Annotated in this window: 42 protein-coding genes and 1 pseudogene (1 of these 43 running past the window's edge); 16 read left to right on the top strand and 27 right to left on the bottom strand. The window is 44.1% G+C overall.

The genetic code is table 11. The features are described 5' to 3' along the window. Positions 1-41: 41 nt before the first annotated feature. From AC3WQ3_RS17930 to xerS, 8 genes and pseudogenes are all read left to right on the top strand, one after another. Entirely contained in the window at positions 42-1,142 is a 1,101-nt protein-coding gene (locus AC3WQ3_RS17930; RefSeq protein WP_492472997.1) for an AlbA family DNA-binding domain-containing protein, read from the top strand. 97 nt (positions 1,143-1,239) lie between these two features. Continuing rightward, positions 1,240-1,459: pseudogene (locus tag AC3WQ3_RS17935) on the top strand (hypothetical protein); the annotation flags it as partial. A 313-nt stretch (positions 1,460-1,772) separates the two neighbouring features. Further along, positions 1,773-2,903 carry a hypothetical protein gene (locus tag AC3WQ3_RS17940; RefSeq protein ID WP_492472998.1) on the top strand — a complete coding sequence of 377 codons (1,131 nt, stop codon included), beginning with the start codon at positions 1,773-1,775 and terminating at the stop codon, positions 2,901-2,903. Between the two features lie 1,164 nt (positions 2,904-4,067). After that, positions 4,068-5,282 carry an AVAST type 1 anti-phage system MBL fold metallo-hydrolase Avs1a gene (gene avs1a / locus AC3WQ3_RS17945; RefSeq protein ID WP_492472999.1) on the top strand — a complete coding sequence of 405 codons (1,215 nt, stop codon included), beginning with the start codon at positions 4,068-4,070 and terminating at the stop codon, positions 5,280-5,282. 12 nt (positions 5,283-5,294) lie between these two features. Beyond that, entirely contained in the window at positions 5,295-11,192 is a 5,898-nt protein-coding gene (locus tag AC3WQ3_RS17950) for a trypsin-like serine protease (protein WP_492473000.1), read from the top strand. Between the two features lie 12 nt (positions 11,193-11,204). After that, positions 11,205-11,444 carry an AVAST type 1 anti-phage system protein Avs1c gene (gene avs1c / locus AC3WQ3_RS17955; protein WP_492473001.1) on the top strand — a complete coding sequence of 80 codons (240 nt, stop codon included), beginning with the start codon at positions 11,205-11,207 and terminating at the stop codon, positions 11,442-11,444. A gap of 506 nt (positions 11,445-11,950) precedes the next feature. Continuing rightward, a complete protein-coding gene (locus AC3WQ3_RS17960) occupies positions 11,951-14,362 on the top strand; it encodes a zinc-ribbon domain-containing protein (protein WP_492473002.1) in 2,412 nt (803 codons plus the stop codon). Positions 14,363-14,888: 526 nt separating this feature from the next. Then, positions 14,889-15,962, top strand: coding sequence for a tyrosine recombinase XerS (gene xerS / locus AC3WQ3_RS17965; RefSeq protein ID WP_492473003.1), 1,074 nt, complete (start codon positions 14,889-14,891; stop codon positions 15,960-15,962). A 1,069-nt stretch (positions 15,963-17,031) separates the two neighbouring features. Here the strand turns inward: xerS and AC3WQ3_RS17970 are convergent. From AC3WQ3_RS17970 to AC3WQ3_RS18010, 9 genes are all read right to left on the bottom strand, one after another. Beyond that, positions 17,032-17,430, bottom strand: a complete 399-nt coding sequence (locus AC3WQ3_RS17970; protein ID WP_336780199.1) for an RDD family protein — start codon at positions 17,428-17,430, stop codon at positions 17,032-17,034. A gap of 327 nt (positions 17,431-17,757) precedes the next feature. Then, positions 17,758-20,262 (bottom strand): WG repeat-containing protein, encoded by a 2,505-nt coding sequence (locus tag AC3WQ3_RS17975; protein WP_492473004.1) that lies wholly within the window; start codon positions 20,260-20,262, stop codon positions 17,758-17,760. Positions 20,263-20,471: 209 nt separating this feature from the next. Then, positions 20,472-20,750 carry a hypothetical protein gene (locus tag AC3WQ3_RS17980; protein WP_492473005.1) on the bottom strand — a complete coding sequence of 93 codons (279 nt, stop codon included), beginning with the start codon at positions 20,748-20,750 and terminating at the stop codon, positions 20,472-20,474. Beyond that, on the bottom strand, positions 20,737-22,422 hold the full coding sequence (locus AC3WQ3_RS17985; protein WP_492473007.1) for a hypothetical protein: 1,686 nt from the start codon (positions 22,420-22,422) through the stop codon (positions 20,737-20,739). The genes AC3WQ3_RS17980 and AC3WQ3_RS17985 overlap by 14 nt, the downstream gene beginning before the upstream one ends. Positions 22,423-22,522: 100 nt before the next feature. Next, on the bottom strand, positions 22,523-26,083 hold the full coding sequence (locus AC3WQ3_RS17990) for a DUF4132 domain-containing protein (RefSeq protein ID WP_492473008.1): 3,561 nt from the start codon (positions 26,081-26,083) through the stop codon (positions 22,523-22,525). 48 nt (positions 26,084-26,131) lie between these two features. Next, positions 26,132-27,322 (bottom strand): VWA domain-containing protein, encoded by a 1,191-nt coding sequence (locus tag AC3WQ3_RS17995; protein ID WP_492473009.1) that lies wholly within the window; start codon positions 27,320-27,322, stop codon positions 26,132-26,134. Further along, the gene (locus AC3WQ3_RS18000; RefSeq protein WP_492473010.1) at positions 27,307-29,721 is read right to left on the bottom strand and encodes a DUF5682 family protein; all 2,415 of its coding nucleotides are present in this window, start codon (positions 29,719-29,721) and stop codon (positions 27,307-27,309) included. The genes AC3WQ3_RS17995 and AC3WQ3_RS18000 overlap by 16 nt, the downstream gene beginning before the upstream one ends. Continuing rightward, positions 29,709-30,809, bottom strand: a complete 1,101-nt coding sequence (locus tag AC3WQ3_RS18005; RefSeq protein WP_492473012.1) for an ATP-binding protein — start codon at positions 30,807-30,809, stop codon at positions 29,709-29,711. The genes AC3WQ3_RS18000 and AC3WQ3_RS18005 overlap by 13 nt, the downstream gene beginning before the upstream one ends. A gap of 306 nt (positions 30,810-31,115) precedes the next feature. Then, complete coding sequence (locus AC3WQ3_RS18010; protein ID WP_492473013.1) at positions 31,116-32,093, bottom strand: aldo/keto reductase; 978 nt, start codon at positions 32,091-32,093, stop codon at positions 31,116-31,118. Between the two features lie 289 nt (positions 32,094-32,382). On the opposite strand from AC3WQ3_RS18010, the gene AC3WQ3_RS18015 reads away from it, so the two are divergent. Together AC3WQ3_RS18015 and AC3WQ3_RS18020 are read left to right on the top strand one after the other, a co-directional pair. Beyond that, positions 32,383-33,573, top strand: a complete 1,191-nt coding sequence (locus AC3WQ3_RS18015) for a cytochrome P450 family protein (protein ID WP_492473014.1) — start codon at positions 32,383-32,385, stop codon at positions 33,571-33,573. A gap of 41 nt (positions 33,574-33,614) precedes the next feature. Continuing rightward, the gene (locus tag AC3WQ3_RS18020) at positions 33,615-33,974 is read left to right on the top strand and encodes a ribosomal protein L7/L12 (RefSeq protein ID WP_492473015.1); all 360 of its coding nucleotides are present in this window, start codon (positions 33,615-33,617) and stop codon (positions 33,972-33,974) included. Between the two features lie 133 nt (positions 33,975-34,107). Here the strand turns inward: AC3WQ3_RS18020 and AC3WQ3_RS18025 are convergent, their stop codons facing one another. From AC3WQ3_RS18025 to AC3WQ3_RS18065, 9 genes are all read right to left on the bottom strand, one after another. Beyond that, positions 34,108-34,863, bottom strand: a complete 756-nt coding sequence (locus tag AC3WQ3_RS18025) for an SDR family NAD(P)-dependent oxidoreductase (RefSeq protein WP_127540066.1) — start codon at positions 34,861-34,863, stop codon at positions 34,108-34,110. 295 nt (positions 34,864-35,158) lie between these two features. Then, positions 35,159-36,886, bottom strand: a complete 1,728-nt coding sequence (poxB, locus tag AC3WQ3_RS18030; protein ID WP_492473016.1) for a ubiquinone-dependent pyruvate dehydrogenase — start codon at positions 36,884-36,886, stop codon at positions 35,159-35,161. A 243-nt stretch (positions 36,887-37,129) separates the two neighbouring features. Then, positions 37,130-37,897: an SDR family NAD(P)-dependent oxidoreductase gene (locus AC3WQ3_RS18035; protein WP_154894288.1), complete on the bottom strand. Its 768-nt coding sequence runs from the start codon at positions 37,895-37,897 to the stop codon at positions 37,130-37,132. Positions 37,898-38,013: 116 nt separating this feature from the next. After that, a complete protein-coding gene (locus tag AC3WQ3_RS18040) occupies positions 38,014-38,319 on the bottom strand; it encodes a Dabb family protein (RefSeq protein ID WP_492473017.1) in 306 nt (101 codons plus the stop codon). Positions 38,320-38,502: 183 nt separating this feature from the next. Beyond that, a complete protein-coding gene (locus tag AC3WQ3_RS18045; RefSeq protein WP_095357971.1) occupies positions 38,503-38,754 on the bottom strand; it encodes a type B 50S ribosomal protein L31 in 252 nt (83 codons plus the stop codon). A gap of 142 nt (positions 38,755-38,896) precedes the next feature. Further along, the gene (locus AC3WQ3_RS18050; RefSeq protein ID WP_236146554.1) at positions 38,897-39,163 is read right to left on the bottom strand and encodes an HPr family phosphocarrier protein; all 267 of its coding nucleotides are present in this window, start codon (positions 39,161-39,163) and stop codon (positions 38,897-38,899) included. Between the two features lie 167 nt (positions 39,164-39,330). Next, positions 39,331-40,398 (bottom strand): NAD(P)-dependent alcohol dehydrogenase, encoded by a 1,068-nt coding sequence (locus tag AC3WQ3_RS18055; RefSeq protein ID WP_492473018.1) that lies wholly within the window; start codon positions 40,396-40,398, stop codon positions 39,331-39,333. Between the two features lie 76 nt (positions 40,399-40,474). Continuing rightward, positions 40,475-42,616, bottom strand: coding sequence for an alpha-glucuronidase family glycosyl hydrolase (locus AC3WQ3_RS18060; protein WP_492473019.1), 2,142 nt, complete (start codon positions 42,614-42,616; stop codon positions 40,475-40,477). Then, positions 42,613-44,832, bottom strand: a complete 2,220-nt coding sequence (locus AC3WQ3_RS18065; protein ID WP_492473020.1) for a glycoside hydrolase family 52 protein — start codon at positions 44,830-44,832, stop codon at positions 42,613-42,615. Before AC3WQ3_RS18065 ends, AC3WQ3_RS18060 begins: the two co-directional genes overlap by 4 nt. A 216-nt stretch (positions 44,833-45,048) precedes the next feature. Between AC3WQ3_RS18065 and AC3WQ3_RS18070 the strand changes: the two genes are divergently transcribed. Then, on the top strand, positions 45,049-45,963 hold the full coding sequence (locus AC3WQ3_RS18070) for an AraC family transcriptional regulator (RefSeq protein WP_336780184.1): 915 nt from the start codon (positions 45,049-45,051) through the stop codon (positions 45,961-45,963). A gap of 74 nt (positions 45,964-46,037) precedes the next feature. On the opposite strand, the gene AC3WQ3_RS18075 is transcribed toward AC3WQ3_RS18070, so the two are convergent. Both AC3WQ3_RS18075 and AC3WQ3_RS18080 read right to left on the bottom strand, forming a co-directional pair. After that, positions 46,038-47,438 (bottom strand): aldehyde dehydrogenase, encoded by a 1,401-nt coding sequence (locus AC3WQ3_RS18075; RefSeq protein WP_492473021.1) that lies wholly within the window; start codon positions 47,436-47,438, stop codon positions 46,038-46,040. Positions 47,439-47,537: 99 nt separating this feature from the next. Next, positions 47,538-47,840, bottom strand: coding sequence for an ArsR/SmtB family transcription factor (locus AC3WQ3_RS18080; RefSeq protein WP_095287060.1), 303 nt, complete (start codon positions 47,838-47,840; stop codon positions 47,538-47,540). 261 nt (positions 47,841-48,101) lie between these two features. Between AC3WQ3_RS18080 and AC3WQ3_RS18085 the strand changes: the two genes are divergently transcribed. From AC3WQ3_RS18085 to AC3WQ3_RS18105, 5 genes are all read left to right on the top strand, one after another. Continuing rightward, complete coding sequence (locus AC3WQ3_RS18085; RefSeq protein ID WP_492473102.1) at positions 48,102-48,770, top strand: GntR family transcriptional regulator; 669 nt, start codon at positions 48,102-48,104, stop codon at positions 48,768-48,770. A gap of 42 nt (positions 48,771-48,812) precedes the next feature. Beyond that, positions 48,813-49,880, top strand: coding sequence for a mannonate dehydratase (uxuA, locus tag AC3WQ3_RS18090; protein WP_492473022.1), 1,068 nt, complete (start codon positions 48,813-48,815; stop codon positions 49,878-49,880). Next, positions 49,877-50,740: an SDR family oxidoreductase gene (locus AC3WQ3_RS18095; protein ID WP_492473023.1), complete on the top strand. Its 864-nt coding sequence runs from the start codon at positions 49,877-49,879 to the stop codon at positions 50,738-50,740. Before uxuA ends, AC3WQ3_RS18095 begins: the two co-directional genes overlap by 4 nt. Positions 50,741-50,969: 229 nt before the next feature. Next, positions 50,970-51,695, top strand: a complete 726-nt coding sequence (locus AC3WQ3_RS18100; protein ID WP_492473024.1) for a DUF421 domain-containing protein — start codon at positions 50,970-50,972, stop codon at positions 51,693-51,695. Positions 51,696-51,727: 32 nt separating this feature from the next. Next, the gene (locus AC3WQ3_RS18105; RefSeq protein WP_492473025.1) at positions 51,728-52,099 is read left to right on the top strand and encodes a DUF4363 family protein; all 372 of its coding nucleotides are present in this window, start codon (positions 51,728-51,730) and stop codon (positions 52,097-52,099) included. A gap of 73 nt (positions 52,100-52,172) precedes the next feature. Here the strand turns inward: AC3WQ3_RS18105 and AC3WQ3_RS18110 are convergent, their stop codons facing one another. From AC3WQ3_RS18110 to AC3WQ3_RS18140, 7 genes are all read right to left on the bottom strand, one after another. Beyond that, positions 52,173-52,880 carry a M50 family metallopeptidase gene (locus tag AC3WQ3_RS18110; protein WP_492473026.1) on the bottom strand — a complete coding sequence of 236 codons (708 nt, stop codon included), beginning with the start codon at positions 52,878-52,880 and terminating at the stop codon, positions 52,173-52,175. 45 nt (positions 52,881-52,925) lie between these two features. Next, entirely contained in the window at positions 52,926-53,402 is a 477-nt protein-coding gene (locus AC3WQ3_RS18115; RefSeq protein ID WP_492473027.1) for a hypothetical protein, read from the bottom strand. 166 nt (positions 53,403-53,568) lie between these two features. Further along, complete coding sequence (locus tag AC3WQ3_RS18120) at positions 53,569-54,672, bottom strand: metal ABC transporter substrate-binding protein (protein ID WP_492473028.1); 1,104 nt, start codon at positions 54,670-54,672, stop codon at positions 53,569-53,571. Beyond that, positions 54,659-55,552 carry a metal ABC transporter permease gene (locus AC3WQ3_RS18125; protein ID WP_154894299.1) on the bottom strand — a complete coding sequence of 298 codons (894 nt, stop codon included), beginning with the start codon at positions 55,550-55,552 and terminating at the stop codon, positions 54,659-54,661. Before AC3WQ3_RS18125 ends, AC3WQ3_RS18120 begins: the two co-directional genes overlap by 14 nt. Then, positions 55,498-56,205, bottom strand: coding sequence for a metal ABC transporter ATP-binding protein (locus AC3WQ3_RS18130; RefSeq protein ID WP_127540102.1), 708 nt, complete (start codon positions 56,203-56,205; stop codon positions 55,498-55,500). Before AC3WQ3_RS18130 ends, AC3WQ3_RS18125 begins: the two co-directional genes overlap by 55 nt. 49 nt (positions 56,206-56,254) lie before the next feature. Beyond that, positions 56,255-56,404: a 50S ribosomal protein L33 gene (rpmG, locus tag AC3WQ3_RS18135; RefSeq protein ID WP_036613813.1), complete on the bottom strand. Its 150-nt coding sequence runs from the start codon at positions 56,402-56,404 to the stop codon at positions 56,255-56,257. Positions 56,405-56,474: 70 nt separating this feature from the next. Next, a protein-coding gene (locus AC3WQ3_RS18140) for a GTP-binding protein (protein WP_492473030.1) crosses the window boundary here: on the bottom strand, positions 56,475-57,671 show its 3' portion. It continues 3 nt past the right edge of the window; the window shows 1,197 of its 1,200 coding nt (coding positions 4-1,200); the start codon falls outside the window, past its right edge; it ends in the stop codon at positions 56,475-56,477.

Consider the following 57,671-nt stretch of genomic DNA (forward strand, 5'->3'; position numbering starts at 1 on the left):
GTATACATATATTTATCAAATAGATCGGAGAGGGCGAGTTAATGTCATTATTTTATAAACCAATTCATCAAATAAATCTTAAGGATTTTGAGTCTCTTATGGGGGAATCCCCGATAAAAGAGGGTCAGAAAATTGATTATAAGAGGGATATGATTCGTCCCGAACAATTATGCGAGGCAATAATATCGTTTGCGAATACCCAAGGCGGCGATCTGTTGATTGGAATTGATGAAGAAGCGGGTGTCCCAGTTAGTCTTATTGGGGTTGAGTGTCTTGATACCGACAAAGAAAAGCTAAGGTTGCTCGAAATTTTTCGCAATCGAATTGAGCCCAGGATCACGAACATCGATATTGAATTTATTGAAATTGAAGAATCAAAATATATTATCCTGATCCGCACACAAAGAAGCTGGCTTCGCCCGCATAGAGGATCGCATAATTCCAAGTTCTATGCCCGTCAATCGAATGGCAAGTACGAATTGAATGTGCAGCAGCTTCGCCATATGTTTTTGGGTAGTACAGAGTTTAACACAAAGTATGCAGATTTCCATGCCGAGCGGGCAGCTTATCATATTGAGAAATATGGCTATAAGCCATTCATACTGCTGCATTTTATTCCAGTATCGGCTTTTGAAAATCTCAATGTAGTTGATTTAACAGGAATATTTAATCAGGTTAGGTCAACTCCTATAGGCACTTCGAATGATAATAAAAGAATTAATTTCACCGGTGTTTATTCGGAATCAGAAGATAAATCGTGCAAATTTCAACTGTTTAGGAATGGGATAATTGAACATGCAACAATAAGAATAATTGAAGAGAAAAAGACTTCAGGTAAAAGACTTTACGACACTTTGAGGAAGACATTTGCTTATTCGCTACAGAATTATAGATCATTAGAAATAATGGAACCAGTTTATGCATTGCTCTCCTTTTACGGTGTCGAGGGGTTAACAGCTATGGACATTGATACTTACTTTACTGAACATGATGTAGTACCTTATGAATCAGACAAAATGATTTTTCCAGAAGTCCTTATTGAGGATGTAGAACATGTAAATCTCCCCGAATTACTCCGACCAATCATGGATGCATTTTGGAATGCCTACGGTTTCTCGAGGTATTCTCATGAGTTGAATTAATGCAATGCGTTAACACTTACCCAATTAGCAGAATGGGCAGATCATGTATAAAGTCGTAGGAGAAATTCTTCAACATTATGACCGGTTTAGAATCTATCACATCGGCACGATTGGTCTGAACGAAGTAATAGAGAGCTTCGGACAGGCAAAAGACCAACGTTTACAACCCGATGTATTGAGAACGATATTCTGATGCATTTTTATTCCTCACTAAAACGTGCATTGACGTCTCGCTTCATGATCAAATCGGCACAATTAAGGAAGGAAACACTATCACTTTAAAAGATATTCTCGGGACAGAGTACCTTGAAATGGTCTATACCTACTGTTTTCCTATCATTTTGGAGACCTTACTTTGAATGCTCTTATTGTCGCACTCTCGGTTTTCTGTGTCCAATGTCTAGTCCAGATCCAATTTGCTCTTCTCTATTTTCATTTGTTTGATGTACCGGGCCGGTGGCTGCACGAAAATATACTGTACCAATGGGTTAGAGTCACGGATGAGGCCTTTCATTGGAACTGACAGTTGAAGCCTAAAACGGATGTGTGACGATTTTTTCCAGGTAGAGTTACACTAATTCTTGAAGAAGAAAGTTTTGAGTTTGATCATAAAGAAGGAGGTGCAATGATATGAACTCATATATTCTTGATAACTCCTTACTTGAGGAGTTTAAGCAAGCTGTAAGCGATCATGATGATTTCCTGATTAATACTTACAGCAACTACAATGGCAAGAACCTTTGGAGCTTAATTTGCTCTGCGAAAGACTGGCTCTCCGTAAGTGTTAACGGCTTGCCTTACATCGAGTTGACACATTCCCATGATGATGTCCGTTCATTGAACGTTCTACAGTTGATTACAACATACGATATTGTCCTTCAATCCATTGAACAGCTCCATCGTGTGTTTAATATGGAATACCCGCTCAAGAAGGACGATTCAGTATTTAATACGACTGTTCCCGACGATGCGTATTTCGCACAGATCCGGGCATGCTTCGGAGCACATCCAGTCGACTTAAGAAGCGCTGATGGAACAAAAAGTACAAATAAGTACTTCGCTTCTTGGTCTAGCGATATTAGCAATTCAGGTGATAACGGAGATTATTCGGTTTATCTTTACAGTAACAATCCTGACGAGGTTCAACCTATTCGTTTCTCAATGAGTTTCGCCAAAATTCATGAGTATACAGTTAAACGATATTCCCTCTTATCGAGCATGATAAGCGAAATTGAAAAAATGAATGATATCTTTATCAAGGATCAGCGAAGGCAAAAGATTGGTAGCAGCTCCGATGTTGTCGAGCAGCTCCAAATTCTTTTGAAGGAGAACAGTATTCGAATTCGTGAGGGTGATGGATATCATTATGACATCCAGACGCTGATCGAACTTTTTACTGCTCCGCAGGACTTCCCCAAGGAGGAACGGCAAGAAGTAGAGCAATATTTGAATTCACTACATGTATTGGTAGATGAGCTATACGAAGCGCTCCAGAGCATGACATATTGTGAAAATGATATGACTCATGGACATCTACTACATTCAAGATCACCTAAATTCAATAGACTACATTACGATCTGGAGAAAGTGTTCGAGTATTTGAACAATCCGTACTTCAGGGCTGATCGGGTGGACTATCATCTAAGACGTCTTATCAGTAATGGGGTTCTACCGCCTTATATTAGTCGGCGCACGAACAAGCTCGACTTGCAACTCCTGCTTTTAGCTAGGCTCACTGGCAATGAAAAAAACATTAAATGATTTATAAAAAATATCATTTTCAATAAAAACTGAGATGTTTGTTTAACCAGTATCAGATGGAACTTTCATTCTTTATGAACAACGAAGTATCTAAATAGGAGCAGACTATAAATTAACAAAAGGCTGACTGTTAAAGATTGTTCTGTAGATGAAGGGGATCATACATGTCAACTTGGTGCAATGAGACAAACTCAGTCACAATAGTAGATAAATCTGATGGATTATACATCCCGTATCTAGCGACCCATAACATAAATATGAGGAATAATTCATTCACCGGCTAGTACCAGGACTTGGGTTATTCCTTTTTTGCTTTTGTATATAGTTTGAGCCGATTTAGCGCTGCTCGTACTGGAAGATCTGTTTGGCTCAATAACCGCGCATCAGCGGCTTCGGGCTGGCCTGGAGCGTAATGAACGTACGAGCGGCTTCCAACTGGGACAAATCGTTCACCTCTTTTATCCGTAGCCTAATCTGGGTGTGTCAGAGAAATGGAAGTAGTTGGTGAGTGTTAATGAAGCGCGGATCAAATCTAACCACTTAGCCCAGCAAATTGGCGAAAAGGTTTAGAATAGTAAGACTGTGTTTATGGCGCTTGTATTAAACTACAACACCTATTAAGCGGCAAGCTTGACGATTTGGGTAAATCAACGTAGGAGCTGGCGCTTAAGTCCCAGTGTGTCGAGACTGTGACAATCACCATCATGAATAACGTTAACTAACCGAATTTCGTATTTCCGAAAAGGAAATTGATTGGCTGCTTGAAGCTAGTCTACGTCAGATTATCAATTCGGGATCTCAGCACTCACAATCGTTTAAAGATCATTACAAATTTGGAGAATTGGGTGCAGTGATTCGTTAGAACAATAGTAATGTTATTACTGTGCAACTGTGGGGAAAGTAACGGATGAGATGATTGGGAAATACATAGTGAATAAGTTAAGTGAAGAAAAAATGAAACGTATCGGATAGAAGGCGAGTTTTAGTCGGATCTTGAATATACTTAAGTTTAAGGACGATCAGGAGAACTTCAGTCTTCAGAGATGACTTTAGTCATCGACTTCCATGTTAAAGTTAATCTACATAAAGTAGATAGTAGTTTAATCTTAAGGCAGTATGATTCGGAGGTCATTAAACTGCCCAAATCAAATGGGGGATGAAAGAATGTATAGCATTAATATTGAGATGTTTCCAGCCTCTTATGGGGACAGTTTTCTGATTTCATGTAGGCATGAAGAAAAGGAAAAAATAAACCTTTTGATTGATACGGGCTTTATTTCAACTTATGAGGAATGTATTCGGGATAGATTGTTATTTCTTAATGAAAGTGGCGAACGTTTAGCACTGCTCGTGATTACCCATATCGATGCTGATCACTTATCGGGAGCACTGAAGCTATTAGAGGAAAATGAACAAACCTCTAAAATCGTCCCTATTGATAAAGTTTGGCACAACAGCTTTAGACATCTTCAGTGGGAAAAGAGTTCTTCCTCGCAAGTACTAGGAATGAGAGAGAAAAAGCTCCTCGAAGAGGTTACGGCACAAGGATATCCAAGCGAAGTTAAAAAAACAGAAAATAAAGAAAAACCAATTAGTGCAAAACAGGGTTCTTCGCTCGCTAGTTTGATACTTCAGGGGGGATACTCGTGGAACATTGATTTTGCTGGACAAGCAGTATGCGTCGAGAATCGAAGTGAAATTCATCTCAACAGCGATGTGATGATTACCTTACTTTCCCCTAGACTTAATCAACTGAAAGAACTAGAGAAATATTGGAAGAGAAAATTATATAAAATGGGATATAGGAAGGAGATCACTGATGACGCTTTTTTTGATGACGCATTTGAATTTCTTGTATCTAGGGAGAAAGCACAGGCTGTAGTCAATCAAGAAAAGGAAATCTCTTCGTCCCCAATAGATCTGGAGGAATTGTTGAGAACACCCTTCACGGAGGATACAAGAGCTACTAACGGAAGCTCAATCGCGTTTGTTTTACAATTTAAGGAGAAAAAAATTCTGTTTCTGGGCGATTCTCATCCTAGTATTATTGAGCAAGAACTTAAATCTCTGTATGGAGGAGAAATGATCTGGTTTGACGCAGTAAAAATCTCGCATCATGGGTCAAGTAGTAACACAAGTCCAGGTTTACTTAACCTCATTGATTCTGCAAATTTTTTCGTGTCAACAAATGGAGTAAAGTTCCATCACCCTGATTTAATTACACTTGCTAGGATCGTGTGCAGAGAGAGCAAAGAGAAGAGAAATTTGATCTTTAACTATGAAACCCCTGCATCGAATTACATGGATGATGAACAGCGGAAACAAAAGTATAATTATGAAGTTCGAATTGCATCAGAAGGACAAATAATTGAAATTTAGGGTGGTTTTTGTATGGTACATTTCTCTCAGATTGAGAAAAAGATAGTACGTGTTTTATGTGATGCATGTAGTGAGCGTGGCACCGCGTTTCTAATCAGTGACCGTTGGCTGCTAACAGCTGAACATGTTATTGCAGGGCATGCCCACGACCCAAATGAAGGAGTCACAATAGAGATTCCATATTTGAATGATAAGGAATTCTCAGTGAAAGCCAAAGTTATTGATCTAGATGATACTTTGGACATTGCCCTCCTCGAATTACTCGAGCCTCTTGATGACGTACAGGGTTTGAAACTTGTTAGTGCTCCAATTCGTTACAATAGCCCTTGGGAAACTTTTGGTTATCCGAAGGCTAAATTGACTGCTGGGGAAAAGATTAGTGGGCTTGTAAATCGAGCTCGAATTCAGAATGAAGCATTAATTTGGGATCTGGATTTATCACCGAATGATGAAATCGGTTACGATGATGATGATGGTACCGAAGCTTTGTCTGGGTCTCCGGTCATTATTAATGGAGTTGTACAGGGTGTTGTTCTTAGACAGCTCGAAGGCTCTCTAGGTGCAATTAGTATCGAAAAAATAAGCGGGTTTCTAGAAAAAAATGGAATTTTATATGAGATAGCCCCTGAATCGAATGAGCTTCCTGAAGGGTTGAGTGAAGTCGCAAAAGAAGCTCTTCTTAACCGTCCTGTATTTGAAGATTTGGAACAACATATTATTGAAGCTCAACACGGTTTTTTATTGATGAAAGGGAGCCCTGGCTCTGGGAAAACCACATTTAACGCAACTTATATTCCTGAGTCAGAGGAAATTGATATTTGTGGAAAGTACTTCGTTAGAAATGATTTGGGTAATACCCCTGTTTCATATCGGGCGTCTGAATTTACTTTTGCAGAATGGTTAGATGCGAACATACATCGTATTCTCTACAATACTGTACCAGAAAAGAGAGATCGGCTTTTACATGAATGGATTGCCCATCTCAGCGACGGACTGCATAAATTATCCGCGCACTACGTGAAAAAAAATCAGATTGGTGTTTTCTTAATTGATGGAGTTGATGATGTTCACCAACTGGGCAAGACCACAGAATTTTTTAGTTTAATACCAGAAAGGTTACCTGAAAATATCGTGGTGATTATCTCCTGTCAAACAGAAGAAGTCCTTCCTCCCCACCTTCAGGTACAGTGTTCACTAAATAGAGTAATCAAAGTAGTACCATTTGAAATAAAGCAGTGTAGAGACTACATTTTAACTAGAACAGTTGGACTGGAACTTCCCTTCGCATTAGTTGATTCCATTTCTGAGAAGTCCGAAGGCCATCCACTTTATTTACGTTACTTGGTTGAATATGTGAAGCAGTTAGATGATGTCAATAAAATTGAAAGTTGGATCCGAGATGTGCCTGTATTTGATGGCGAGATTGGGAATTACTACGAATCAATTTGGCAAACAGTTAGAAAACATCAACATGAAGTTTGGATTTTGGCTACTGTTTCAAGATTGCGCAGCGGTATTGATAGAGCATCATTGGAGCTAATGCTCCCTGTCGAAGCTAGGTTCGACTTCTTTACTGTATTTCCTAAAGTACAACATTTATTGGTTAACGATGAAACCATTTCTATGTACCATTCTTCTTTCGCTATGTACATTAATGAAAGAACAATTGAGATACAAGAACGAGTTCATAGAGCCATTTCGCAATTCTGTATTGATCATCCTGAGTGTTCATATGCAGTAAAAAACATTCTTTTTCACATGTTAAACGCTGACGAAGAGATGAGAAAAGAGAGTGTGTTTTACTGTAATCAGGAGTGGGCGGATAGGTGCGCTACAGTACATGTAGAACCAGATATTATATTAGAAGATTTAAAACAAGTCTTGAATGCTGCTATTACTGGCGGGAATATTAGCACAGTTATTAGTATTCTACTCTTATCTCAACGTATCAGCTTTAGATATAATGATATTTTTGCCAGATATGCGGCTGAACTGGCTAGTACCTTAATTGCAATGGGTAGGCCAAAGGATGCTATTCGATATATTATCCGTGAATCGGTTCTAATTGTCTCAGGCGTGAATGCAATCTTTTTTTTACACCGACTAAATGAAGCTGGAGCAATAGATGAAGCTGAGCAACTTTTTAGAGCAATTCGTTTGAAATTTGTAAACGAACTGGAACGGGGATCAGTACCAAATATAACCATAATCACGTACTATGCTGCATTGACTATAAAGTCTGGAATGACTTCCCAAAACCCAGTGTATGAATTCTCCAATCACATTCAGCGTCTCATTGTACTCTTAAAACAGAGCGAATCTGTTGACGAGGATTCAAGGCTAATCGAAGATATCGTTGCCTTTAATAGGGCATATTTGCTTTGGAAAAGAGGCATGTACATCTCAATCCAGCATTATGAACAGGAGACCGCTTTTGGACATGGAATTTCAACTTTATTATGTAAAATGCTTATTCATTTGGAGGGATTTCAGGCATGGGGAGATTCCTCGGTGGAGAACTCTCAATATATCGAATTTATCCAAGATATTAAATATGTAATAAAGCATTACGGTATTGACGAGGATGACAGATATTTAATACTTACTGCATTAACTGATGTGGATTTCGAGGTGGATATCGTTGCCCAGTTGATTGATGAGCAAATGGATCTAAAGGAGACTACATTTTCAATACGGGAATCTAATGGAGTTGATTTTGATTACGAGTCGATTACAAATTATTTAGATGCATGGAGGTACAAAGGATTTATAGACGAAGGGGATAACTATCCATCGATATTGAACTATGGTACTTCTAATTGGGAGCTATATTTTGAAGAACTCGTTTCGCTTGTTGGCTATGTTTTGGGAAAAGCGTGGAAAGGTAAATCTGCTAAACAGGATGATTCAATCAATAACGTGGCAACGGTGGTAGAGCAATATTTGTTGCCTAAGTTAATTGTTTCTCTTAAGGAGAGAGTAAAATGGGATCGAAGTTATGCTTTGCCAGAAGAATTTTACCCGTTTGTATTCAATGAAATTGCCTCCTTTTATATAAAATATTGTATTGATAAATTACCTCAATTTGTTGAGGTAATTGAGTCCCACTCCTTAGATCAACTAGGTTTATATACCGAAGGTTTTCGTCAGGCAATGTACTCAATTATAAAAGAAATGATTAAAAGTAAAAAGTATGTCAAAAGTACATTTAGGTTGTTAAAAATGTTGGAAGACCACATTATTCTTGGGGTGCAAAATCGTTGGGATAGATCAAAGGATTTACTTAAGATAGCAGAAATTTATGCAAGAATAGGAAGTGAACCTCGTTCCAAAGCAGCATTCCAGCACATGTTGGATACTTCAATGGGACCTACATGGTATAAGGAAGATCAACTCACACTTCTAGAAACGGGCATCACCTATTTACAAAGTTCGGGTGAAATGTCGAACCACTTAAAAGAAATTGCTGGACATTACGATTTTGCATCCGGAGAAATTACGTTTCAACGTTATGTTCGTCAAGTCAAAGAAGCTTTTATCGGAAACTTATGCACTATGGGGAGAGTCACACAAGCAGTAGAATACTTTAAAAATTCTATCCTTCCTATACCCGAAAAGGTTCTTCAATTGGCTGAAGAAGACCAAATTGATACTCCAGAGACCGGGAAAGGCTATATTTTCGGCGCTGGAGGACTGGATGAACAAAGTTGTATTTTAGAGATTCTCGAAAATGCTCCAAATGTGAAAGGTTTATTGAAGTGGGCATTCTGTGAATTGTACCTGATCGGGGATGATCGTTATTTTGATCGGTACACAAAAATTATGGCAGATTTGCTAAATGAACGGGAAACAATCGGTTCTGATGAACTTCCGGTACTCTATCGTCGATTGCTTAGAATTATGATATCTGATATGTCACCTGATAATCGAAAGAGCCTGTTATCGTATTTGAAGAGAGATTTGTCAGATAGTAATTACAATCATCTAATTTCCTTACTCCAAAAAGCTGGTATGCGTTTGGAAGTAGATGAGGGTGATTCTGATTGGACTCGTAGAGCAACACAAGATATAGATATTTCAGACAAAGCTTATACTGATGACGAGAATGATGGATTATATCTTCCTGGTACATTCGGAAGAAGAAGTTCACTGACAGAACTTGCTAAGCAAATGCTATTAGCTAAGGATCAACTTGATATAGAAAATATCGATCTAGCAAAGCAACATTTTATTGAGGGGTTGAAAGAAGTTCAGTTCGGGGGGTGGGATATATGGACAAGCAGATCAGGAGCAGAAGTTGTTGAAACTTTTGAGATGCTATCTGGCTTAAGTTCGACCGAAGAGTTTGTTAAATCACTATGTAGTTTGATTTTGAACGAAATTCATGCTAATGATTGGGTGATTGTAAATAAACTTATTACTTCTATTGGGGAAAAGTTGGATAGCTCTGATGCTAGTTCAATATTTCATTCTCTACTGGAGCACATTCGTTTCATGTTAAGAACCCCGGATGCTTACATTGAGAAATATGAATGGTTTGAACAAGAATCTCAGGATGTATCCAACAACGTACTGATGACAGATTTATTCATTTGGCTGTTCAACCATCCTAAAAGCGTTATTGAAGATCGTGCACCAGAGATAATGAAGGGGCTTGTAAGAACAGATCCAAGCTTCTTTGTACCAATGCTTATTAATAAAAGTATATCCAAAGACACTAGCCTCTCTCCTGAAATCTGTGCTGGTATTTTGCACAGCTTAGCGATAGAGGACGCTAGTTTGGTTTGGGAATATATTCAGATAAAAGAGAATCAAGAACGCATCGTCGAACTTGATCATTTCATGGTCAAACATACTTTTATGGAAATCGTCAAACTTGCTGGGAAGAATAATGCTAATGCGAATGATTATTATACAATATTATCGGAGAGTTTCCTAAATGAAATCCCAAAGAGACTATTTGATTTTAACGAAGGAGTAGAAACGCCATACTGGTTAAGTCATTTTCATGAAATTCTCGAACCTTTGGAACAAATAGGTGTACTGGATAAGAACGATTATCAAGAAATAATGCAGTACGTATCAGAATTGTGCCTTCCTCTCAGCGTTGAAGATTTCATAAGAGCCGATATTTATGTAACAAGAAGTTATAGATCTAATCAGGAATTTGAACGACTCGAAATAGTTGTTCGGAAAGGAATAAACAATCTACTCTCTAAGAGAGTGGGTAAAGAACATTTGACTCGGGTGGCTAATCATTTGCGTATATACAATCCATACTTTCCTAGAGAAGGAATACGACTAACGAGTAAACCTAGTCTAATTTCGTCAGTCAATGACTTAATCTCAGGCAAAGGGGATCATGCAGAGAATTGTACGCATGAGGGTGCCTATGATTACCTGCATTATTTAGAGACAGTATTTTGTCTAGAAGAAGGTCGATTTAAACTGATAGAGATTATTGGTTTCCTTGTAGGGCAAAATGCTTTCCAAAGTCCTTTCAATCTGGATGATGTGTACCAGTCCTATTTTTCGAATGAACAGCCCAATTTTCAAAACACACCCACTACTGATTCCCATATTTATGGCCCCGCAGTATATAAAGTTGAGCCGAAACCTAAATTGTCTGGTGGTATTATGACGCCGGCATTTCTTCATCCTTACTTAGTGGAGGTTTTAGGTGAAATTAGGGAACAAGATGTAATTAGAGAAAGTTGGTTGGAAGGTAGAGATTGGGATGTCGATCGGATTGGGATGCCTCTTAGGGAAGGATGCCGTTTACTCGTATCAAAAGAAGCGGTAAATCAATTAAGTTTAACACCTTGGAGATTGGTGTGGCTTGTAAAATATGATTTCAATAGATCATTTATCATTGACCGTGGTTTCAAAATGATTTACCCTTTTGACTAGGAGGGAATTCCAATGAACTTTGAACAAATGGAAACACCCAGAAATAGACGGGAATTCGAGAGAAATTTTTTCATAGCTGCAGAACTTCTTCGGAACGATAAAATGCGTTTTACGCCTAATGTTGATAAATCGATTGAGGGGCTTCGAAAGGTAAGGGTGCTACCGAATAATCGTATTGACTTTTTAAGTGTCGATGAGTTAGCTCGGCTTCATGTAAATATGATGGCAAACATGAGTCAGTGGGAATTGTAGCTACACCACTTTAAGCCTGACTATTGAATAGTCAGGCTTTCGGCTTTGTCTGTTATCTCCCCCAGCAATATCGATAAACCCGCAGGTATGATAGTTTATAAAAGCACCTGCTCTCATACGTCAATAAGAGCCGATTTAGGCTCATTTTAGTAAGTAAAGTAGACTTAGCCTTACATGTCGAGAGATAAGAACATAGTCCGATTGCCGATTAGATGTGTGCCTGTTTTCATAAGTTCAACAAAGTCGCGAATTTTATACATAACAATCAACACAATTTTCAGTCTATATAATATACTTGAAATAAAAAATATATCTATCTTTTATCATATAACAAGTAGAAACCATTAGAGTTAAGCCACAATGAAGACTTTACTTTAAATGGAGGCTTTATAATTCATAGTTTACCTATAACGATCATCAAGCCTGAACCCTCTAAATCAATTAAATTTGGGTTATTTCAGTTTGTTTTTCGGAATAATGATGATGAAGAGAAAGGTGATAAGATGGTGGCTAAAGGATCGATACAAGAAATGAAAAATTTGGCTATAGAGAGAGAAGGGTTATGCTTATCCATTGAATATACCAATAGTAATACGAAACTTAAGTGGAGATGTAATTGTGGTTATGTATGGGAAGCGACCCCGAATAATATTAAAAGAGGAAAATGGTGTCCATCGTGTGCTCATACCAAGAATGCCATCTCTAAAAGGAAAACAATTCAAGACATGCAAGTTATGGCAGAACGAAATCATGGTAGATGTATATCCAGCGAATACTCAAATATGAATTCAAAGCTAGTATGGGAATGTTCTAAGGGGCATCAGTGGGAAGCATATCCCAGTAATATATACTCGGGAAAATGGTGCCCAACATGTGCGGGTAGAAATAAGAGTTTAGTGGATATGCAGGCTTTTGCAAAGGAGCGTAACGGTAAATGCATATCTACTCAATTTTTTACAATGACTAGAAAACTAAAATGGCAATGCAAAGAAGGTCATGTATGGGATGCAACTCCAAATAGTGTTTTAAACAAAAAATCTTGGTGTCCCGTTTGTGCTGGAAACAATAAAAAATCAATTAAAGATATGAAACAATTAGCAGGTAGGAGAGGAGGAAAACTTCTTTCTAAAAAGTACATTAATGTTGATGATCCACTTTTATGGGAATGCACTAAAGGGCACGATTTTATATCTACACCTTATTCAATTGAAAAGGGCAGTTGGTGTCCAAAATGCAATAATAATTCAGTATTCTTTAATGAAGAGAAGTGCAGATTTATTTTGGAGTCACTGACACAGAAAAAGTTTCTTAAAACGAGGAGAGAATTTGGAAACAGTTATGAACTTGATGGATACAATGAGGAGCTTAGATTGGCTTTTGAGTACCACGGAAGACAACACTATTCATATACCCCTTATTTTCACAATCAAAGCGAGGAACTTTTTCTTGAACAACAGTTAAGAGATCTAAAAAAGGAAAAGCTTTGTAAGGAGAAAGCTATACATCTTATAGTGATTCCATATAATATTGAAAGTGATACGGATAAAGTAGAGTTTCTTCAGAAGAAATTATGGGAATTAGGATATGATGCTTTGGATACTGACTTAGATTGGAGCAGTTTTTATAAAGGGTTTAATCCATTAGATGAGTTACATACTCTAGCTGGTTTGAAAAATGGGATTTGTCTTTCGAATGAGTACAATGGGAGTGATGAGAAATTAAGTTGGGAATGTTCAGAAGGACATGTGTGGGAGGCCTCTCCATATTACATAAGAAAAGGCTCATGGTGTCCCCTGTGCTTAGGTCGAGGGAGAACTATCGAAGATATGAAAATACTCGCACAAAAAAAGGGAGGGGAATGCTTATCAGACTCATATACAAATAACAGTACAAAGTTAACATGGAAGTGTGAAAGTGGTCATGTATGGAATGCAACACCTTTAAGTATTTCAAATGGAGCATGGTGTCCTAGATGTTCTGGTAGATTGATTACCATTAAAGATATGCATTTATTGGCCGAAAGTAAGAATGGTAAGTGCCTGTCCACCCAATATAGTAATAATACAACACCATTATTATGGGAATGTCATATGGGACACCAGTGGGAAGCAGCTCCTAGAAGTATTCAGCAAGGTTCGTGGTGCCCATCATGTAATTCAAAAACAATAAATGACATGAAACAAATTGCAGCAAAATATGGTGGGGAATGTCTTTCTGAAATATATAGTGGGATTGACAGGAAATTACTTTGGAAATGTGAGCATGGACATCAATGGGAGTCGTCTCCTAATTATGTCCAAAGAGGAAGATGGTGTCCTCAGTGTAAGAAAGACCAAAAACAACGTAAAACCATTAACAAACTAGAAGTGTTAAAAGAATTAGCACAACAAAGAGAAGGTAGATGCCTATCTCGAATTTATTATAATGTTGACACTAAACTTAGGTGGGAATGTAAGGTGGGCCACCAATGGGAGTCTACACCCTATAGTGTGAAAAATGGAAGTTGGTGCCCTACATGCTCTTCGAAAAGTTCTGGTATGTATAGAAAAAATAATATTAGAGATATGAAGAGGCTAGCGGAGAAAAATGATGGAATATGTATATCCGATACCTACGTAAATAGTCAAACAAAATTACGTTGGAAATGTAAAGAAGGTCATGAATGGTTCGCCAATCCTAATAACATTCAGCAAGGATCTTGGTGCCCGACATGTAGAAGAAACGAAATTTCAATTAGGCAGAGAAAGTCCATAGAGGATATGATTGAACTAGCTAGAAAAAGAAATGGAGAATGTTTATCTACGGAATATATTAATGCACACACCAAGCTAATGTGGAAATGTGTTCATGGGCACGAGTGGGAAGCTAAGCCAAATAACATACAACAAGGAAAATGGTGTCCTAGGTGTGTTAAATAGCATTCGTTCCTCCTGAGAATTTTGATAAAGATCGGTTAATTAGTCAAGCCGCTGGTTTTACATTTTTGCAGTCTGAGAATATCAATTTACTCGGTGTAGATCTGGAATTGTTTGCAGTGATGGGCGTATATAATTTGCGTATTTCAGATATAATTCCTAGTAAAAAAGAACCAGGTAAGTTGGAATGTAATGAGATATTTTAAGACGTATGAAGAAGCTTTGGAGTTTCAAAAGAACATAAGAGCACTTCATGAGGCCCGGGATTTGTTCAGCATATTTGAAGAAGATAAATAACTTTAGCTTAGTGAGCAGCCTTACTCTATGTGAAAATTCGATTGGTCGATTTTTTCATATCGTGATAAGATCGGTCCAATACATATAGGGACTGACTAAATTTTAGAATAGATGAATAATAAGTTGAAAGAAGTGGGATCGCTCGCAGTAGCACCCACGGTGTGATATAATTACGTAAAATAATAATTTGACGAATAATTATTTTGAAGTTATATATTTGGGGGTGATTGTTTTGGATAAACAAGCTAGATTACACCTTATGGGTCGAATCGACGATAAGCTAAGTGAGTTACCTTGGTATGTTACTGAATTTATTGACAGTAAGAAGCGTAAGCTTTCTGCCTCAACACTTCTTAATTACTGCCACGATTATATTATCTTTTTTGATTGGCTGATTACAGAGAACTTTACCACAGTTCAAAAAAGGACAGAAATTGAATTATCCACGCTAGAAACATTAACGATACGCGAAACAGAAAGCTTTTTGTCTTTTTTGGAGTATCAACTTGGGAACAATAAGCTAACAATAAACCGTAAGCTTTCTTCTCTTAAGTCCTTATTTGATTACTTACAGAATAAAGCTGAAACAACTGATTTAAAGCCTTATATACAACGAAATGTTATGGCTAAAATGGACTTAAATGCAGTAAAAGAAAGTCAGGAAACGATCGCAAATCGTATGGAAGGGAAAATACTAAGAGAAAATGATTTTGAAGCTTTTAGAGTGTTTGTAGCGTACGATTATGGCGAATTAAACAAAACAAACAAACGTATTATGAATTTTCATCAGTTTAATCGTGAACGAGATACGGCAATAATTTCATTAATCTTAGGATCAGGGCTTAGATTATCCGAAGTTTCCGGAATCAATCTTGAGGATTTAGATCTTACGAAATCATCTGTTAGAGTAATTCGAAAAGGGGGAAAAGAGCAATATGTTTACTTTAGCAGCCAAGCCTCCCTTGATATTGAGAATTACCTGCAGGTGAGAGAAACAAGATATAACCCAGAAAAAAATGAAAGATTTTTGTTTATTGCAGCACCTGTAGGACGCAAAGGTAAAAATAGACGTTTAACACAACGTTCTATAGAAAAACTTGTTGAGAAATATGCAACAGCCTTTGGAAAGCCGGCTTTGACGGTTCATTCTTTGAGGCATTCATTTGCCACACGTTATCATATTGAGAATAATGATGTCCCAAAATTAAAGAATCAATTAGGACATTCTTCAATACAAACTACAATGATTTATACGCACCTAACAGATGATCATATGAGAAGCGCTGTAAACAACATGGATAAATAATCCGGAGGGAGTGACATAAAGTTGCCTACTAGGCTGGATAATGACATAAAGTTGCCTACCAGACTGGAGAATGACATCATAAAGTTGCCTACCAAGTTCCTAATTTGCTCCGTATATTAAAGACAAAGGGCATAAATGCATGAAAGTTGGGTACATTGTGTCATTTTGGTAGGGAACTTTGTGTCAATGTACAGATAATGGCATTGGAATTGGAATCATGTTCCTATACATATGTACAAAATACGAGTTTTGTGAAACAGTAGTATTAAAAGTTTTGGAACGACCAATTATTCTAATTCACTATTGTTCTTAATCTGTCTTTTTTTTTTACTGGCTTTTAAAAATTGCTTTCAAATCTTTCAGGCATACAACCATTCATTCACATGGATAAATGTACCTTTTTAAATTTATGACCCCCGAGAAATTTTCAATTTTATATGGATTAATATGTGATCGGTTTTTAATTTTCGTCTGCCTAACATTTAATAATGCTGTTCCAGGAATTGATCGTTTCCTTGACCATAGCCGGTGTAAATTCGAATGCTTCATTAGCGTATTGTTTATGACTAATTAATTTATATCTATTGGTAAATATTAACACAAATTAGTTTCCAAATCAAAACAACTCGCTTATGTCCATTATAGACATTGAAAAATGCTTACCTGCCCCACTCGGTCTGTTTCTCAAGCTCCAACTGCAAGGATTTCCTCTTTTCATCTGCAGATCATCTGGAACAGGTTCGATCATGTGAATCGGCAGATTCCATTCATTTACACTTGCCATACTCCCCGCTTCCGCCTGCGCTGGCCGTTTTACCTGCGATTCTTCCGGTACTGCTTTACTCGGCCATCCTTCGAATGGTTTTGCAGAGAGGATCGGTGTTTCGGTTGTACCATATGGTATCGTATGGCCAAACCTGTTCTTAAGAACAGCATCCCCCTACAGCTTAACCATTCACTAAGAAGCTTTTAAGCCTTCAAATGAAAATTTTGATTTCCCTTTATGCTCTGAACCTCATGTGGACTTAAATATAACGAATATATTCCGCAAGAGCTCGAATTCTGATTTTCAGTCCCAAACGACTTCGGTACCTGCGATAAAATCGTGTAAGGCACGTTTGTCTTCACGAACAGCAACCATGATGACACTTGCAATAAAACCAATGCCAAAAGTTATTCCATATACAAGTCCAGCAACAACTACTCTCATCACCATGGTTCCAATTCCAGGGGGCTCATGTGTATCGTATCTTTGAATTCGAATACCGCAGATGCGTTTTCCTAATGTTCTCCCATACCAGAATACCGGCAATAAAATGGAATATAATGCACTTAATATTTGCGCTATAGGTTCATCACTGTCAAAGTTTCCTGTAATGAGCCCTGCGATAACCATCAAAGGCAGCGCAATAATAATACCATCTAAAATACTTGCACCTAGCCTTATCCAAAAACCAGCTTTATACAAGATGTTTCCTCCAAACTAGTTAAAATTGAAAAAACTCCTTTACCAGGACATTAATTCAATCTATGTGCGTAAATCTTCAGATAGTATAAATAAACGCTCCATTAAATCATCAAGGCTAGTGTAGTGTTCGTCTGAGGTAATGTTGTCAAAACAAGCGTCCATTAATTATCAGTGGGTTGGGATTGCACTTAACAGACAGCCACCTACTTCAAGATACATACTGCATAGACGTATAAAAAACCATTTTGCACACTTTCCATATCATGAAATAAAAAAGAAGCCATAATTAGCATTATGGCCTCACATATATACGCTATGAATTTAAAATTACATATGAAACGCTTTCCAGAACGAACCCTCGGTATTGATGATATCCCTAATCTGCACAAAAGGAATTGTAAACGTCGGAAATCCAGCTGCGTAGGGAGCGATCTCATAAGGATTGAAATACAGATGCAGCGCGTCTGCCGTCACAAAAAATGGCTGATCCGGACTAATTCCTTCATAGGTATCCGGAAATACATATGAATACTGAGGATCATTTTTGATCTGATCTCCAACGATCTGGCTTAATACTTTCACGTAGTCACTATTCGGCTTAAACAAGTCCTTTAATTCATACAGTTGCCCGCTGCTTAGATTAATAATGGCATAGATCATCGTAGGCATACCGTGTGCAGCACCAAATGGATAGTTATATCCCGTAAGCTGCAGCTGAAGCAGCTGTTGCTGATAAAATGTAATATCAAAATCCCCTGTGTAGCTGTAATCCAGCTTTTGGTCAGCAGGAATCGGTTTGACCTGAGACCAGTTCCTCAATTTCAAATTAAGTGCCAGTTGTGCGGCCTGGTCGGTTAAACCTTCCACCTGCGGATAATAAACCAGATAATCGATATTGGGTTTATACTTCTCTTCACGAACACGGTAAGGTGGCTGAAGGGGAACGATCGTATTTTGCCGCCAGATGATCTGTCCGGCTCGATTGACATACAAAAGACGCTGATCAACGTTTGCTTTGATCAAATCGGGCGCTACGACTTCAAGTGTACCGGAACCTTCTACACGGGGATATCCTGGTGCTGGGCGTCCGCTCAGGTCAAGCAGAACCGTCTGTCTTCCATCCGATGCAGATGCGAGCCCCCCTTTGTAGTCGCCTACATCCCGGTAAATAAACTCTGTAAGTCTCCTGCCATTAGCATCTGCAATCGCATACAATGAGCCAATGAAAGGCTGCTCCGGATCGATTGCCTGCCCCAACGCAAAACGCTGCTCCCCTAAATCTCGGATATCATTGTAAGCCGGTTGAATGACAAAAGCTCCTTGCGTGTTAATGACACCATAAGTGGATTTATAGTCCTCTGCTGTATTCACAATCGCGTGCCCACCACTGAAAGGAAGTGCTGCAGTAAATTTAGGTTCAATTCGGACCTGACCTCGTTCATCGATATATCCGTATTTTCCGGGTGTCTCCTTCTGGAAAGCAAGTAAACCGTCTCCTAGCGGTCCTACATACGCGTAAGGGTATGTCGCCAGTCGATTTCCATTACGATCTATGAGTGCGAACTCATTGTCTTTGATCTGAACAACGGCTTTTCCGTTGCTGAAATCGTAGGCTGAGACGAATTGTGCTCGGATCACCTCATTGCCAGCAGCGTCCAGGTAGCCGTAACGACTGACATCTCCACCTGCCTGACCTCCGGAAGTATCATAGAAAAGCGCTCGCCCATCCTTCATATTTGCGATAAAGGGATAAGCCCGTTTCGTGAGCACTTGACCTTGTTCATCGATCATTTTAAAGCCTTGAGCGTCAATCACAATCGCCCGATCTTCTTCGAATGAATTAATGGAATCATATACAGGCTGAACAACATACTGGCCATTCAGATTAATCACACCAGTCTTGCCATCCTTCACAACTACAGCCAGGCCATTCGGCTGAAAATCACGAGCATCATCAAGTATGGGTTCCAGCCGGATCCGACCCTGTGCATCCATATAGCCCCACCGGGTTCCCTGGATCGTTCTTACCGAAATGGGGAATAACCAGGTGATTTCACGTACATGACTACCTCCCATACTTTGTTTAATCTGCTTCTCCAATTCAAGCAGCGCTTCCCGCGATGGGTAAGGCTCGTTGAAACTTAGCGCTTTTTGAACTGAAATCAGAGCAGCCGGTAATAACCCGGCGCGATACTGCGCGTCGGCAAGATAATACCAGTAAAAGGTGTAGTCCGGATAATGCTGAGTTAATTGTTCGTAGTACTGCACAACCTTGGGAAAGTAATACATGTATACGTCTGTGGCAGGTACCCATTTCCCATGTTGCCACCGGATAATATCAACCTGATAAGCCTCCCCGGTATCATGTGTCCAAAGGGCTATCTCCACTTTCCCATCTCTTCCATGCTGACCGGGCATATCAATAATCTCAGCATGACTGAAATATAGATCAGCTGGTGCTACGTCCGTTAACCCTGCTTCTGTCCATTCATATACAGCAAGTTTGGACCAGATGGAACCGAGCTGCCATCCGACAATAAGATTGTTTCTTGCCGTGGATGTTACGGGTGCAGCTGTCAGCAAGGTTGCGTTATACCCCAATCCTTTGGTGACCGACATCTTCGTCCATTGCCCTTGCACAAATTTCAAAATCAACAAGGTTAATTCTCCATCCAGTTTATAAACCGCAGCGATCTCCGGCATCCCGTCTCCGGTGAGATCTGCCGCATAGATGGCTGGATGTTCGACAGGTTTAAGTATAGTGACGACATTAGCGCCGGCCGGAAGTTGTTGTTTTACGATTTGAGTTAACAGCGGCTCGCTCATCGACATGTCTGTTTCCTCCCTTATGACCGCATTCGCCTAATGGTATGCATCATAAACCGGGATATGACATCTAAGCGAATATTACTACTGAATCGTGAGCAACAAGGTGTATGGTATACGGAGTTGTATAAATCCAGTGAAGTAGACCAAGTAATGCTCTCTCCATAAAAAAAGATTTGCAGAGGCACTCGCTTCTGCAAATCTTTCGCAATGCTTCAGGATGTTTCCTGAATGCTTAGTTGTACGTATTGGGTTAAGCGGCAATAATGGTTCAGCAGAAGCTCCTCGTTGCCATTACCAAGAGCCAGGCTGCGTCCTTCCGCAATCAATAGCCCTACAATTTCCTCAAGGAAATTCAGTTGAAACCGTTTGATCTCCACTAGAAACTGTTCTAACACGCCTACATCCTTCATGGTAAATTGGGATATTCCGCGCAGCAGCAATTCTTCTGCCCAGCCACCGATCTGCTGCATGAACTGATTATAGTCTTCCAAGTCTACCCGTCCTTCCATAGCCTATATCCAATTTCAGGCTGATTACCCGTTGTCCCTTCAAAAAGCTGATCGGGTAAAATTTGCTCTGTTCAACTCGAACAAAAGCATAAAAGTGTTCGAGCGAGGCGGCTCCGTATCCTGACTCAAGACGCTGGATCATCATGTGCCAGTCCATGGAGTAATGAAGCGTTAGCTGAAGAAGCTCCCCTTCTTCCGTTTCAATGGTAAGGATAAGTTGTTGAGTTCGTTTGTCAAAGCTGTGATCTACGATCCGGGCAACCCGAAGGATGGCAAGATGCTCCTTCGGGTTGGTAAATAGCTCAAATGTCCTTGAATCCTCAAGAAGTAGAGAAGGAACATCCTGCATGTACTTACCCAGGTTCACATCTTCCACTTTGGTTCGCGTCATAAGTTCCAGCTTCGCACCCTCCCCTGAAGAGAGCCTGCGGTCGTTGTTCACTTTTACCGTTTGGAACTGCAGCTCTTCCCCGGCAAATTGACGGAAGGTCACATTGGTGTGCCAAGGGGTAAACGCCCCATAATGCTCTGCGTAAGAAAATGAATTGTCGTCATAGTAAACAGCTCGCACATCACTGTACGTGTATATTTCTTCGTCTTCAAAACAGTAGAAATAATACGTAATGCCCCGGTAACCGGATCTGGTTTCCCATGCATCTGCTCCTAAACCATACAGATGTAGCTGCGGAACTGTGTAATACTTACTGCGAAAACTGCCAATAAGCTGGCTCTGCATATAAGCTGATGTACGCTCTTGCTCCAAGACCTGCAATGCGAGATACAGCTTGGACACCCGATCAAGCATGGTTTGCATGGAGAAACGAATATGTCTATTGAAAAATAGCTCTAATTCACCCTGAATTCCCCGTAAACTTCGTTCAACATCAGGGAGGTTACCACTATGCGCAGCTACAGCGAGTGTCTCCAGCTGGGCCATATAGGACTGTGGCAGCCTGGCAAGCCCCGTTTTTAACAGATCGGCAAGCATGGTCCGGCATTCACGGACGGTTTGAATGGAGAACTTGGTATCATATATTCGTCCACTCAAGGCATTCTCATCGTCCACATGTTGTTGTCTGCGATATCGAAGCAAGGCTTCCAGCTTCGCCATATTTCCAGCCGTTTGTTTAACCTTACACAGCGCCTTTGCGAGACTGGGTTCCTGAGTGAATGAAACCTCGATGTTTTGTCTTACAAGCCGCACGGTAAGAAGAGAATCCTCCAGAATTTCGATCTGCTCGGGATACTTCAGCCGGAACCAAACCTCTTCGATCATCGAGGAGCTATACGATTGGATTAACGTTGACAGGTCAGACTCAGTTATCCAGTGGAAACGGGAGACATTACCCGGTGTTAACTCCTCTGCATCGATAGCAATCGAACTGGAATTTGATTTATTGTCAGTCGCTTCAGTTAATGGAACTGTCTCGGCCTGAATATCTTGCCCCGCAGCATTTTCATCCGTCTGATATTCACGCTGATAATACAGAATCGAGATTAGAACATGTTTGCAGATGTGATCTGACGGACAGGAGCAATCCCAGTGATCGAGCGTACTTTCCAGCGTACAGAGAGTTCCATCACTCAGCTGACAGCTGACTGAAGATTCATTCCACGAGTATTTCACACTTACACCGTTATCTATGTCTTTCAAAGACCTCTTGTACAATCCCTTATTTGCATACCTTATGAGGTAGTCTTCTGTGCACAATTTGGAAAATGCCCTGAATTTATGTTCGAATTCACTCACGCAATCAACGCCCCGACGCTCTTAGGATATCGTAGAGCGTTTCACTGAAGACGCGTCCCGGAATCTGACCCAGAGCAATGCTTTTGTTATTGCTGTAGTAATAACTTCTCTTGTTCTCCGGTCTGAAGAAATGGAGAGATTCAAGCGTAATATCGTCCATCCCCTCATAATACGTAATACTGGTACCACTGAAACGCAGTTCAGCTACGTATTCATCGTACTCCTTGTAAAATTCATGATACCAGCCGCCGTCCATGGCCGGCCCTTTGATCCAACCGAATTTCTCCAGTGCTTTCGGGAAAGCGGTCGGTGAAAATTCCGATTCCGGAAGTCGGGAGTACTCCTCAAGCTTGGTGTCTTCTTCCTCAGGCAGGTGAATTTCTCGGTTAAGCTGCTCGAAAGGCTGCTTCACTTCGTAGTCCTCAAGCTGTGTTTTCCAGCCGTCCAGGGTGGATGCTTCAAGTTCAAGAGGGTGTACGAGTCCCACCTGTGTATTCAGAGGCAGTTCATATTCATCTTCATCCACCGTATTAAAGGTGCCATCTTCCATATAGCGGAATGTGCTATTCAGCTGACCATCTTCATATGTCCCCCAGATCAGACCTACAGCGAATTTTTGCATGATCACATTTTCAACAAAGAGTGCTTTCCACTCTTCAGCGGACCACAGACGCTGTTTGGACAATGATTCCTCCAGGCGCTGTGCCTGAATGCCCACCATTGTTTTGAGATCTTTCTTCAGCTGAGTAAAACGTGCTTTGGATTGCGCAGCGAGCTCTGCATCATCCTTCTGTGCTGGTGCGGGCAAGCTTTTCACTGTTTTACCCGTTTCTTCGTTCAGAACGACGACCTGCAAATCCACATTCACTTTAATGAGGAATGAACGCTCACCGTAACTCAGCCTCATCGTTCCTGACTCGTCAAAACCAAGCGTAGTTACAAGCCGGTCTTCTAACTGTTTCGGTGTAAGTCCCAAGTTGTCGGCCGCAAGCTGCAGCGCTTCTTCTGCCGCGCCTTTCACCTGACGGTTCTTGACGCTGCGTTTAATTTTATCAATGGCCATGAGAGCAGATGGCTCTTTCAGGTAAGCGAGTACTTTCACAGCATCTGCCGCAATAGCTCCACGGCTGTTTTCGGTCCATTCCTTAATCTGAGGCGTCAGAATGTGAACGATTTGCACACTGCCAAAGAGCGCAGAGATATACATCACCCATTTCTCCTTCGCAGGTGCACCGTCCTGAATCCATAACTGGAGCAGCTCAGTCGCGAATCGAGATAACGATTCTCCGTCTACATACTCCCGCAGTTCATTCAGCCTTTCGTTCGGTGCAGATGTATGATCTACCGATTGGACAAGAATATATTGCTTGATTCGATCATCCAAAGGTTGATTGTCTTCGGAACGAATAAGAGAAGGCAAGTCCTTCAGGGATAACCAACTAAATCTAGCCAGCTTTTTGGCATCCGCCTGATCAGCAAGTGCAGCATGGGCATATTCCGGGCTTTCATCTGCGGTATCCAGCAGAATTTGAATCAAGTTCTTCCATTCCGCCGACTTCTCACCCTCCAGAAGCTCACGATATAGCTCTTTATTATGATCCAGGCTGCGAATGGCGCTAAGCGCCATTTCTTTCACGCTTGCTTTTTTCTCTGAACGATAGATCGTTGTAAACAGTTCCGGATCAGGTACACGATTGAATTCGGATAATGCGAGACTGTTGGCTTTTTTGGATGAATCCTGCAGTCCCGCGCGAATCGCCTCGGCAAGTTTCTCCGTCTTGAGTTCACTTCGTTGCTCGAAGGTAATCTCCAAAATTAAAATACGTGTGTCCGTTGGGAGCTTTTTATACTGTCCCAGAGCATAGTCGAGATTTTGCTGAATAATCCGGCGGTACTCATCCTGAGGCATTGCTTTGTACCTGTAATCCGTCATACCGTTTAGCGAGATCAGACTGGTCAACAGCTTATCCTGCTGTACCTCTGGATCTTGTCCATAACGCTGCAGCAGCTTCTCTCCGCTGAAAGCGTAGGAACGATACATATCTGAGACGATATCCAGCGTCCACTCCGGATAGGTAGCCAGAATTACAAACCGGCGCATTGCCTCTGAATCCACTGGCAGGAAGCTGATGGCAATCAGAGTCTGAATACGTTTTTTGTCACGATTCAGATTGTTAAACAGACTGCGGCTGTTTGAGTCTTTCCAGTAATCTTCAAATGATGTCTGACCTTCGAGATACCGTGCGATGGCAAGACCACTGCGACCACCATCTAATGGCTCCCGGAGTACTGCATAGACGGCTTGTTCAAGCGTACCGTCCGCATCAGGGATTTCTCTACCGTGATCTTCCAAAATCTTTTGGATAACCAACTTGAGGTATGGGGTTTTGAGTATATGATAAGCTCGTATGGATTGTTCCGGATCATTCATAATGGCCGACTGGATCGACTGCCATGATATCGTATACATATTCAATTCGTTATTCATAAGCTCGATCAGTTGGTATGGTTCATCCAGAGGAAGCAGCCCAGCGAGCAGCCCGTCGGCATTTTTGGCTCTGGAATCCATGCTCATCAGATACATGCGCGTCTCAAACGGATAGATTTCATGCAGCTGACTAATTGTCTCCAATAGAGCTTGACCTGTTTCGCCTTTGTTCTCGAGGAACCGGTCCTTCCCGCCATGGACATTGATCAGATACAACAACGAGCTGCTTATCAAGATCATGGTCTGATGGAACACATTCTGAGACAATTGTTCTTTTTTATTCAATGAAGTGTCCGGATAGAGCTCTTCCATCAGGAGATTTCGTTTTTGCTGAAGAAATTCCGGTTTCAGATCATGCACAGACCGATTAGATCGGCTCTGCATGGAGCACACAACCAGTGGCTCAATAAGCTTATGTAACGCCGGGCGGAGCTGCCCTGCATCATCAGCAACGACCAGTTGAAGTAACTCAGGCAGGTGATTGCTTAGTAATTGCAACTGTGCTGCATGTGAAGGAACTCCGTTCAGCTTGGAATACAGTTTCAGTAGAAGCAAGGCGTCGATAATTTCCCGCTCATGGTTACCATATCCGTTGCCTTTTTTGGACTCAACAAATACCTGTACACGGCTTAGCCTGCTTTTGAGCTCATCTACAATTTCTTTTTCTCCGGCAAACTGACGTATTTTCTCCAATCGGGACAGCAGACCACCGATCCGATCTGGGCTTTTGCTCTTTCCACTCAAGCCGTAGGCTTCAGATTCATTGCCGAGACATATGGTGAAGCCATCCGTAGCCCACGAATTGCGTCTGGAGTAGTGGGATTCCAGGTGAATGACAATAGCCCCTGCCCGGAAAAATATATCTCCATCATCTTTCTTGGCAAGCTTCATGAGCGCATCAATTGTATAGTAGACATAATGGCTGGAATTCCCTATCATTTCAGGAAACTTGTCCGTGTTTCCCAGCACATAATCAATGATTTCCTGACTCCGATCTGTTTTTAGGGAGTAATCCTTCGAGCACATCTCAGCAAACTTCTCAACTAACGCCTCAACAGCGCGATCTGTAGTAAGCATTACACATTCCTCCTTAAATTTTGAGTGAAAAACCTTGTTATTAACTCATTACGTGATAATCTCGCCGATCCAGTCTGCGAGCTCGTTAGGGGTAATTGCGGCGACATGCGCTCCCATATTGGTTAAGGTTTGTGCGGCATGTTTGTTATAGACGGTATCCCCATTAAAATCGAGTGCAGTGAGCACAAGCAGTTTACAACCGGCATCTATAATATCCTTACACGCTGTATACATTTGTTGGATCGGATATCCCTCTTCCAGATCACTTACAAGGATGTAGATCGTTTTGCCAGGATTATCAATCAAGGTCTCACCATAACGCAGAGCCTTGGTAATATGAGTGCCTCCGCCGAGCTGTACACTCATGAGCACGTCAACCGGATCATCCAACCTGTCACTTAGATCGACAACCTGGGTATCAAATATAAACAAGTGGGTGCGCAGCGCATTCAACCGATAGAAGATACTAGCCATTACTGAGCTGTAAATGACCGAGTCCATCATGCTGCCGCTCTCGTCAACAGCAATGATGACGTTCCATTTATTATGCGGCTGGATATTACCGTCGAAATAAAGACGATCAATCACCAATCTGCGGTTGGTTCGATCAACGTTTTTCAGATTCTTGGTAATGGTTCGTTTGAAATTAAGATTACGCAGGGACTTTACGGAACTTGGTGTGTAACGGCTGCGTTTTCCCATGATGCTGGCTCTGGTCTGGGACTCCAGTTTACGCTGAAGGTCCTCAACTACAGTCCGTACGATCTCCTTCGCACTCCGCAGGACGTCCCCTTTCATTCGTCCTTTGAATTGCATGATGTTTTTCAGCAGGTTCATGTTGGGTTCGAGAGACTCAAGCAGTTTTTTGTCAGTTAACAGCTCCGTTAGACCATAACGATCCAGTGCCTGTTTCTCCAGCAGCTCCACGGTTGGCTTGGGGAATAGTTCCCTGACCTTATACAACCAGTTTGGAACCGTAAGATTAGAGGAGCCGCGTCCTCCTTCTTTTCGGTATCCCTGTTCTTCGCCATATTCCCGATTGTAGAGGTAACCCAGAATTTCATCGATTTCGGTATACTTGAAATGCTCCGCCTCGTATACATCCGTATTCGATAATCCTTCATCAGCAGAATCTCCCAAGATCAATCGCCATCGGTTCAGCGTTTCAGCCTGATTGGAATCAGGAAGGGACTTCAAGGGATCAGGAGTTCTCGCCCCTCTGTTCAGATCAGCATCCATGTCTCAAACTCCTTCCGGATGGCTTCATCCCAGGATTTCACCTGAATCAGTGTGTGTTCGTCGATCCCCGGTATCGCCATCTCTTCAGGTTGAACCTGATGCAGCTTCGCAACCCGATCCGCAATCAGTGTTGTCTCCATAGGTGTAAAGTAGCTGAATGCAAGCCTTAGTTCCGGGATCATCAACATAAATTCATCATGATCCAGCTGCTCTATCATGTAATTCAGCTCGGATAACAGCTGATTTTCATATAAAAATGCGTCTCGTGCCACGGAAAACACGCCCTGTAAATACAGCGCTGTCTGCCGCATTTGATCCGGCGTTCCGCGAATGTATCCCCGAGCACGATCAACGATCTCTTCCCTTGACCGATCACCAAGTCCCGAGGAAATGGCAAGGCATACACCTTCGAGTTGAGCCGGAAGGTTGTGATCTGCCAGCAGCTCATTCAGATGAGCTCTGAAGGTTTCATCGCGGTAACGTTCTTCCGAAGATTCCGCCAGCATAGCGAGCAGCTTCAGCCCCTGTATAACAGGCTGATGCTCATCAGGATTCGTTCTCGCGAGCTGAAGCAATTTGTCCACTGCGTTATTGTAGGCTTCGGCAACCAGCTCGGGAAGATGGCTGTCATCCGATAAACCAAGTAATCTTCGGTGCTGATGAATTCGGTCCAGAATGTGCAGACTCCCGCATAGGGATAGGAAATTTCCATCTTTCCTCAGTGCAGAGCGGACCTGATCATACAATTGAGCTGCCGTATCCTGTAAACCTATAAGCAGAGCCTGGAGCATGGATTTAGCAAGCTCACCGCTATGATGATCCGGAATATCCTGCATGTGTTCTGCCATTTTTCGGGTTGCCGCTTCCTGAATGGTACCCCCATAGAGTGAATTTTCGATTAATCTTGCTTCAATTCTTGATGAATAGGTATAGACCCAGGTTTCCCTGACCAAATTCATATCTCGCTGGGCAATCCAGTCTGGTCCGGATTGGCGTTTCGCGAATTCGGGAACCAGATAGGTAATGCATTGGAACAATTGACTAAGCTGCCGATGCCCTGGTTTGGCATATAGATCAAGGACCTTCTTGTGCTGACCAGTCGTACGAATCTGCAGCTTCGATACCGCACAGCGGGCTTTGAAATCTTCAACAATCGGAATGTTGAATGAATTGGGGGCCACACTTCCTATGGCATCTCCGGTCAGAAGAAGCTGGAGCTCTTGCAGCGGTTTTTCTGTAGCCAGTGTAAGCTCACCTTTGACAAAGGAAGACGTTGCCGCGTCCATCAGCTCATAGACTCCGCCTTCTTTTTTATCCCGTAGCGCTGCAAGCCCCTGAACCATGCTGTATGCCTCAATCGCGTCACTGGTCGATACGTGCTCATGGCCCTTACGGAGTGCACGTGTAAGCTTGGACAGCAGATTTACTGCCGTTACGTTGTATGCGGTACTTTTCTTGCGGAGCAGCTCGCTCCATATCATGTCGTAGTAATTCACATATGGCATTCCACTCGCGTAACCATTCAGACGGTCCGCTTCTGCAAAGGTGTACACCATGGGATACATCTGCTGATGCACCGAATTCCTGGTTTCAGAGCTTATATTCTTCTTCACAGGCTTGTCTGAAGACTTCTGCGAAGCCGAGTCTGTTTCCAAGCCCAGTAGCCCGTACGTATGGAATCCACCTGTAATGACGAGCACGCGATCATATTTCAAGGAAGCCTCACGTATGCAGCTTCGCATGTGTTCTTCTCTCGCAAGGTCACCGGAACGGTGTAACCGATCAGCTGTGTAACACATACGAGATAACGTACAATAAGTGAACACATCCTGTACAAATTCCTGTGTGGATTTCTCCAAGCCGCCGATCTCAAACACTTTCTCCCATAGCTCGTCGAAGCTGCGGCAGTTCATTTTTTGACACAAACGGTTGATAAAGTCCGAACTGGCCAGCAGCGTTTCATCCTGAACAGATATTTCATGCTGTTCCGCTTGCTCCTTGTTGGAGAAATGATAGTAATCGAGATCAATGAACTGTGCAGGAATGCCAAGCCTCGATGCCTCCCGTAACGCTACATATTCTGGGGAATAACGCAACATCGGATAATAACACGCCGCGCGGTCATCCTCGCTCTCATAGGTATAATACAAGCTGACCGGAGGGATCGTTGCTTCATCAGCCAACACGGAGAGAAATGGATTCCCGCTCTCGGGTCCTTCGATCAGAATACTGTCCGGCTTGTATTCCTCAATCAATTGCAACAAATGATAAGAGCAAACCGGGCTATGGTGCCTTATTGGAAAATAAACCGTACCATTGTTCAGGTTATACACCTGAGACTCAAAGAGGGGTTGTAACTGGGTAACATCCGGCTCCACTTGTGGCGCTACCCGATCCATTTTTTCTCCTCGTAATAGTCCTTCCAAATTCCCTCTTCTTTGGAGCGCTCCTTCACAACCTTGGAGAAGTAGGCTTTTAGAACGGACAGATCCTTGTCATTTTCCTTGGCAATGGTTCCAAGCATGTTCTGAACCAGACGATCCAATGCAACTCCCTTATCCTCGTAATAATATGAAGTCATTGCACTCTGTACGTATACGGAAACGGCTTCTGCAGTACTCATGGAAGCTTGGGGCGTGTCCAGCTTGTATCCCTCGCGGCTCATGCCGGTACGCAGCTCCATGAATGTCGTGGCAAGAAGCTCGACCACATCCGGATTAATTTCAATATCAATATCACTATGTAATAAAAGGCTTCGTGCCTGGGATTCAATAATTTTTGCTTCCATCTTCACACTGCTGATCGGCTTGATCGTTTCGAAGTTGAAACGGCGTTTCAGCGCACCACTCATCTCGTTAACACCCTTATCACGAATATTTGCTGTAGCAATTACGTTAAAACCCGGCTTGGCAAACAGCACACCACCATCGAGCTCAGGAATACTCATGACTTTGTCGCTTAGAATACTGATCAGACTATCCTGTGCTTCAGCGGGACAACGTGTAATCTCTTCGAAACGGGTGATGATGCCTTTCTTCATGCCGCTGTATAACGGAGCTGGAACAAGAGCCTCTTCCGATGGACCTTTATCAAGCAGCATCGCATAGTTCCAAGAATACTTGATCATGTCCTCCGTTGTGCCTGCCGTACCCTGAATGGTGTTCAGACTGGTCCCCGAGATCGCAGCTGTCAGCAGCTCGCTGAGCATCGTCTTCGCAGTTCCCGGTTCTCCCACCAGCATTAAGCCGCGATTGCCCGCCAGCGTTACTACCGCACGTTCAATTAAGACGTCATTACCATAAAATTTACGAGTAATCGGAATGGCTTCTCCATCCAACATGGCGGGTTTGTCCCTGCCAATAATGAAATCTCGCACATATGCGGGGGATAATAACCAGTTGGGGGGCCGTTTCCCCTTGTCTTCCTCCCGAAGTGCGCGTAATTCAGTCTCATATAATGTCTCAGCCGGCGGCTTAAGCATTTCCATCGTTATCCTTAATCTCCTTCCACAAAACAGATCGTATGTTCTTATTCCTCTTATTTTATCACAGTGGTTTCTGAACCACCTTAGAAACCGGGAAAAATGGTTGAAACGTCCCTCTTATCAGAACTCTGAACTAAGTCTATGGACATGGAATATAGCGCATTTATGTATTCATTAGACGACTAATACCCGTATTGAATCTATCAATAAAAAGACAAATAAAAAACACAGACCGCCGGCCTGTGTTTCGTTCTCATTCTCATTTAAGAGAATATGTTTCCGCTAATGGGCGATCCATATGTTTCCTGCTTACATTCTTCTTCCACAGGACGCTGAATATAGCTCATACCATTCATGTCGTGTTAGTTCAATCTGGGTAGCATCACGGCAGGCTCGGATACGTTCCGGACGAATTGAACCAATCACAGGTTGAATGCCCGCGGGGTGTTTCATTAACCAAGCGAGTACAATGGATTCAGCCGTTACGCCCCGTTCCCTGGCAATCTTATTCACGACCTGGACGGTATGTTCAATCTCGGGTCTCTGACCTTCGACTACCCTGCCCGTAAATCTCCCTTGCGCAAGTGGCCCCCAAGCCTGCAGCTGGATATTCTCGGCCTGACAATACTCCATCGTCCCATAAGGGAAGACTTGGTCCTTGGCTTGTGGACGGTTCACGGTAACCCCCGCTTCCACGAATCCGATTTTGTCCAAACTCATCTCGAGCTGGTTCACGATAAGTGGCACCGAACTATTGAGCTGCAGCAGACGAATCTGTTCCGAACCCATGTTGGATACACCAAAATGTCTGACTTTTCCGGATTGATGGAGTTTCGCCAGTGCTTCACCAATCTCCTGAGGGTGTGCGAGAGGGTCAGGACGATGAAGTAACAGAATGTCTAGGTACTCCACGCCGAGCCGGGATAAAATACCGTCAACACTCGCTTGAATATGCGCACCAGATGTATCGTAGCGCTGCGGACCCTCGTCTTCCAGTGCAAGACGTATGCCGCATTTGGATTGAATGATGATTTGATCTCGTAATCCTTTTCTCTCGGACAGGATTCGTCCAAATACATGCTCTGCTTTGCCACGTGTATAGATATCAGCCAGGTCATAATGATTAATGCCGATCTCAAGAGCTGCCTCAACGGCCTGGTGACCTTCGTGTACTAGATCATCGGTGATGGGAAGTCCGTCCCACTCGCCTCCAAATCGCATACAACCTAATACAAGCGGACTCGCTGGAATCTGGTGACGATTCAGAGGAAGCCGTGTTTCATTCATGATAGATTGCTCCTTACTTAGAAATTTTCACTAGTATTGATTCACTACTGCTTCTCTCTTCAGTCTGAATTTTCCTTCTCCTTCCAATAAAATCTTCCTCTCCATGGTTATGTCTTCTTCTCGGCTCCTCTACAGGAAAACCGATTTCAATGAAAACAAGGTTTCTACGATCTTCATATTGAATATATAGAGGGTGCAGCCATTAGGTATCAAGCCGCAGAAGCATACATATGATCCTTTTAGCAAAGGACTTCATATTTGAGCTCTTGGATGAGAGGAGAGAATTGAATTGAATACGAATGAAACGTCACAAACGGCATTCTTTACCAAGGAATTCACTCAAAACCCCTACCCCGTGTACGAAAAGTTGAGAGAGACAGACCCTGTTTTCAAGGTCATGTTTCCTCATGGCGAGTTCGGATGGATTATAACCCGGTATGAGGATGCGGTCGAAGTACTCAAGGATCAACGCTTCAGTAAGGATGTAGCCAAACGATATGGACCCGAAAATCAAACGGTTTTTGTGAATAACATGCTATTTTCTGACCCGCCGGATCACCGCCGCCTGAGAGGACTTGTACAGAAAGCGTTCACGCCTAAATTGGTTGCGGATATGAGAAGCCACATTCAGGACATCGCCGATGATCTGCTGAACAAAGTAGGCTCCAGAGATAAAATGAATTTGATTGATGAGTATGCCTTTCCACTTCCGATTATTGTCATTAGTGAGATTCTGGGTGTACCTGTTGAGGATCAGGACAAGTTCCGCGTATGGTCCAATTCTATCATTGATGCGTCGAGTTCGGATCACGCGGAGATGTTTGAACAGCATGCGAAAGAGTTTACCGAGTACCTGACCGACTGGTTTGCCAAAGTGCGCGAGAATCCAGGTAAAGACCTGATAAGCCAGCTTGTGATCGCAGAGGAATCCGGACAACAACTCACTGAAAATGAATTACTTGGTGTTATCTCTCTGCTTATTATTGCTGGCCATGAAACCACGGTTAATTTGATTGGCAATGGTGTATTGGCCCTTCTTGAACACCCTGAGCAGCGAGATCTGCTGATTCAGAAGCCGGAGCTTATCCATAATGCAGTTGAAGAGATGCTGCGGTACAATGGCCCTGTTGAATTCAGTACGTCACGTTGGGCGCTGGAGGATGTTGAATTCCGTGGACAGAACATTGCCAAAGGTGAGCTTGTGATTGTGGCGCTTGATTCAGCTAATCGGGATACTGAAAAATTCAAGGATGCCGATATCTTCGACATAACAAGGGAGAAAAGCCAGCATCTCGCTTTTGGTAAAGGCATTCATCTCTGTCTTGGAGCGCCTCTGGCACGTCTGGAAGGCGAAATCGCCATCAGTACATTGCTAGCCCGTTATCCTGAGATACAGCTTCAGACGGATGTTACCGAACTGGAGTGGAGACCCGGCATGATTGTTCGGGGACTGAAGGAACTCCCGGTTCAACTTAAATGATAAAATGATTCACACGTAATGAAAGAGAGGCACTCTACATCATGGAAATCAACACCATTATTTTAATCGTTGTATTACTTCTAATTGTAATACTACTCACCAGAGTAATTAGTCTGCAAAGCCAACTGAATGAACTTAAACGGGATGTGGAACGGATTGAGAATGGTGCTGGCATAACGCAACAAATGCCACGTTCCTCATTGAATTATCCTGTTTCATCATCTACCCAGTCATCTTCGTCCGAACATCCAACGGAGTGGTCAGAGCTGGATCAGGAATTGACCCTAATGATTCAACAAGGCAATAAGATCAAGGCTATTAAAAAGCTTCGTGAAGCCAGAAACCTTTCTCTTAAAGATGCCAAAGATTATGTAGACGCATTAGATCGTACTTCTTCCTGATCTGCTTGCTTGTTAACTCTTGAAACCGAAGCTGCTAACGTAGCATCCGCAACGTGGTGACAAATATAAAATTGGAGAGCAAAGACAAAAAAGAGGCCCTGTGTACGACAGGCCTCTTTCTCTTTATGCGATATTATTGTGCAGTTACTGCGCCGTCAATCGGATACACAGCACCATTGATATATGGAGCTTCATCACCCAGCAGGAAGGCAACGAGATTCGCGATCTCTTCCGGCTTACCAAGACGTCCGGATGGAATGCTGTCCACGGTTGCTTTGAACACTTCCGGGTTGTCCTTGCCGAATTGAATGACCATTGGCGTCTCGATTGTTCCTGGTGCAATCGCATTGACACGAATATTGTCTTTGCCGTACTCAATGGCGGCTGTACGAGTCAAACCAACTACGCCGTGCTTGGTAGCCGCGTAAGGAGCAACTGCCGGAACACCGACAATACCTGCCGTTGAAGCCGTGTTCAGAATGGCACCGCCACCCGTTTTCAGCATTTCAGTGATGACATATTTCAGTCCATAAAATACGCTTCTAAGGTTAATATCGATAATCTGGTCGAACTGCTCAATTGTGTGTTCGATGAGCTTAATACCAGGCCCTGCGATCCCTGCGTTGTTAAAGAACATATCGATTCGTCCGAACTCTTCAACGGTTTTTTTGACATAATTCTCAACGTCACTCGCCTTGCTAACATCGGCCTGTACGAAGATGGCTTTGGCACCAAGCTTCTCAATCTGCTTCACTGTTGCTAGACCAGTCTCCTCGACGAGATCAACAACCACAATGGATGCGCCCTTTTCTGCCAGCTTCAGTGCAGCTGCTTGACCCAATCCACTTCCTGCTCCGGTAATAATGGCTACTTTACCTGTGTGACTCATTCTGATCTCCTCCAGTTGTGTTAGTCATCTTGTCATCGGATCGGCTCATTGCGATAAAAATGTAATTCAACAATTTGCGACATATGTAGGTTAAATCTGACATAAATCCTGCCTGACTTTATCTATTTTAATGGACTTACGACGTAAAAACAAACCATATCATATGAGTACATACCATGATTTGGATCACAACCTTGCCATCTCAGGAAGGAGAGGATTCACTATTCGGTGAATTTACGCTCTCCATTCATGTGAGATGTACTATTGTGCAAGTAGATTACGCATTACACGCACATCATCTGAGCAAGTTGGTTTTGGCAAGCTCGATCAATTCATCGCCACGCCCGTTGAGCACCGCCTTCATCATCCACAACGTGAAACCTTCTGCCTGTTTGATATTAATCTTCGGAGGTAAGGACAGCTCCTGACGATTCACGACAGCATCGATCAGAACAGGTCCATCATGTTGAAGTGCACGTTTCACCGCTCCCTCCAGTTCTGCGGGGTCTTCCACACGAATACCTTCCATGCCCATCGCTTGTGCAACAATGGCGAAGTTGGGATTCACGAGTTCCGTACCAGATTCTAGGAATCCTGCCGCCTTCATCTCCAACTCCACAAAGCTCAGCGCACCGTTATTGAACACGACCACTTTGACCGGAAGATTATGCTGTTTGAGCGTCAGCAGGTCTCCCATTAACATCGCAAGCCCGCCATCTCCGGACAGCGAGATCACTTGTCTTCCCGGATTCGCTACCTGTGCACCTATCGCCTGTGGAAGTGCATTTGCCATGGTACCGTGATTGAATGAACCCAGTAATCTTCGGTTACTGCTCATCTCCAGGTAGCGTGCGGCCCATACCGTAGGTGTACCTACATCACAGGTGAAAATGGCATTCTCCCCAGCAGCATCGCTGATTACTTTGGTTAGATACTGCGGATGAATCGGTTTCTTTCCAGGTTTACCGACAGCAAGTTCATCCAGCTCCTTACGTACCTTCAGATAATGGTCCACACTTTTACGCAGATGTTTGTCATGATGCTCGTGTGTCAGTAAAGGCATCAAAGCCTCAATGGTCGATTTGACATCTCCGCACAACCCATAGTCCAGCTTCGTACGCCGACCAAGATGGGATGACTGTATATCGACCTGAAGCACGATCGCATCCTCCGGATAGAACTGACGATAAGGAAAATCTGTTCCAAGCATTAACAAAACATCACAGTCCATCATGGCATGATAACCGGATGAGTACCCGATCAAGCCGGTCAAGCCGACTGAATAGGGATTGTCGTACTCCAGATACTCCTTACCACGCAAAGCGATAACCATTGGGGATTTCAGACGATCACACAGCTGCATGAGAGATTCCCGCGCACCAGCACATCCCGCACCACAGAGTAATGTGATTTTTTTGTCCTGATTCAGGTAATCGGCCAATTTCCGCAATTCCTGCTCAGAGGGGTGAACAACAGGCTGTGTCACATGGTAAACATGCTCGGGGACGGGCAGATTCGCTGCCTCAAGACCTGCCACGTCACCTGGAAGAACAATGACGGATACGCCTGAACGCGAGACCGCAGTTTGTAGCGCCATCGTAACCGATCGAGGCATTTGCTTGGCAGTCGTAATGACCTCGCAATAATGACTGCATTCCTGGAAGAGATATTCCGGGTGAGTCGATTGAAAATAATCGCTTCCGATCTCATCACTAGGAATATGAGCAGCAAGAGCAAGTACAGGTACACGGTTTCGGTGACAATCGTACAAGCCGTTAATCAGATGCATGTTTCCTGGCCCGCTGCTGCCAGCACAGACTGCGATACTTCCACTGACCTGCGAATCAGCTCCAGCGGCAAATGCAGCTACCTCTTCATGACGAACATGAATCCATTCGATTTTACCCGACCGCCGGATGGAATCCAGTACGGCATTCAGAGAATCACCCACGATGCCATATATTCGTTTAATTCCTGCATTTAATAATGCTTCTACCAGTACGTCTGCGATTGTTTTTTTCATAGCTGATCTCCTTTAATCGCTTAATTTGAGTTATGTTTCCACCCGGTTAATATACCTATTCTAATACCCCAATCTTTCGAAAACCGAATCAAAATCATATGTATTTTTGGATATATAAAACAAAACACCCCTAAGCCATTCCGTCTACACGGAGCTAGATTAGGGGTGTTTCAATGAATCATTTCAAACAAGATATAAGTATATAATTGATTCAATTAACACATCTTCTAACACATCTTCAAATCAAATAGCTGGCATCACGTTGCCGCCATTGACCGGGATATAGGCACCTGTAATAAAAGAGGACAGATCCGAAGCCAAAAAGGCTACCGCATTGGCAATCTCCTGATCTTCACCCCTGCGTTTCAAAGGAACTGTACGCGTGTAACCCTCATCATGTCCAGGCTCGCTGTTACGATCACGATCGCTTATCGTCCAGCCTGGAGCGACTTGGTTGACGGTAATTTGATACTCTCCCACTTCCTTGGCAAGGACCCGATACAGTCCGTCCATCCCACGTTTCCCAGCGGTATATGCCGATTGTGTCTCAAAGTTCTGCATGGCACATTCCGTGTTAATGCCGATAAATCGACCACCTCTAGCTTCCTTCATGTACGGAATGAATGCCTTGGCGAGATACACACTCTGCAGCACACAAGATTCGAACTGGCTGATGTAGTCTTCGGGAGATTGTTCGAGCACCGTGGTCCATTCATATTGAATAACTGCATTAGCCACCACAATGTCAACTCCAGCGACGCCAAGACCAGCCTGAATCTGATCCCGCATTTGCGTAGCCGTTTCCTGTTTCGTAATATCTCCCTGCACGATAACTGCCTGTCTACCACCAGCCTCAATCTCTTGCTTAAGTTCGAGAGCTTTCGTTTCATTGTTTATGTAATGCAGCGCGAGATCGGCACCACAACGAGCCAGCGTACGGGCGATGACTCTCCCGAGTTGTCCAGTGGAGCCAGTGACCAGCGCGGTCTTGCCTGTAAGATCCAATTGCATGGCGACAGCACCTCTCTGGTTCTATATCAATGAATGAAAACACTGCAAATGCAGCATGATGAACTAAAACGGTTTCGAAACGTGTCATTCCCTGACCTAATAATTAAAGGCTTATATCATATTCCGTGATTAATCAGATCAATTTCCTGAAAACGACTAACTTCCTTCTCCCAACGTTCCTCCACGTATTTGCGGTGAACCGGGTGCTCATTGTAAGCATTATAAGCTGCTTGATCGGCGAAAACCATTGAGAAACCGTAGTCAAACTCATTTTTGGCGCTTACCTGACGCAGTACCTGAAAGTTCTCCACGCCCGGAATGACTGCAAGTGCATCCGCACTTTCCATCAGAAAAGCTTCTGCCTCTGCTGTATCCTTGCCAGCGTAAAGTGTAAACGTAACCATATGTGTAATACTACTCATCTCTATTTCCTCCTCCAATATGATTTCACTCATGTCCTAGTTTACCTCTGAATGATATGTAAGCGCAATCCTTAATCAAATTTGTCAGCGTTTGGAGCCTTGGTAGACCTGCAAATGATGTTTAAGACATAGAAAAACCCCGGAAACGAATTCCCGAGGTTGATCTTGTCATCTATGGACAAACTAGTTTTTGAGGTTGTATTTACGGTTGAACTTGTCAACACGACCACCGATGTCCACGTTTCTTTGTTTACCAGTGAAGAAAGGGTGGGATGCGGAACTAGTGTCCACACGGATTACAGGGTAAGTGTTACCATCTTCCCATTCCATTGTCTCGTTCGAGAATTTAGTCGAAGAGCTCAGGAATTTGTAATCAGCACTTGCATCGTAAAAAATAACCGTTTGTGTCTTTGGATGGATATCAGCTTTTGGCATAATCTATTTACACTCCTTTAAATGGGTACTTCCTTGAATAGAACTAAATTTTATTATACTCTTTTTTTGGACAAAGTACCAGCAGGATTTGAAGAAACGATAAATATTTACCTATTCGCCACAATCTGCACCTGATCTCGTTCTAAGTTATTCCCTTCTCCAGTACATCCAGCATGTACTCCAGAGCCTCCAATTCATCTCTTCCTCGCGTCTGCAATCTGACTATACTGCCATGACGAATCGGAAGAAGCGCCATACCAAGCAGGCTTTTGACATCTACACGATGCTCATGCTCAGACTCAACAAACGACAATGAAATATCCGAGGCAAAACGTGACGCTTGAGAAGATATAGACATCAGATCATCCCGGTGAAAATCAGAGTGAATCGTAAATTCATGTGTTCTCACAACCTTCAGTTCCTTTCGCTAAGTAGCTTACCAACCAGAGTGGTTTGTATCCATTTATATATTAAAATCTCCATGAATTATACCATGTTATGGGAGCTTGTATAATCATTTATTTGGTGAAAATGAAAAAAAAGAAGTCCCTGAATCGGGACTTCCTGAGTAGAGAATTACTTGCCGTTGGGATAGACCATCACTTTCAGACTGCCGCTCTTATTGTGAAGAGCCCGTTCCATCGCTTGTTGAGTTTCATCCAGTGAATAACGATCAGTGATCAAGGACAATACATCGTGCTGACCGGAGCTCAGGAATTCAATTCCCGCTGGATAGGTGTTGGCATAGCGGAATATCCCGTATATATCAACCTCGTTATCAGCAATAAAAGGAACATTCAGTGCAATCTCATCCTGTGCCGGCAGGCCTACGATGGCAAGTTTGCCTCCCCGCCGCAGTGAATACAATGCAGATTGGAGCGCTTTGGGATTCCCCGCAGTTTCCCAAGCCGTATCCACACCGATTCCATTCGTTAACTCTCGAATGACCGTCTGTGCATCCTCGTTTCTCACATTGATCGTATGCGTGGCTCCCATACGCCGAGCAGCTTCAAGCCGAACTTCCTCCAGGTCCGTAACGATAATTTTGTCGACTCCAAATGATTTTGCAGCAGCGACAGCCATCAGCCCAACAGGTCCCATGCCCATGATCGCCAGCGTGGTTCCTGGAGCAAGTTTACTACGACGCGCAGCGTGAATACCTACCGAAAAGGGCTCATTCATGGCAGCTTCCTCAAAGGACAGATGATCCGGGATTGGAAAAACCATATCCTCACGAATGGTCATGTATTGTACAAATGCACCATCCACAGGCGGGGTAGCAAGGAATTGTACATCTGGACACAGATTATAGCGTCCTTCCTTGCACGCCACGCAGCGTCCACAAGTAACGCCTGGTTCGATGGCAACCCGGTCACCCGCCTTCAAGCGTGATACGTTCGAGCCTACAGCAGCTACAATACCTGCACATTCATGCCCCAGAATAATGGGCTTTTCCACTACAAATCTGCCGATTCTTCCGTGTTCAAAATAATGCACATCCGACCCGCACACGCCCACTGCCATGACCTGAATCAGAACTTCGTCCTCTGCAGGCTTCGGTACAGCCTGTTCTTCGATGATGATACGTCCAGGTTCGGTCATTACAGCTGCTTTCATGGTCTGGGGAAATTGATGCTGTCCCATTAGGTTTTCGCCTCCTCTTGGTTGCCAATGCTGCTCTTTCATTCAATAAAACAAGGATGTGTAGCTGAATTCTCTATTAATAAATGGTTCGTCCCTGCTCGTCCTCAATACCACTCTTGCGATAGAAGTACGTATTAATCAAGTCCCGCCATTCCTTGGCATGCTCGGCCTGATTTTCCTGACGCAGAGCTACGGTTTCGAAAATTTCCGGTTCCACTTTACCTTCGAGCTTTCTCCAGGTTTCCGCTAAAGCTTGCGCCTGTTCCGCACCCTTGAAGTGTGTATCATAAATGTGCTGAATGACGGTCTTGCCAGAATGCAGCACATGCGTATAAGGAACATGGTGGAAGAATAACAGCAGCTCATCCGGACAGGTCGTGACATTTTCATATCGTTCCGCATTTTCAGTATGATACTGCGATGTATAACCTGTACCGCTCTGTACGGTCCGATCTACTCCAATGCCCTTGCAATCTGCAAAGTGATACGTTCCCCACTTGGAATATTCATAACCGTCCACATTGGGGCCATAATGATGATCCGGATTAACCATCCAGCCTACTCCGAGCGGCGCCGTATAATTTTCGTAGATGCCCAGAGAGTCCAGAAGCATGCCAGAGATGAGACGAACAACCTCTTCGTCGTGCCCAAACGTGAGTCTAACCCATTCGTCAGCAATCTCTTCGGAAGACAGTTCGGGATTCCAGGCGAGTCTACCATAACCGTACAAATTGGCCTGAGCAAGTGGATGTCCTGTCCAGCATGCATCTGCACCAATATTCGAAACAGCGGCAAAACCACTATGAGGTCTGTTGTACAGGGAACCATCCGCAATACGTTTAACTTCCGATCCTTGTCCCTTCGCATAGGTGTCGAAATCCAATACTTCTTTCCACTGTGGAATCAGATAACATAAATGCCGCTGCTGACCTGTATATTCCTGTGTGATCTGAAATTCGAGTACCTGATTGGTCTTATCCATCGCTCCGAACAGCGGAGATACAGCTTCCCTGACCTGAAAATCCATCGGACCATTTTTGATCTGCAAAATGACGTTATCTGCAAACCGGCCATCCAAAGGCTTAAAGTGGTCATAAGCAGCACGCGCACGGTCTGTGGAGCGATCACGCCAGTCCTGCTTGCAGTTGTAGACGAAACAGCGCCAAATAACCAATCCACCAAATGGACGAAGTGCTTCAGCTAGCATGTTCGCCCCGTCTGCGTGATCCCGATTGTAAGTGAATGGACCTGGTCGATTTTCGGAATCTGCTTTGATCAGGTATCCGCCAAAGTCAGGGATGGCCGCATACACTTTGGCAGTCTGAATGTTCCACCATTCTCTTACTTGCTCATCCAGGGGATCTGCGGTAAGCAATCCGCCGATCTCCATTGGGCTTGCGTAGTTGGCGCTTAAGTAAAGTCGGATGCCGTACGCTCTGAATGCAGAGGCCACACGAGCTACATCACTCAGAAAGCGTTCTGTCAGAAACAATGTTTCGCGCTGATGCACGTTGACATTGTTGATGGAGATGGCATTGATGCCAGTCGAAGCGAGCAATCGTGCATAATCCCGAATGCGTACGATATCTTGCGTGAATTCTCCATTTTCATAAAAGATGGATTTACCGGCATATCCGCGTTCAATGCTTCCATCCACGTTATCCCATTGATTAATCATCCGCAACGCATTCCGTGGCTGCTCAATCACATGACTCCATTTATTCGGGGACGTATCCGCCTCACTTGAACTCCCTTGTGCCAGTACCAGCTCTCTGAGCAAATGGAATGTACCATACAGTACACCTTGAGGTGTCTCCGCACCAATGAAGAGTCTGGCTAGTTCCTCGTCTTCACGGATGACGAAGCCTTCACCTTGAACAGCGGCACGTTCACTCTCGCTGAACGCCTCTGCAAGAAGTGAATTGCCTGCCCACGTACCAATCCAGATACCAGGATCATGGGAAGCCTGTTTATCCGCAAGGTCGGTACCGGATAAGACTGTTATTGGTTTCTCACCGAACAATCTCTCCAATCCTTGTGTAAGCTCCTCCAGAGCTGTAGCAATGACTTCATGCTTCTCTATTGTATTTATACGTTTCACCCAAGCAGGAACCTTCTGACTTGCAGTACCCTTACGACTGTATTCACCAGAGAGATATCCAAGCCACGCATCATACTGCGGGCCAGCTAAGTTTTGTTGAACGATTGAACGATTCATCGTACCGCCTCCTTGCTAGCATAGATCTGTTCCAAACGTGTACCTTTGCCTTCCAGCAGCCAAAGGATGGATGTTACTCCGCGCGGGTAATATTTGCTGCCTACGGCAACGCCCGACAGGATCTGGTCACTCCAGCACCAGTAAGACTCTTCGGGGTGCAGCAGCCAGTTCACATGCGCGGCATCGGATGCCTGCCCTGATTCATCCCATTCCATGCCCAGTATTTCTCTAGTGATAAACTGGGACAGATAGATTTTGCTTAACCACGAGTTATTACTAGTCGAGGACAGCTTCCATCCCCCATCTTCGAATAGACAGGTACCTGGTACTAGAACGGTCTTCAAATGGGTTCGGAGTGCCTGCAGGTAAGAACCAAACCGGCCATGTTCATCCAGTGCACCTTCACAGCCTGTAAAGTAAGGGAATACCAGCCCCTCTATAGCCGGGATGATACGGGAATCGTTATTCTCTGCAATAACAGCCGGGATGTAGCCTCCTTCCGTCAACTGGGCTGCAACACTCGCGGCACAGCGATCAGCCTGACGTCCGGCCTGAAGGGATAAATCCGAGAGTTTCTCCGCGGCAAACAGCTTTTCAAGAGCCACATATACAGCCCAGCATTTCCCTGCCAGATAAATATTGTTACGGGATTGACCGAGTGACACATCAAGGCTGTCATAAGTCGTAATTTCTGCTCCGCCCTTCGTGCGGCTGCTATCCAGTCCCATCAGACCGTTACGCTGATCTTCATCCGGGTGATCCCGGTTAAGCATGCTTTCGAAGCAATCCTGAATTACAGGTAGCATCTGCTTCACAAATTCCTGATCCTTGGTTTGTTCAATGTAGACGGTTGCACAGCACAGCCAGTTCACAAGTTCTTCATGACTCATCTGGGAAAAGCAATCATCTATTCCCACTAACTCATAGGCAGAATGTCCTGGACGGGAGAACACATTCGCCACACCAATATCATGGGTGAAGGTCAAGCCACCTGGGTACAATTGATCTTCCCCGGGGAAGCGAACCTGATCGGTATAGCTGTAACGTTTCACAAACCACTCAAGCTCGTTGCGTACGGTCCAAGGGTTCAGGGCAAGTTCAAAATATAACTGATCTGCTGTCAGATCAAGGGTGTTCATCATCCGGTACTCGCCTTCATTGACAATCCAGAACGGTTCTCCATCTGCGTCCAGCAGCTGCGTGCTTGCATAATAACTATGAATGGAATGCGCGAGCATAAATGCCTGATCATCCGTCAGTGAGCTGGTACCCAGACGCTGTTCTGCTTCCTCACAAGATGATGTCAATGCATCGAAACGATCGAGGGCATACTGGCCAGCTTCCTGGATATCCGCGAAATACCGGGTATACCAGTACGTCGTATCCAAACCGGAAGTGACGATGCCACCGCGGTAAAAACAAACTGCGAAGTGATATGTACGTTTCTCTCCAGCAGGGACTTCCATAAGCAATGCAGCTGTGCGACCTAATCCAAAAGCTAGATTCTCCACATGTTTTTCCTGCAGGATTTTATCTAACGTGAACCCAAGTGCAGGGTACAGTCCATCGTCTGCAGACATAATCGCTGTAAGCCTTCCTTGTCCGACACCCGTGAGCTTTCCGCCCTCGGGTCCGCCGATCATGCGCATTGCCGAATACGGATCATTACCCTGGTATCCGAAATATGCTCTTCGTGACTGCTGCCCTTGCGTGTTATCAATCGTCATCTCCACGAGAACCGCTGGAACCAAGGCATCTTTTAATTGTTCAATATCACCATGCTCCGGTTCAGGTACAGGACGAACTGGCGAATAGATCCGGAAAGTCAGATCTCCCGCTGTCCAGGTGTCTGTACCGGACTTGAATTCACGTGTAATTTCTTCATCACGAAATGCTGCAATGAGCGGACGCTTCGATCGGGTTGAAGTATGTGCCTGGGACTGTGTTTCAGCTCCCTCTTCTATTCCGTTTTCTGCATTGTCCAGTTTCTCTACATCGTAGCGAACACTCTCATCCTCGGTCGCTGCAAAAAAAGGCAGTGCCTCATAATGTTCGCCATCGCGAGATTGTAATCCTATATATATATTTTGGTCTGCAGGTTTTCCCAGCTCCAGGCCGAGTCCCCCCTTGGCACCTTTGTATCCAAGTGTAAAACTTGCAAAAGCCCCGATCGGTGAGTGGTGGGCGTTATAAAAGATTGATTTGGATGTGCTCATGAACGATGACCCCTCTCAATATGGTTTGCATGCGTTTTCATAGCCTCATCCTAACATGCTCATTCCGCCCTAGACCATGGACAAATCAATCGGATATTTACCCAAATCAAGCTGGTCGTTTATAATGGAATAAAGCGATTACATTTATTTTCGAGCATGCCAGCCTTGTAAGCTGACTGCCCAATTAATTTGTTTCTATTATAAAGGAGGTCTCCGATGTCTTCTACTTATTTGCCTCCCGCTCTGGGTGAAAGTGTACATGAGGTCTTCTACCCGGATGTACAAACCACCGTCAATCTTTTTGCCATTCATCTGCGAAGTGTTGGTGCGGACTGGAATTATCCGGCACATGAACACCCGCAGTATGAGCTGAACTATGTAACAGAAGGTGTGCAGCTCATGTCGGTGAACGGACAAATGTACACACAAAAGGCTGGCGAACTGCTCCTCATTCCTCCAGGAAGCGTTCATTCCAGCCAGAGCCAGGACGGTCAGGGATTTACCTATTTCTGCATGCACTTTGATATCGATGATCAGTTGTTCCTCTCCTTGCTTGCCCGAATCAAGCAGACCCTCTTCCATGCAGACAATCCGGTTACATTAAAGATTGAGCCGGTTTTGAGCAAATTAATGAATTCTGCAAATGAAGAATCGACACCGAATACAATGGTTCAGCGCATGCAGCTGCAATCCGCTGTATTCGAATTATTCGGGCACTTGTGGGAAGCCGTCTCTCAGGAGGCAGCGCATCTGTTCTCCGAAGGATATGAACGGATTGAGCTCGCTCATCAGATCCGGAATCGACTGCAAGGGCTGGTAAACCAGCAATTTAAGCAAGGCAATGAAACCGACAGCCACTACGGAATTGATGACATTGCTGCTGAACTGGGGATTAGCTCCTCTCATTGTAACCGTGTGTTCAAGCAGGTATTTGGTCAGTCTCCGCGCGTGGCGCTCTCCGAGATGGTTTTACATGAAGCGAAGGTTCTGCTTGGTAATCCGAAACTGTCCGTTCAAAGTATCGCTGCAATGCTCGGTTACAAGGATATCGCTCACTTTAGCCGTCAATTCAAGCGTTGGTCAGGCATGTCACCGTCTCGATTCCGACAGGAACAGCCTGCTCTACAGTGAGTCTGTCAGAATGTAGAGCGAAATAGATGAATATGAAATCCCTCTGCTGATGCAGCAGTACTTATTGCAACAAACTATTTCAACAAACGCTTGATTGTCTTCAGCTTGCCATCGTACGGCGGGTACAAAATGGACAAATTCAATTTGGTGCTCTTTTTGAGCACGCTTTTCATATGTGAGAAGGTTTCGAGGCTGTACCGCCCATGATAAGAGCCCATACCGGAATGTCCTACACCGCCAAATGGCAGCCGTGGATTCGCTACGTGAGTGATCGTATCATTAATACAGCCTCCTCCAAAAGAAACCTCGCTGAGCAGTTTATCCTGAAGCTGTATGTCTGATGTGAACAAATAAAGTGCCAGCGGCTTCGGACGCTTCAAGATCGCCTCAATGGCTTCATCAATGCTGCGGTAACTGATTATAGGCAATATCGGTCCGAAGATCTCATCTTCCATGGTGGCTGCGTCCCAGGATTCAGCGTCAATCAGTGTCGGTGCAATGTAGCGATCCGCTTCATCAGAGTGACCGCCATAGATCACTTTGTCCTGGTCCCGTTCAATAAGCTTCGTTAATCTTCTGTAATGAGCCTGATTGACGATGCGCCCATAATCGGGATTATGCTGAATGTCTGTACCGAAGAAGGACTCCACAGCTGCTTTCATCTCCGAGATCAGCTGCTCCTTCACTCGTTCATGCACAAGCAAATAATCCGGAGCGATACAGGTCTGTCCCGTATTGAGCAGTTTACCCCATATAATACGTTCAGCAGCAACTTTAATATCTGCTTTCTCGTCCACAATGACAGGACTTTTCCCACCAAGCTCCAGGGTAACAGGGACGAGGTTTTTGGCAGCGGCCTCCATGACGATTTTACCAACCGGCACACTGCCCGTAAAAAAAATGTAGTCAAACGGAGCATTAATCAGTGCTGTCGTTGTGTCCTTGGCTCCTTCTACGACTTGCACATAACCCGGCTCGAATACCGAGGCGATTATTTCACGAATAACGGCCGAAACGGCAGGTGTGTTTTCCGAGGCTTTGAGCACCGCGGTGTTCCCAGCGGCAATCGCACCAACCAGAGGTTCCATCAGGAGCTGAAACGGATAGTTGAAAGGTCCGATAATGAGCACGGATCCATATGGCTCAGGGATAATGTAACTTTTGGAGCCGATCAGAGCCATCTGTGTTTTTACTTTAACGGGTTTGACCCAATTTTTTATTTTTCGTATTGTGTGTTTGATGCTGTCCATCATAAAACCAATTTCGGTCGTGTAGGATTCAAACTCACTTTTACCCAAGTCCTGATGCAGCGCTTCGGTGAGTTTGGACTCATAGTTCTGAATAGCCTGCTTCAGCTGGGTTAAACGCTCAATTCTAGTCTCCGCTGAACGCGTGGCCCCGGAACGGAAAAACTGGTGCTGCTGCTCCAAAATCAGCTTAACCGCATGACGATCTAACTCCTGTAGGGTACTCATATCTTATGTCTCCTCTACTTATATTGATGAAACGTTTAAACAAACGAACGTATTGAATGGAAGACTACACATGCTTAATCGTTTTGATTCATTAGTTGTCTACAGACACTCTTTCTCCAACGCAGCAACCAGTTCTTTCAACAGTTCAACGGATGGCTTCAGGGAAGCGGAATAATACCGCTGGGTACCCTTCTGTTCCACGGAAATAAGCCCTTTCTCAAGCAGTAACTTGAGATGGTGAGAGATGGCTGGTCTCGACAGACTGGATTGTTCTGTAATCTCGTTTACGGTCATCTGACCCCGCTCGGTTAGGATTAACAAAATATTTTGACGGTGGTTATCGCTTAGGACTTGGAATAATGGAATGCAGGACTGAAAGATACTTATCGCTTGTTGACCCATATGTTCACCTCAATCTACTCAATCATTGTATACATTCACATGCATTGGTTTAAGAGTTTAAACCTATCGACCCCTATTTTACCTCTACTCCAGATAAAACTCAATTATTCATTCATTATTCCATTTGAAATGTGATAAAAGCGCTTCCACACTACCATACAAGTATGGTAGTATGTCATTGAAGGAGTTGAAGTTGTGGAATATATCCCAAAGTTTTCGTCCAAAGCCGGTTTGTCGTCTTCCCTAAACGGTCTGTCGTCCATGAATAAGCAAGCCTCCTCAACCCGGGATGTCGTCTATGTTACTTTGAAGCAATTGATTCTAAGTTTAAAATTGCCTCCCGGCACGGCTATCTCCGAGAAGGAAATATCGCTGGAGTTTCAGGTAAGCCGTACTCCTGTTCGAGAGAGTTTTGTAAGACTGGCACAGGAAGGTTTGCTTGAAGTATATCCGCAGCGCGGTACGTATGTTTCTCTTATACAGGTAGACCTCGTTGAAGAAGCACGCTTCATGCGTGAGCAGCTGGAACGGGCCGTGATCCGGCTTGCATGCGAGCACTTTCCGGATCAGGAGATGATTTTATTGGAGCAAAACCTTGCTCAGCAGCAAGCATGTTTGCTGCAACCGGACGATGAACGAATGTTTCAACTGGATGAGGAATTCCATAGCACCCTTTTTGCAGGATGCAACAAAAGCAAAACATGGACCGTGATCCAGCAGATGAATGTACACCTCAATCGAAGCCGGATGCTTCGTTTGTCTTCGGATCATCAGTGGAATCATCTGATCGAGCAGCACCGGTCCATGGTGGAGGCCATTCAGCAGCATGATGCCCAGACGGCAGAACGAATTATGCAGGATCATCTTCACCTGACCGTCACAGACCTGGCCATCCTTCAGGATACATATCCTTCCTATTTTCAACAATGACATGTCTGGCTTTTTCTAATTACACTTGATGAGGTGAACGTGATGAAAATGGTTTTTCGCTGGTTTGGCGAAGGCAATGATACGGTGACGCTGGATCATATTCGGCAGATTCCGGGAGTGGAGGGCATTGTGTGGGCACTGCATGATGTTCATGCAGGCGAAGAATGGCCCATGGACAAAATTCTGGCTGTCAAAGCGGCAGCCGATCGTGCAGGATTGCATTTGGATGTAGTAGAAAGTGTCAATATTCATGAAGATATCAAGCTGGGCCTGCCTACTCGGGACAAATACATCGACAATTACAAAAAAACGATGGAAAAACTCGCTCAGGTCGGCGTAAAAGTAATCTGTTACAACTTTATGCCCATCTTCGACTGGCTGCGTACGGATCTTCATAAGGAAATGGAAGACGGATCTACTGCCCTCTTCTATGAAAGCAGCAAGCTCGCAGATATTGAACCACTGGAACTTGTGCGGCGCATAACGGAAAATTCCGCTTTAACGATGCCAGGCTGGGAACCGGAACGATTGCAGTACCTGACTGGTCTGTTCGAAGCTTATAAGGATGTGACCGAGGAAGATATGTGGGAGCATGCCCGATATTTTCTACAGGAGATCATTCCTACGGCTGAGCGGCTTGGCATTCGAATGGCGATCCACCCGGATGATCCGCCATGGCCTATTTTCGGTTTACCAAAGATCATTATCAGCCAGGATAACCTGCGTAGATATCTGAATCTTTATGATAGCCCTTACAACTCTGTAACCCTGTGCAGCGGATCTCTTGGAGCTAACCCGGATAACGATATTATTGGTATGATTCATGAATTCCGTGACCGGATCCCGTTTGCCCATATTCGTAATGTCAAAGTGTATGACAACGGTGACTTCATTGAGACTTCACATCGCAGCCAGGATGGGAACGTGGATATTGCAGGTGTAGTTGAAGCTTATCACGACATTGGATTTGAAGGTTATGCAAGACCCGATCACGGGCGTCACCTCTGGGGCGAACAATGCAGACCTGGTTATGGACTATACGATCGTGCTCTCGGTATCATGTATCTCTGGGGTGTCTGGGATTCGCTACAAAGGAGGACAAAAGCATGAGCGACTATGTATTTGAAAAATCTACCCGTCTGGAAGGTAAAACCGCGGTAATTACAGGTGGTGCTGGCGTCCTCTGCCGATCCATGGCCGAAGAACTTGCTCGTCACGGGGCCCGTGTTGCCATTCTCAATCGGACGGTTTCCAAAGGAGAAGAAGTTGTTGCCGCAATTGAAGCTGCTGGCGGAACCGCCATTGCCGTTGCTTGTGACGTAACCCAAGTGGACAGTGTGAAGGCCGCGGCGGCAACGGTACAGGAAAAGCTGGGTCCATGCGATATCCTGATTAACGGCGCAGGCGGTAATCACGCCAGTGCCAATACGACGAATGAAATTTTCAGATTGGAAGATCTCGAGCAGCCTGATGTCACCACGTTCTTTGACGTCAGTGTGGATGGGTTTCGTCAGGTCATGGATCTGAATTTTGTGGGCTCCCTTATTCCTACCCAGATCTTTGCAAGACAAATGATTGATCGTGATGTGCCTGCAACAGTCATTAATATCTCGTCGATGAGCGCACCTTCGCCGATGACCAAAGTGCCAGCGTACAGTGCAGCCAAGGCTGCAATTAACAATTTCACGCAATGGCTGGCAGTCCATCTTGCCGAATCGGGAATCCGGGTTAATGCCATTGCACCAGGATTTTTCCTTACGGAACAAAACCGGAATTTGCTGCTTCATCCAGATGGCTCTCCTACTGAACGTTCCAGCAAAATCATTGCACATACGCCAATGCGCCGGTTTGGGAAGCCTGAAGACCTGCTGGGCACGCTCATGTGGCTTGCGGATGAGAAGCAGTCTGCATTCGTCACCGGCACGGTTATCCCCGTTGACGGAGGATTTATGGCTTATGCTGGCGTCTAATGGCCTGATTGATCCTTCTATATAGGCTACCTTAATAATAAAACGCTAAAATTAATTATTAACATGTAATAACGACCCGTAATCAGGAGTGTGTATCCTGGTTTCGGGTTTTTTCATATTCCGAATAAGATCATCCAGCCGAGGAAAAGCTTGTACTAGTCAACAATAACCATTGGCAGCTTGAAATGATGTTGAAGTACGCCAAGTGTAGGAAGGTGATACATATATGATGGAAGAAACATGGGTTGTAGCTGTACGCTCCATAATTGCTTTTTTGACCCTGATCATCTATACAAGAGTGCTCGGCAAACAACAAATGGGTAACCTTACGTATTTCGATTATATTAACGGTATTACCATTGGTTCCATTGCGGGAACTTTCGCTACTGATTTGTCTTCTAAAGCATGGATTCATTTTGTCGCGCTTACCATTTTTACAATCATTACGATTATCTTTCAATACATAACACTTAAAAATCGAACAATTTCCAAGCTGATGGATTCTGATCCTACCGTTGTCATACAGAACGGTAAAATCCTTGAACAGAACCTGCATAAAATGCGAGTGAAATTCGATGAATTGACCATGATGCTGCGTCAAAAAGATGTTTTTGACATTACGACACTGGACTATGCGATCCTTGAACCGGACGGCAGTCTCTCCGTTGTTTTGAAACCCGAGAATCAGCCTGTTACAGCAAAAGACATGCATATGCATCCACCCAAAAGCAAATTGATGACGGAGCTTATTATTGATGGTGTTTTGATCAGACAAAACCTGGAGGAAAGAAACAAGGACTTGAATTGGCTGACCGAACAGTTGAAAAAGAAAAACATCACCATCCAGGACATTGCTTTTGCGGCAATCTTGCCTAACGACAAATTGTATGTCGACCTTTTTGAAGACCATTTCTCAGAAAAAACGGATATGGGTGATTATAAGGGACCCTTCTAATTTTCTTTTACTATCTGCATGGAGGCGGTTGAATGAAAACACGTTTCTGGTTACTGTATGTACTGCCGATTTTTTTGCTTGTTCTGTTTGTAGCCATTATGGCCACAGGGTCATTTCTCAAGAAACCATTCGGTACACAGGATCGCTTGCTCGAATCCGTACAAACCTTGGAAAAGCAAGTGGAGAAAAAACAGTGGACGGAGGCCAAGTCTCAAATTGAATATGCAATGCAAGCCTGGGACCGCATCGTCAATCGTATTCAGTTTAGTGTTGAACGGGAGACCATTTACGACATTCTGGGTACCCTTGCCCGAATCAAGGGGGGCGTCGCTGCTGAAGATGACAAGGAGATTATGGAGGAAATCTATTACTTCTACGTTTTATGGGACAATCTTGGGGATTAGTGGTATACAAAATAACAAATGATTCAAAAAGGCACCTCCTTTATCGCAGAAGGAAGTGCCTTTTTGAACGCATTTAGGCGTTTCGCGAACGTACACCACGTGAACGATGTCTACGAGATGTACCTTCTTTGCGGAAAAACAGACTCAGCGCCCCCTTTGCACACCACAGCGCAAACAAGGCAAAGAGTGTACCCCAGAACAGGGCTGGCAGGAACGTCTGTTGAGCCAGATTTGCTGCATCCCCTGCCCGTGAAGGCTGTGTCCAGGACATGAAACCGACATACATGGCACTAACCACAGACTCTTCCAGGGTCAAGAAAGCAAGTAACAGATAGTAGTACTTCACGATTTTGGCACCAAAGATCATAATCACGACATTCAGAGCAATGAAGCCTGTAAGCCATAACATGCCGAATTCTCCTCGTACATATAACAAAAGGGAAACCAGTGCTACAGCGGTCATGATACCCAGCCCCCACATATGCAGCCCTTTGCGGTATAGATAAAATAACAACCATGCAAAAAGGGAGGCCGTGATATATCCTGCCAATGACACCAGAATTGATCTGCCTGGTGTTAACATAGATGAGTATGTGACACCGCTGTGATCAGCGTATAATTCGATTCGTAATACTTTTCCGGATAACAGCAGGGTCATTAAAGCATGGCCGAATTCATGAATCATTGTGTCCAGATTCCGGAACAACGAAGAAAACGGAATAAAACGTGTTAGAAAAACTGAAGCCACCAAAAACAATATGGTTTTGAGCCATTTATTCAATTCCGTGTTCCCTCCTATCACCGACTAGACATGCCCATCGTTATACTACGTATCAACCCTCTTCTCGTTTCTCATGGAAAAGTGGGCTGCACAATATTCCATCCACCAGCAGAAGCTGCGATTATGCCCAATGAAGAAAGAAGACAAATCATAACGTCCCTTCTCAACCTCGAGCGTAACGAGCAGCCGATTTCGCATATGCTTCAGTGCATATTGGACGAATTGATCAGCGGCTTCACTTTGCACTAGTGTAACATAAGCATATAACGAATGGTCTACCGGTTCATCTAGCGGACTCACTCCGGCACATGAAAACTCGGTCGCAACGTCAGCTTGCTGAAGCAAGGATAAGGCTTCGTGCAGCTCTGCATCTATTTCTACACCGTTCCACAACACCGTTTTCTTCGCAGACACGGCATATTTATCACGTTCCGTCCAGTGCAGCAGCTCCTGCTTGCGTCTTCTCCATAGATGAGGCGGCTGCAAACTTAGCAATACTTCCTGTTCTTCACTTGGACCCATAAGCTTCTCCTCCTACCCCCATTGGTCCTCCGATAGCATCTTATACAACGAAAAGAGCACATCGCTGTGCTCTCTGCGTGGCAAAAGGCAAAGGAATGGCACGGCCATTCCTCAGCATGTTGTACCATTGTACCTTTTTCGATGATTGGTATCAAATGGGTTTTCATTATTCATTCAGAGCCAGTTTGAGGGCCTCCAGATTCTGCTCCATTACACCAATGTAGTCCAGCCTCGCAGCAATCTCCTCTTCAGTTAATCCTTCAATCGGATTCAATACTGCTGTTTTGGCACCCACTTCACTGGCGATGGTCTCGGATACTTTGGAAGATACCAGTGTTTCGAAGAAAATCGTTTTGACCTGATGTTCCTTGGCAAAGTCGATTACAGATGCCATCTGTGCTGCAGATGGCTCTTGCTCGGGAGACAACCCAGCGATAGGTACTTGCTGCAGGCCATACTGCTGTGCAAGATAGCCGAAGGCTGCATGCTGTGTAATGAAATCTTTCCGTTTGCTGTCGGTTACAGCCGCTTTAAATTTCTGGTCAAGTGTCTCCAGCTTGGCGATGTAAGCATCCGCATTTTGCTTGAATTGTTCGGCATGTTCCGGTGCAGCTTGTACCAGGCCGGCTTCGATGTTCCGCACTTCCTGAACAGCCAGAACAGGTGATAACCAAACGTGTGGATCAAGTCCGCCATGATCATGTGAATGCCCTTCTTCTGTGCCGGCATCATGTTCATGGTCATGCTCTTCTGCAGCAGCTACTTCCCCATGCTCTTGATCATGCTCTTCTGTCGTTGCTTCATCTGCATGATCATGGTCGTGTTCATCTGCACTAGAGTCCCCATGATGATGGCCGTCTTCTACGCCTTCAAGCAGATCAATGCCTTGGCTTGCTTCAACTTGTACCAGCTTGTCATTACTCAGACTATCCTTTACTTGATCAATCCATGATTCCATGCCAGCACCATTATAGACGAGTACATCTGCTGTCTCGATGCTTGCAATATCCTGAGGTGTTGGCTCCCAGTCATGAGGCTCCATACCAGCAGGAACGAGTGTATGTACATCAGCCAAATCTCCTGCTACATTTTTGGTGAACTCATACATCGGATAAAAGCTAACCTGTACGTTCAATTTTTTCTCAGTTGCCGCAGGAGTACTTGTTGAAGCTGCATCCGAATCGGATGCGGGTTTGGTTTGTCCGCAACCTGCTACAATAAGTGTGAGACTGAAAAGCAGCCCCATTGCTGATTTTTTACTGAATTTCATGTGGTGTATTCTCCCTTGATTGTATTAATATCCTTGCGCGCTGCTGTTTTACTTCCTTGCGATGCCGTTTACGATTGTATAGTTGAATCAGCTTTTGTGCTGATATTCCAGTCAATAGAAAGGCCAGCAAAATGAGTGCGATCGTCCCGCCTGGCGGTGTATTCAAATGGTAAGATGTCGTTAATCCGCCAAAAATGCCGATTAACCCGGTAATGACGGCAATGACCAATGCAGCAGCGAAGCTGCGAGAGATTCGAAGTGCCAGCGCAGCTGGCAGCACAATCAATGCGGATACAAGCAGTACTCCAACGATCGGCATGGCCGAAGCAACCGTCAGACCTATCATTACGGCGAAGGCAAACGATAAACCTCTGACCTGAACGCCCCCAATAGAGGCTGTCTCTTCGTCAAATGTCAAATTATATAACGGTCTCCGTAGTACAATGAAAAAAACCAACCCAATGACGCATACAGCTGCCATCATCCATAACTGAACATTGCTGACTGCAACGATGGAACCGAACAGATAGGAACTGAAGGTCTTGGACAAATTTGTTTTCAGACTCATAAGCACCACAGCCAGTGCCAGGCCTGAGGTCATGATAATCGCCACTGGCACTTCACTATATGTACGATAGCTTCTCCGCAGTTGTTCGACCAGTAACGCACCAATGACAGCAATTGCAAACCCGCAGATTACCGGGTTGAGATTCATGACTGAACCAAGGGCCACTCCCGCCAGAGAAACATGGGACAGCGTATCGGCCATCAGCACCTGCCTCCGAAGCATCAGGTAGACCCCAAGAATCGGAGCAATAATGCCAATCAGTCCGCCTGCCCAAAAGGCTCGCTGCATGAATTCGTACTCAAACACTGCCATTCCTCACTTTCTTGACGCTCCAGGGTGATCGTCCGGTCCAATCGGTTGGCCATCTCTTCGAGGCCATGAGTCACCATAATAATGGTCAATCCATGGACATCTGCATAGTGTCGCATCAGATCATAGAAACCTTCCCGGCTGCGGCGGTCCATGCCCGTTGTCGGCTCATCCAGAACTAGAACTTGGGGCTGTCCTGCCAGAGCTCTGGCGATGCAGATGCGCTGCTTCTGTCCACCCGACAGTTCGCCTACCCGTGTATTGCGATATTCCCACATGCCGACTTCTCGAAGACTGCGTTCGACTATGGCTTCCTGTTCGGGTGAGAATTTTCGGAATAGACCAAGCTTGCGATAACATCCCGATCGTACCAGTTCAATGACTGTACTGGGAAACCCACTGTTGAATGATGCCACCTGCTGGGGCACATATCCGATCTCCAGTTTGTTGCCATTGTTGTTCTGAATATTCATATGTACCGTGCCGCTCCAGGGCTGTAACAGCCCCAGCAGCAATTTCAGCATGGTTGTCTTCGCCGAACCATTAGGTCCGGTAATGCCTACAAACTCGCCCACATGAATATCCAGCGATAATTGATCAATGACGGGTTCTTTGCCATATCCAAAAACCACGTCGCGCATGGAAGATAGAATCATGGTAGCTCCTCTTTTCGTAAATATTACGATTTGAAAACGACAAAAAAAATTATCTCGTTTCCCGGTGAATCGTCATTTTCTTCAATCGTGGTGAATATTTTTTCATTTCAAGACGCTCCGGGTGGTTACGTTTGTTCTTCGTCGTGGTATAGTTGCGATCCCCGCACTCTGTACATGCTAAAGTTACAATGACTCTCATGGTTGTGACCTCCTTTTGTTTAATCGTAATCATTACTGTTTAATGATACTATCCTATCCTTTTTCTATTGTCAACCCCATGATGGAAAGGGATCTTTCAGTTCACGCCAGTTAAGCTGCATCTCTTCTTCGGTAAGCAAAGTATTGTCCAATGTTCGCTCAATCTCTGCCCTGTCCATATCAATTCCGATAAATACCAATTTCGTTACCCGGTCTCCCCATGTATCATCCCAATCCGGAATGGCTGGTAACGTATTTCCAAAATGCATCTGCCGTTCCTCTTCGCTCATCGCACCCACCCATAAGCCAGCTGGTCCAAGTTGCTTGGAGGTGCCTGCGTGACTGAAGGAAATAGCCATATGGTTCCGTGTTGCCAGCCACATCAACCCCTTGGATCTGACAATACTCTCCGGCCACTTGGCAATCCAGCTCAGCAATCGTTCCGGATGAAACGGACGTTTCCGATGGTATACAAACGAGTGAATGCCATACTCTTCCGTTTCCGGGGTGTGCTCCTCCTTCATCAATTCGCGGATCCAGCCTGCAGACTGACTCGCTTTTTCAAAATCAAACCGTCCCGTGTTCAATATCTCCTTCGGATCAATCTGCCCGTGAGACGTTCGAATCAGCTTGGCTTTGGGTTGCATCGCATGCAGAGCCTTTTCCAGCTTGAGCAATTCCTCCTCAGAGACGAGATCACACTTGTTAAGAATCAGCACATCACAGAATTCTACCTGATCGGTCAATAGATGCACGATTCCCCGGACATCGCCCTCTCCTGCTTCCTGACCCCGATCCATTAATGTCTCTTTTGAATAAAAGTCCCGCCAGAACTGCGCCGCATCCACAACGGTTACCATGGTGTCGAGCCTAGTGAATTTCGTTAAATCAATTCCAAGTTCCTCATCGATATAGGTAAACGTCTGTGCAACGGGAACAGGCTCTCCAATACCCGTCGATTCAATCAGGATATAGTCAAAAGAACCATCCAGAGCGAGACGTTCCACTTCTTTCAGGAGATCTTCCCGAAGCGTGCAGCAGATACAGCCATTGGACATCTCCACAAGCTTCTCGTCAATACGTGATAATCCGCCTCCATCTCGAATTAACCCGGCATCAATGTTTACTTCACTCAGGTCGTTTACGATTACGGCGACTCTCATACCTTCCCGATTATGTAGCACATGATTCAATAAGGTTGTTTTGCCTGCGCCCAGATATCCGCTTAATACGGTTACGGGTACCCGGGGATTCTCTTGTATTTCAGA

It is taken from the genome of Paenibacillus sp. FW104-T2 (assembly GCF_058789975.1).

Coding starts and splice junctions, on each gene's coding strand:
- AC3WQ3_RS18010 (WP_492473013.1), bottom strand. CDS start 32,093: ATGAATGAAACACGGCTTCCTCTGAATCGTCACCAGATTCCAGCGAGT.
- avs1c (WP_492473001.1), top strand. CDS start 11,205: ATGAACTTTGAACAAATGGAAACACCCAGAAATAGACGGGAATTCGAG.
- avs1a (WP_492472999.1), top strand. CDS start 4,068: ATGTATAGCATTAATATTGAGATGTTTCCAGCCTCTTATGGGGACAGT.
- AC3WQ3_RS18045 (WP_095357971.1), bottom strand. CDS start 38,754: ATGCCAAAAGCTGATATCCATCCAAAGACACAAACGGTTATTTTTTAC.
- AC3WQ3_RS17930 (WP_492472997.1), top strand. CDS start 42: ATGTCATTATTTTATAAACCAATTCATCAAATAAATCTTAAGGATTTT.
- AC3WQ3_RS18075 (WP_492473021.1), bottom strand. CDS start 47,438: ATGAGTACCCTACAGGAGTTAGATCGTCATGCGGTTAAGCTGATTTTG.
- AC3WQ3_RS18080 (WP_095287060.1), bottom strand. CDS start 47,840: ATGGGTCAACAAGCGATAAGTATCTTTCAGTCCTGCATTCCATTATTC.
- poxB (WP_492473016.1), bottom strand. CDS start 36,886: ATGAAAAAAACAATCGCAGACGTACTGGTAGAAGCATTATTAAATGCA.
- AC3WQ3_RS18035 (WP_154894288.1), bottom strand. CDS start 37,897: ATGCAATTGGATCTTACAGGCAAGACCGCGCTGGTCACTGGCTCCACT.
- AC3WQ3_RS18040 (WP_492473017.1), bottom strand. CDS start 38,319: ATGAGTAGTATTACACATATGGTTACGTTTACACTTTACGCTGGCAAG.
- AC3WQ3_RS18085 (WP_492473102.1), top strand. CDS start 48,102: ATGAATAAGCAAGCCTCCTCAACCCGGGATGTCGTCTATGTTACTTTG.
- AC3WQ3_RS17975 (WP_492473004.1), bottom strand. CDS start 20,262: ATGTCGATGAGCGAGCCGCTGTTAACTCAAATCGTAAAACAACAACTT.
- AC3WQ3_RS18120 (WP_492473028.1), bottom strand. CDS start 54,672: ATGAAATTCAGTAAAAAATCAGCAATGGGGCTGCTTTTCAGTCTCACA.
- AC3WQ3_RS17950 (WP_492473000.1), top strand. CDS start 5,295: ATGGTACATTTCTCTCAGATTGAGAAAAAGATAGTACGTGTTTTATGT.
- AC3WQ3_RS18020 (WP_492473015.1), top strand. CDS start 33,615: ATGGAAATCAACACCATTATTTTAATCGTTGTATTACTTCTAATTGTA.
- uxuA (WP_492473022.1), top strand. CDS start 48,813: ATGAAAATGGTTTTTCGCTGGTTTGGCGAAGGCAATGATACGGTGACG.
- AC3WQ3_RS18130 (WP_127540102.1), bottom strand. CDS start 56,205: ATGATTCTATCTTCCATGCGCGACGTGGTTTTTGGATATGGCAAAGAA.
- AC3WQ3_RS17990 (WP_492473008.1), bottom strand. CDS start 26,083: ATGCTTACTACAGATCGCGCTGTTGAGGCGTTAGTTGAGAAGTTTGCT.
- AC3WQ3_RS18095 (WP_492473023.1), top strand. CDS start 49,877: ATGAGCGACTATGTATTTGAAAAATCTACCCGTCTGGAAGGTAAAACC.
- AC3WQ3_RS18055 (WP_492473018.1), bottom strand. CDS start 40,398: ATGGGACAGCATCAATTTCCCCAGACCATGAAAGCAGCTGTAATGACC.
- AC3WQ3_RS18105 (WP_492473025.1), top strand. CDS start 51,728: ATGAAAACACGTTTCTGGTTACTGTATGTACTGCCGATTTTTTTGCTT.
- AC3WQ3_RS18000 (WP_492473010.1), bottom strand. CDS start 29,721: ATGGATCGGGTAGCGCCACAAGTGGAGCCGGATGTTACCCAGTTACAA.
- rpmG (WP_036613813.1), bottom strand. CDS start 56,404: ATGAGAGTCATTGTAACTTTAGCATGTACAGAGTGCGGGGATCGCAAC.
- AC3WQ3_RS18065 (WP_492473020.1), bottom strand. CDS start 44,832: ATGAGCACATCCAAATCAATCTTTTATAACGCCCACCACTCACCGATC.
- AC3WQ3_RS17940 (WP_492472998.1), top strand. CDS start 1,773: ATGAACTCATATATTCTTGATAACTCCTTACTTGAGGAGTTTAAGCAA.
- AC3WQ3_RS18005 (WP_492473012.1), bottom strand. CDS start 30,809: ATGGAAATGCTTAAGCCGCCGGCTGAGACATTATATGAGACTGAATTA.
- AC3WQ3_RS17995 (WP_492473009.1), bottom strand. CDS start 27,322: ATGGATGCTGATCTGAACAGAGGGGCGAGAACTCCTGATCCCTTGAAG.
- AC3WQ3_RS18070 (WP_336780184.1), top strand. CDS start 45,049: ATGTCTTCTACTTATTTGCCTCCCGCTCTGGGTGAAAGTGTACATGAG.
- AC3WQ3_RS18100 (WP_492473024.1), top strand. CDS start 50,970: ATGGAAGAAACATGGGTTGTAGCTGTACGCTCCATAATTGCTTTTTTG.
- AC3WQ3_RS18025 (WP_127540066.1), bottom strand. CDS start 34,863: ATGAGTCACACAGGTAAAGTAGCCATTATTACCGGAGCAGGAAGTGGA.
- AC3WQ3_RS18125 (WP_154894299.1), bottom strand. CDS start 55,552: ATGGCAGTGTTTGAGTACGAATTCATGCAGCGAGCCTTTTGGGCAGGC.
- AC3WQ3_RS18115 (WP_492473027.1), bottom strand. CDS start 53,402: ATGGGTCCAAGTGAAGAACAGGAAGTATTGCTAAGTTTGCAGCCGCCT.
- AC3WQ3_RS18060 (WP_492473019.1), bottom strand. CDS start 42,616: ATGAATCGTTCAATCGTTCAACAAAACTTAGCTGGCCCGCAGTATGAT.